Source organism: Arthrobacter sp. MYb221, from assembly GCF_002979835.1.
GTDB lineage: Bacteria > Actinomycetota > Actinomycetes > Actinomycetales > Micrococcaceae > Glutamicibacter.
In genome coordinates, this window is record NZ_PCPW01000018.1 from 1 (window position 1) to 57671 (window position 57671).

General features: G+C 60.8%; 49 protein-coding genes, 1 tRNA gene and 1 pseudogene (1 of these 51 running past the window's edge). 31 read left to right on the forward strand and 20 right to left on the reverse strand.

Features of this window, described 5'->3' with window-relative positions:
• Positions 1-59 precede the first annotated feature (59 nt).
• The 7 genes and pseudogenes from CQ015_RS16875 to CQ015_RS16905 all read left to right on the forward strand — a co-directional run.
• Positions 60-659, forward strand: a pseudogene (locus CQ015_RS16875) (TlyA family RNA methyltransferase); the annotation flags it as partial.
• Between the two features lie 71 nt (positions 660-730).
• Entirely contained in the window at positions 731-1756 is a 1026-nt protein-coding gene (locus tag CQ015_RS16880) for an NAD kinase (protein WP_105554348.1), read from the forward strand.
• Between the two features lie 103 nt (positions 1757-1859).
• Entirely contained in the window at positions 1860-3608 is a 1749-nt protein-coding gene (recN, locus tag CQ015_RS16885; RefSeq protein ID WP_105650698.1) for a DNA repair protein RecN, read from the forward strand.
• Between the two features lie 101 nt (positions 3609-3709).
• Complete coding sequence (locus CQ015_RS16890; RefSeq protein WP_105650699.1) at positions 3710-5392, forward strand: CTP synthase; 1683 nt, start codon at positions 3710-3712, stop codon at positions 5390-5392.
• Positions 5393-5460: 68 nt separating this feature from the next.
• Complete coding sequence (locus CQ015_RS16895) at positions 5461-6114, forward strand: NUDIX hydrolase (protein WP_105650700.1); 654 nt, start codon at positions 5461-5463, stop codon at positions 6112-6114.
• 2 nt (positions 6115-6116) lie between these two features.
• Positions 6117-7076: a site-specific tyrosine recombinase XerD gene (gene xerD, locus CQ015_RS16900; RefSeq protein WP_105650701.1), complete on the forward strand. Its 960-nt coding sequence runs from the start codon at positions 6117-6119 to the stop codon at positions 7074-7076.
• A 4-nt stretch (positions 7077-7080) separates the two neighbouring features.
• Positions 7081-7587: an 8-oxo-dGTP diphosphatase gene (locus CQ015_RS16905; protein WP_258138780.1), complete on the forward strand. Its 507-nt coding sequence runs from the start codon at positions 7081-7083 to the stop codon at positions 7585-7587.
• Here CQ015_RS16905 and CQ015_RS16910 read toward each other — a convergent pair.
• The 6 genes from CQ015_RS16910 to CQ015_RS16935 form a co-directional block, all read right to left on the reverse strand.
• Positions 7584-7862 (reverse strand): helix-turn-helix transcriptional regulator, encoded by a 279-nt coding sequence (locus tag CQ015_RS16910; protein ID WP_258138782.1) that lies wholly within the window; start codon positions 7860-7862, stop codon positions 7584-7586. The genes CQ015_RS16905 and CQ015_RS16910 overlap by 4 nt on opposite strands.
• Complete coding sequence (locus tag CQ015_RS16915) at positions 7862-8359, reverse strand: DUF2975 domain-containing protein (RefSeq protein WP_105554342.1); 498 nt, start codon at positions 8357-8359, stop codon at positions 7862-7864. The genes CQ015_RS16910 and CQ015_RS16915 overlap by 1 nt, the downstream gene beginning before the upstream one ends.
• Before the next feature lie 133 nt (positions 8360-8492).
• A complete protein-coding gene (locus CQ015_RS16920; RefSeq protein ID WP_105650703.1) occupies positions 8493-9632 on the reverse strand; it encodes a bifunctional 2-methylcitrate synthase/citrate synthase in 1140 nt (379 codons plus the stop codon).
• Between the two features lie 32 nt (positions 9633-9664).
• Positions 9665-10594: a methylisocitrate lyase gene (prpB, locus tag CQ015_RS16925; RefSeq protein ID WP_105650704.1), complete on the reverse strand. Its 930-nt coding sequence runs from the start codon at positions 10592-10594 to the stop codon at positions 9665-9667.
• Between the two features lies 1 nt (position 10595).
• Entirely contained in the window at positions 10596-12113 is a 1518-nt protein-coding gene (locus CQ015_RS16930; RefSeq protein WP_105650705.1) for an MmgE/PrpD family protein, read from the reverse strand.
• On the reverse strand, positions 12110-12760 hold the full coding sequence (locus tag CQ015_RS16935) for a GntR family transcriptional regulator (RefSeq protein ID WP_105554338.1): 651 nt from the start codon (positions 12758-12760) through the stop codon (positions 12110-12112). Before CQ015_RS16935 ends, CQ015_RS16930 begins: the two co-directional genes overlap by 4 nt.
• A gap of 172 nt (positions 12761-12932) precedes the next feature.
• On the opposite strand from CQ015_RS16935, the gene CQ015_RS16940 reads away from it, so the two are divergent.
• The gene (locus CQ015_RS16940; RefSeq protein ID WP_105570089.1) at positions 12933-14837 is read left to right on the forward strand and encodes an AMP-binding protein; all 1905 of its coding nucleotides are present in this window, start codon (positions 12933-12935) and stop codon (positions 14835-14837) included.
• Positions 14838-15095: 258 nt separating this feature from the next.
• Here the strand turns inward: CQ015_RS16940 and CQ015_RS16945 are convergent, their stop codons facing one another.
• Together CQ015_RS16945 and CQ015_RS16950 are read right to left on the reverse strand one after the other, a co-directional pair.
• The gene (locus CQ015_RS16945; protein WP_105650706.1) at positions 15096-15818 is read right to left on the reverse strand and encodes a response regulator; all 723 of its coding nucleotides are present in this window, start codon (positions 15816-15818) and stop codon (positions 15096-15098) included.
• On the reverse strand, positions 15815-17506 hold the full coding sequence (locus CQ015_RS16950) for an ATP-binding protein (RefSeq protein WP_105650707.1): 1692 nt from the start codon (positions 17504-17506) through the stop codon (positions 15815-15817). Before CQ015_RS16950 ends, CQ015_RS16945 begins: the two co-directional genes overlap by 4 nt.
• Before the next feature lie 168 nt (positions 17507-17674).
• Here CQ015_RS16950 and CQ015_RS16955 point away from each other — a divergent pair, with 168 nt between their 5' ends.
• Complete coding sequence (locus CQ015_RS16955) at positions 17675-18976, forward strand: cation:dicarboxylate symporter family transporter (protein ID WP_105570091.1); 1302 nt, start codon at positions 17675-17677, stop codon at positions 18974-18976.
• A gap of 214 nt (positions 18977-19190) precedes the next feature.
• On the opposite strand, the gene CQ015_RS16960 is transcribed toward CQ015_RS16955, so the two are convergent.
• The 3 genes from CQ015_RS16960 to CQ015_RS16970 form a co-directional block, all read right to left on the reverse strand.
• Complete coding sequence (locus tag CQ015_RS16960; RefSeq protein ID WP_219843952.1) at positions 19191-19706, reverse strand: hypothetical protein; 516 nt, start codon at positions 19704-19706, stop codon at positions 19191-19193.
• Positions 19707-19798: 92 nt separating this feature from the next.
• Positions 19799-20149, reverse strand: coding sequence for a VOC family protein (locus CQ015_RS16965; RefSeq protein ID WP_105554332.1), 351 nt, complete (start codon positions 20147-20149; stop codon positions 19799-19801).
• A gap of 96 nt (positions 20150-20245) precedes the next feature.
• Complete coding sequence (locus tag CQ015_RS16970; RefSeq protein ID WP_105570093.1) at positions 20246-20830, reverse strand: TIGR03086 family metal-binding protein; 585 nt, start codon at positions 20828-20830, stop codon at positions 20246-20248.
• 477 nt (positions 20831-21307) lie between these two features.
• On the opposite strand from CQ015_RS16970, the gene CQ015_RS16975 reads away from it, so the two are divergent.
• From CQ015_RS16975 to CQ015_RS17025, 11 genes are all read left to right on the forward strand, one after another.
• The gene (locus CQ015_RS16975) at positions 21308-22165 is read left to right on the forward strand and encodes a ParA family protein (RefSeq protein WP_176484102.1); all 858 of its coding nucleotides are present in this window, start codon (positions 21308-21310) and stop codon (positions 22163-22165) included.
• Positions 22165-23040 carry a ScpA family protein gene (locus CQ015_RS16980; protein WP_105650708.1) on the forward strand — a complete coding sequence of 292 codons (876 nt, stop codon included), beginning with the start codon at positions 22165-22167 and terminating at the stop codon, positions 23038-23040. The genes CQ015_RS16975 and CQ015_RS16980 overlap by 1 nt, the downstream gene beginning before the upstream one ends.
• Positions 23033-23623, forward strand: a complete 591-nt coding sequence (scpB, locus tag CQ015_RS16985; protein WP_096284271.1) for an SMC-Scp complex subunit ScpB — start codon at positions 23033-23035, stop codon at positions 23621-23623. Before CQ015_RS16980 ends, scpB begins: the two co-directional genes overlap by 8 nt.
• A gap of 99 nt (positions 23624-23722) precedes the next feature.
• Entirely contained in the window at positions 23723-24991 is a 1269-nt protein-coding gene (locus CQ015_RS16990; RefSeq protein WP_105554329.1) for a pseudouridine synthase, read from the forward strand.
• Between the two features lie 3 nt (positions 24992-24994).
• On the forward strand, positions 24995-26098 hold the full coding sequence (locus CQ015_RS16995) for a prephenate dehydrogenase (protein ID WP_105554328.1): 1104 nt from the start codon (positions 24995-24997) through the stop codon (positions 26096-26098).
• Entirely contained in the window at positions 26080-26778 is a 699-nt protein-coding gene (gene cmk / locus CQ015_RS17000; RefSeq protein ID WP_105554327.1) for a (d)CMP kinase, read from the forward strand. Before CQ015_RS16995 ends, cmk begins: the two co-directional genes overlap by 19 nt.
• A gap of 103 nt (positions 26779-26881) precedes the next feature.
• A complete protein-coding gene (gene der, locus CQ015_RS17005) occupies positions 26882-28414 on the forward strand; it encodes a ribosome biogenesis GTPase Der (protein ID WP_105554326.1) in 1533 nt (510 codons plus the stop codon).
• A 101-nt stretch (positions 28415-28515) separates the two neighbouring features.
• Positions 28516-28592, forward strand: a tRNA-Pro gene (locus CQ015_RS17010).
• Positions 28593-28703: 111 nt separating this feature from the next.
• Positions 28704-29555, forward strand: a complete 852-nt coding sequence (locus CQ015_RS17015) for a PhzF family phenazine biosynthesis protein (RefSeq protein WP_105554325.1) — start codon at positions 28704-28706, stop codon at positions 29553-29555.
• A gap of 265 nt (positions 29556-29820) precedes the next feature.
• Positions 29821-31533 (forward strand): ABC-F family ATP-binding cassette domain-containing protein, encoded by a 1713-nt coding sequence (locus CQ015_RS17020; protein WP_105650709.1) that lies wholly within the window; start codon positions 29821-29823, stop codon positions 31531-31533.
• Between the two features lie 247 nt (positions 31534-31780).
• On the forward strand, positions 31781-33670 hold the full coding sequence (locus tag CQ015_RS17025) for an FAD-binding monooxygenase (protein WP_105650710.1): 1890 nt from the start codon (positions 31781-31783) through the stop codon (positions 33668-33670).
• 244 nt (positions 33671-33914) lie between these two features.
• Here CQ015_RS17025 and CQ015_RS17030 read toward each other — a convergent pair whose 3' ends face one another.
• Together CQ015_RS17030 and CQ015_RS19075 are read right to left on the reverse strand one after the other, a co-directional pair.
• Positions 33915-34289: a DUF488 domain-containing protein gene (locus CQ015_RS17030; RefSeq protein WP_258133714.1), complete on the reverse strand. Its 375-nt coding sequence runs from the start codon at positions 34287-34289 to the stop codon at positions 33915-33917.
• On the reverse strand, positions 34286-34588 hold the full coding sequence (locus CQ015_RS19075; RefSeq protein ID WP_146112498.1) for a hypothetical protein: 303 nt from the start codon (positions 34586-34588) through the stop codon (positions 34286-34288). The genes CQ015_RS17030 and CQ015_RS19075 overlap by 4 nt, the downstream gene beginning before the upstream one ends.
• A 460-nt stretch (positions 34589-35048) precedes the next feature.
• Between CQ015_RS19075 and CQ015_RS17040 the strand changes: the two genes are divergently transcribed.
• The 4 genes from CQ015_RS17040 to CQ015_RS17055 all read left to right on the forward strand — a co-directional run bounded on the left by CQ015_RS17040 (position 35049) and on the right by CQ015_RS17055 (position 37646).
• Positions 35049-35501, forward strand: a complete 453-nt coding sequence (locus tag CQ015_RS17040) for an FHA domain-containing protein (RefSeq protein ID WP_105554321.1) — start codon at positions 35049-35051, stop codon at positions 35499-35501.
• Between the two features lie 75 nt (positions 35502-35576).
• The gene (locus CQ015_RS17045; protein WP_105554320.1) at positions 35577-36332 is read left to right on the forward strand and encodes a MerR family transcriptional regulator; all 756 of its coding nucleotides are present in this window, start codon (positions 35577-35579) and stop codon (positions 36330-36332) included.
• A gap of 40 nt (positions 36333-36372) precedes the next feature.
• A complete protein-coding gene (locus tag CQ015_RS17050; protein ID WP_105554319.1) occupies positions 36373-36855 on the forward strand; it encodes a bifunctional nuclease family protein in 483 nt (160 codons plus the stop codon).
• A gap of 200 nt (positions 36856-37055) precedes the next feature.
• On the forward strand, positions 37056-37646 hold the full coding sequence (locus CQ015_RS17055) for a MerR family transcriptional regulator (protein ID WP_096284180.1): 591 nt from the start codon (positions 37056-37058) through the stop codon (positions 37644-37646).
• Between the two features lie 82 nt (positions 37647-37728).
• Here the strand turns inward: CQ015_RS17055 and CQ015_RS17060 are convergent, their stop codons facing one another.
• On the reverse strand, positions 37729-38550 hold the full coding sequence (locus CQ015_RS17060) for a ParA family protein (protein WP_105554356.1): 822 nt from the start codon (positions 38548-38550) through the stop codon (positions 37729-37731).
• Positions 38551-38899: 349 nt separating this feature from the next.
• On the opposite strand from CQ015_RS17060, the gene CQ015_RS17065 reads away from it, so the two are divergent.
• Together CQ015_RS17065 and CQ015_RS17070 are read left to right on the forward strand one after the other, a co-directional pair.
• A complete protein-coding gene (locus CQ015_RS17065) occupies positions 38900-42352 on the forward strand; it encodes a pyruvate carboxylase (protein WP_105570100.1) in 3453 nt (1150 codons plus the stop codon).
• A 214-nt stretch (positions 42353-42566) separates the two neighbouring features.
• On the forward strand, positions 42567-43112 hold the full coding sequence (locus CQ015_RS17070; protein ID WP_105554317.1) for a hypothetical protein: 546 nt from the start codon (positions 42567-42569) through the stop codon (positions 43110-43112).
• Here CQ015_RS17070 and CQ015_RS17075 read toward each other — a convergent pair.
• From CQ015_RS17075 to CQ015_RS17085, 3 genes are all read right to left on the reverse strand, one after another.
• The gene (locus CQ015_RS17075) at positions 43085-44896 is read right to left on the reverse strand and encodes a long-chain fatty acid--CoA ligase (RefSeq protein ID WP_105554316.1); all 1812 of its coding nucleotides are present in this window, start codon (positions 44894-44896) and stop codon (positions 43085-43087) included. The two genes, CQ015_RS17070 and CQ015_RS17075, sit on opposite strands and share 28 nt — an antisense overlap.
• Before the next feature lie 107 nt (positions 44897-45003).
• Positions 45004-45435 (reverse strand): hypothetical protein, encoded by a 432-nt coding sequence (locus tag CQ015_RS17080; protein ID WP_096284171.1) that lies wholly within the window; start codon positions 45433-45435, stop codon positions 45004-45006.
• Entirely contained in the window at positions 45432-46190 is a 759-nt protein-coding gene (locus CQ015_RS17085; protein WP_105650711.1) for a carboxylesterase, read from the reverse strand. Before CQ015_RS17085 ends, CQ015_RS17080 begins: the two co-directional genes overlap by 4 nt.
• 127 nt (positions 46191-46317) lie before the next feature.
• Between CQ015_RS17085 and CQ015_RS17090 the strand changes: the two genes are divergently transcribed.
• Complete coding sequence (locus tag CQ015_RS17090) at positions 46318-46989, forward strand: 1-acyl-sn-glycerol-3-phosphate acyltransferase (RefSeq protein WP_105650712.1); 672 nt, start codon at positions 46318-46320, stop codon at positions 46987-46989.
• A 99-nt stretch (positions 46990-47088) separates the two neighbouring features.
• Positions 47089-48480, forward strand: a complete 1392-nt coding sequence (locus tag CQ015_RS17095; RefSeq protein WP_374954806.1) for a class II 3-deoxy-7-phosphoheptulonate synthase — start codon at positions 47089-47091, stop codon at positions 48478-48480.
• 78 nt (positions 48481-48558) lie between these two features.
• Here CQ015_RS17095 and CQ015_RS17100 read toward each other — a convergent pair whose 3' ends face one another.
• Together CQ015_RS17100 and CQ015_RS17105 are read right to left on the reverse strand one after the other, a co-directional pair.
• Positions 48559-50811 (reverse strand): Stk1 family PASTA domain-containing Ser/Thr kinase, encoded by a 2253-nt coding sequence (locus CQ015_RS17100; RefSeq protein ID WP_258138789.1) that lies wholly within the window; start codon positions 50809-50811, stop codon positions 48559-48561.
• A 202-nt stretch (positions 50812-51013) separates the two neighbouring features.
• A complete protein-coding gene (locus CQ015_RS17105; RefSeq protein WP_096256388.1) occupies positions 51014-51262 on the reverse strand; it encodes a WhiB family transcriptional regulator in 249 nt (82 codons plus the stop codon).
• Between the two features lie 356 nt (positions 51263-51618).
• On the opposite strand from CQ015_RS17105, the gene CQ015_RS17110 reads away from it, so the two are divergent.
• Positions 51619-52023, forward strand: coding sequence for a hypothetical protein (locus CQ015_RS17110; RefSeq protein ID WP_105554312.1), 405 nt, complete (start codon positions 51619-51621; stop codon positions 52021-52023).
• On the opposite strand, the gene CQ015_RS17115 is transcribed toward CQ015_RS17110, so the two are convergent.
• Complete coding sequence (locus CQ015_RS17115; RefSeq protein ID WP_105650714.1) at positions 52020-55682, reverse strand: FtsK/SpoIIIE domain-containing protein; 3663 nt, start codon at positions 55680-55682, stop codon at positions 52020-52022. The two genes, CQ015_RS17110 and CQ015_RS17115, sit on opposite strands and share 4 nt — an antisense overlap.
• A 283-nt stretch (positions 55683-55965) precedes the next feature.
• Between CQ015_RS17115 and CQ015_RS17120 the strand changes: the two genes are divergently transcribed.
• Positions 55966-57192: a CpaF family protein gene (locus CQ015_RS17120; RefSeq protein WP_105554310.1), complete on the forward strand. Its 1227-nt coding sequence runs from the start codon at positions 55966-55968 to the stop codon at positions 57190-57192.
• Positions 57189-57671, forward strand: partial view of a type II secretion system F family protein gene (locus CQ015_RS17125; RefSeq protein ID WP_105554309.1) — the 5' portion only. It continues 369 nt past the right edge of the window; 483 of the gene's 852 nt are visible here — the first part of the coding sequence; the start codon lies at positions 57189-57191; the stop codon falls past the right edge of the window. The genes CQ015_RS17120 and CQ015_RS17125 overlap by 4 nt, the downstream gene beginning before the upstream one ends.

A 57671-nucleotide genomic window follows, 5' to 3' on the forward strand; every position in this document is an offset into this window, starting at 1 on the left:
AATTCAGGAAACCCACCGGAAGTCCGGCGTGATACCGATCCGGTGGGCTTGAGAGTCTCCATGAAAAATCTGGGCTAGATGTGTTTACGACCGTCGACCCAATGTCTATGCGCTGTCTCGATGCAGGAGCGTCGACCGGCGGATTCACCGATGTGCTATTGCGCCGCGGGGCTAAGCATGTAGTGGCAGCCGATGTTGGGCATGGACAGCTCGTCGATCAGATCCGCCAAGACCGACGGGTTTCGGTTTTTGAAGGGCTTAACGTTCGTTATCTGAAACCCGAAGATATTGGAGGAGAAGTCGACCTTGTAGTGGCCGACTTGTCCTTCATCTCCTTGCGCTTGGTGATCGATGCGCTCGCGGGAGCAACACGCCTAGGCGGTTCCTTGATGTTGATGGTCAAGCCGCAGTTTGAAGTTGGCCGCGACCACTTGAACCGCACCGGTGTGGTTTCATCTCCCGAGCTACGCCGCAGCGCCATTGAAGGCGTCGTGAAAGCCGCGCGGGAAGCCGGGCTGGAGCTTTGCGGAGTAGCCCGCAGCCCGCTGCCCGGACAAGACGGCAACGTTGAATTCTTCCTCTGGCTCGGAAAAGTTCCAACCGGTCATCAACAATCGGTCAGTGAAACCGAAATGTGGGACGCGGTTGACTACTCTTAGAAGTGACTTGCTTGTGCGGTGACATACTCAGCGCCAAGCACATACCTCGAACCAGAGAGGGGCAGCCTGCCTTGCGACGCATTCTAGTTTTCACCCACACCGGGCGCCAAGAAGCGATCGCCGCGGCCATCGAAACCTGTGGGTTGCTCGATGCGGCAGGTGTGATGCCGGTAATGCGTCAAAAGGATCACGAAGCAGTGCTGGAGGCCAGCCATGGGCTGCAGGTTCCCATGGAGATCTTGGACCAGGACTGCACCATCGATGAGGTGGATCTGGGCGTAGTCCTTGGCGGCGACGGGTCGGTGCTGCGCGCCGCGGAACTGGTCCGCCAAGCGCCGCTGCCATTGGTCGGCGTGAATCTAGGGCATGTCGGTTTCCTTGCGGAGGCCGAGCGCTCCGAGCTGGCGAGCACCGTACGGGATCTCGTCTCCGGTGCATATTCCGTCGAAGAGCGGATGACCATCGAGGTTAAGGTGTGGTTGGACAATGTCTGCCTGGCCGAAACTTGGGCTCTGAATGAAGCCGCCGTTGAAAAAGCCAACCGTGAACGCATGATCGAAGTGGTAATCGAGGTAGACGGTCGACCGATCTCCACATTCGGCTGCGATGGCGTCGTGATGGCTACCCCCACCGGATCTACCGCCTATGCATTCTCGGCTGGAGGCCCGGTAGTTTGGCCAGAGGTTGCCGCGCTGATTATGGTCCCGATTAGTGCGCATGCGCTGTTTGCCAAACCGCTGGTGGTTTCCCCGGACTCGGTTATGGCTGTGGAGACGCTCACTCGCTCAGAGGCCGGTGCGGTGCTGTGGTGCGATGGGCGCCGTACCATCGACCTGCCTCCGGGTGCACGCATCGAGGTTACGCGCAGTGAAATACCGGTACGCATGGCTCGCTTGAACACCACTCCTTTCTCCGAACGTCTGGTGAAGAAGTTTGAATTGCCCATCCAGGGTTGGCGCGGACCTGCCGACGAGGACGATCGTCGTCCGGCGACCACCGCGCTGCAGGTGACCGGCCCGGGCTTTCAAAGCATTGAGCCGCACCACAAGGACGAACCAAGCATCCCCTTGGTAGCCCGTGACGAAACTAAGCAGTAGGAAACACGACCCGCAGTAACGATATTCGAACAAACTTACGATTGAGCAAGTACTATTAGGACGAGAACTGGAACGCATGAACTAGAACGACCGGGAGCGGGCTATGATTCAGGAAATTTCGATCTCCAACCTTGGTGTGATCACTCAGGCAACTCTGCCACTGGGGCCAGGGTTGACGGTAGTCACCGGTGAAACGGGCGCGGGTAAGACCATGGTCATCACCGCCTTGTCACTATTGCTTGGGCGGCGGGCCGATGCAGGTGCCGTGAGAAACGGCGCCAAGCATGCGCTGGCCGAAGCGGTCGTGCATCTGGAGCCCGACAATCACGTACTTGAATCCGCCACCCATGCCGGCGCGTTCGTGGACGAGGTGGGGGAGAAGAGCGAACTGATCCTCACCCGGTCGCTGTCCGCGCAGGGGCGCTCGAAGGCGACTGTCGGAGGACGAAGTGCTCCGGTAGGTTTGCTGGCCGAATTGGGCCAAGAGCTTGTCGCGGTGCATGGCCAGTCCGATCAGATCCGTCTGAAGGAAGCCAGCGCGCAGCGCGACGCGCTGGACCGTTTCGCTGGCTCGGCCCTTGCCCGCACGTTAAGCAGCTATCAGCGCACCTATCGGCAGTGGCGCACCGCCAGCAAGGAACTCGCGGCGCTGAAGCAAGACTCGCGAGATCGGGTGCGCGAAGCCGAAAATCTACGACTGGCTCTCGACGAGATCGATTCGCTGGAGCCAATGCCAGGCGAAGACGAACAACTGCGCGAAACCGCAATCAAGCTGGGCAATGTCGAATCGCTGCGTAACGCCAGCCAGCAGGCTCGCGCGATCGTCGACAGCGAAGATTTTGAGACCCCCGGGATCACCACCCTGGCCGAATCCGCTCGCGGTGTGCTCGCGCAGTCAAGCGGCGATGATCCAGCATTGGCGGCATTTGCCGAGCGCGCCGCAGAATTGGGCATTCTCGCCTCCGAACTTTCTAGTGATATGGCCAGCTATGTTTCGGACCTCGATGAAGAGGGGCCGGAGCGGCTGGCGCTGATCGAATCCCGCCGCGCGGAACTGAACAAGCTGCTGCGCAAGTACGCACCGAGCATCGATGAGGTGCTTGCCTGGGCTGATGAGTCCCGACAGCGGCTGGAGCAGCTTGGTTCCGATGACACCCGCATCGAGGAGCTCGAAAGCACGGTGGTCGAACTGGAGCAGAAGGCCGCGTCGCTGGCTACCGAACTATCCGAGTCTCGTCGTAAGGCGGCCGCAAAGCTCTCCAAGCGGGTCAGCGAGGAATTGACGGCGTTGGCCATGCCGGATGCGAAACTATTTGTCGAGATCAGTGAATTGCCTGAGCCCGGTGCCTACGGCCAAGACCAGATCGAGATGCTGCTTGCTCCGCATGCCGGCGCCTCGCCGCGGCCGCTGGGCAAGGGGGCCAGTGGTGGTGAGCTCTCACGCGTGATGCTTGCCATCGAGGTGGTGCTCGCGGCGGTGGACCCGGTGCCAACCTTTATTTTCGACGAGGTCGACTCGGGCGTGGGCGGCAAGGCGGCGGTAAGCATTGGTGAGAGGTTAGCCATGCTCGCGCGCCATGTGCAGGTCATTGTGGTCACACACCTGCCCCAGGTTGCCGCTTACGCAGATCGCCATATCCGGGTGATCAAGACCTCAAATGGAAAATCCGCGGCCGGTGCAGGGTTTACCGCCAGCGATGTAATCACCTTGGACGAGGCCGAGCGCGTGCGCGAGTTGGCGCGCATGCTGGCAGGTCAGGAGGATTCCGACACCGCGCAGGCGCATGCCGAAGAGCTGCTCGCCGACGCGCGAAAGATGGTCGACGCTCTGGTGACGAAGAGCGCATGCTAGATTGCGGAATCGGACTTTGGCATCGCGGATGCGTGTCGTAGAGTTGCAAAGTGGATGGTCGGTATTCGCGCAAGCGAGCAATGGTGATAGGATGAAATCCCGTGGTGCAGCGTAATTTAACTCGTGATTCTCGGTCGTCTGAAACGACAAAGCATATCTTCGTCACCGGCGGTGTGGCCTCCTCCCTGGGTAAGGGATTGACGGCATCCAGCCTTGGACATCTACTTCGAGCTCGTGGTCTCTCAGTGACCATGCAGAAGCTCGATCCGTACCTGAACGTCGATCCAGGTACAATGAACCCCTTCCAGCACGGTGAAGTCTTCGTTACCGACGATGGCGCAGAAACCGACCTGGACATTGGACACTATGAGCGTTTCCTGGATGAAAATCTTCCAGGCAGCGCGAATGTGACCACCGGTCAGGTTTACTCAACCGTTCTGGAACGCGAACGTCGCGGCGAATACCTGGGCGACACCGTCCAGGTTATCCCGCATATCACCGATGAGATCAAGCGCCGTATGCGTTTGGCCGCCACCGAACCCGGTGCCGGCAAGTCCGCCCCGGACGTGATCATCACCGAAATCGGTGGCACCGTCGGCGATATCGAATCCCAGCCATTCCTCGAAGCGGCCCGCCAGGTCCGCCAGGATATCGGCCGGAAGAACGCCTTCTTCGTGCACGTCTCCCTCGTTCCATACATTGGTCCAAGCCATGAGCTGAAGACCAAGCCAACCCAGCATTCGGTGGCAGCCCTGCGCTCCATCGGCATTCAGCCAGACGCACTGGTGATCCGCTCGGACCGTGAAATTCCCGACGAGATGCGCGCCAAGCTCGGCCGTACCTGCGATGTGGAAACCGAAGCGGTCATTAGCTGCGCCGATGCGCCAAGCATCTACGAAGTTCCCAAGATCCTGCACTCCCAGGGCCTTGACGCCTACATCGTGCAGACCTTGGAACTGAAGTTCCGCGACGTGGACTGGGAGGGCTGGGACCGACTGCTGGACGTGGTGCACAACCCGAAGCATGAACTGACCATCGCTCTGGTGGGCAAGTACATCGATCTGCCAGATGCCTACCTGTCGGTTACCGAGGCGCTGAAGGCCGGTGGTTTCGCCAATGAATCCAAGGTCAAGATTCGCTGGGTGCCATCGGATGACTGCGCCACCGAAGACGGTGCACGCAAGTCGCTTGAGGGCGCCGAAGCGATCTGCGTCCCCGGCGGATTCGGCATTCGCGGCCTGGAAGGCAAGCTCGGAGCATTGCGCTTCGCTCGCGAAAACCAGATTCCAACCCTCGGCCTCTGCCTGGGGCTGCAGTCGATGGTGATCGAGTACGCCCGCAACATGGCCGGCCTGCCAGGGGCTTCCTCGACCGAATTCGATCCAGAATCTTCCACCCCGGTCATCGCGACCATGGAAGAGCAGCTGAGCATCGTTGACGGAAAGGGCGATCTTGGCGGCACCATGCGTCTGGGACTGTATGACGCGAAGCTCGCAGTAGGATCGGTCTTGGCTGAAACCTATGGCAAGACCGAGGTCGCAGAACGACACCGTCACCGCTATGAGGTCAACAACGCCTACCGTGCGCAGCTCGAAGAAGCAGGTCTGGTCTTCTCCGGTACCTCCCCGGACGGACAGCTTGTCGAGTTCGTGGAACTGCCTAAGGACGTACACCCGTACTACGTCTCCACGCAGGCCCACCCGGAACTCTCCAGCCGCCCAACCCGTCCGCACCCGCTGTTTGCAGGTCTGGTCGCCGCGGCGCTGGCCAAGCGCAACGCCTAAGCAAAACCCGGTTCTAAACCGTCTAAGGTAGTACCAGCAAGGTAATACCTATAGAAGGGCCCGTTCGCGTGGAACCACAACCGATAGCCGATGAACTTTCACCACGAGAGCTCATCGCCAGCGAAACCGTTTATGAAGGACGCATCTGGAATGTCGTCCACGATACGGTGCAACTTTCGGATGATGGAACCCGCATCGAGCGAGACTACATCGTGCACCCTGGTGCCGTGTCGATTCTCGCCCTCGATGAGCGTGAACGGGTCCTTCTCGTTAACCAATACCGTCACCCGGTAGGCATGCGGCTATGGGAGCTACCCGCTGGCCTGCTCGACGTGGCTGGCGAGCCGCCCTTGGACGGGGCGAAGCGCGAGCTCTGGGAAGAAGCCGATAGCACCGCCGAGACCTGGTCGGTGCTCACCGACGTGTTCCTCTCACCGGGTTCTTCCTCCGAGGCATTGCGCATCTTCTTGGCGCGCGATGTGCAGTTGGTGCCAGAGGACCAACGCCACGCACGGACCGAAGAGGAAGCTGAAATCATCACCCGCTGGGTGCCCTTGGACGAGGCTGTTGCCGCAGTGCTCGCCGGGGAGATCCACAACCCTTCGGCGGTTGTCGGCCTGCTGGCAGCGCACGCGGCCCGAGCCACCGGTTACGTCTCGCTACGCGAGGCCAACAGCGCCTTCGAAGCGCACCCTGGGCTGCGCAGCAAAGCCTCATCGTAGCGATGAGCCTTCCCGAGCACGCCGCGGTACCAATCCCGAAGTCCTCGAAGTTCGCTTCCGCGCTACGCCGCTACTTGCAGCATCTGGCCATTGAACGCGGACTGGCGAAGAATACGCTGGAGTCCTACCGGCGGGATCTAACCCGGTACCAAGAAGCGTTGGAAGCGCGCGGCATCACCGACCCGGCACGCCTCACCGAGAATGAGGTCAGCGGCTACCTGCAACAGCTGGCCCGCGGGGATGCGGAGCACCAGGCGCTGGGGGCGCGTTCGGTCGCCCGGCATACGGTGGCCATCCGGCAACTGCATAAGTATTGGGAGCTGGAGGAAATCTGCTCCCCGAATCCGGCCCGCGAGGTGCAGCCTCCGGCCGTCGGCCAGTCGCTGCCCAAGGCGATCAGCATTTCTGCCGTCACCCAGATCCTCGACTCGATCGCTCTCGATACTCCCGCGGGGTTGCGCGATCGGGCGATTCTCGAATTCTTGTACTCCACCGGGGCACGCATTTCCGAGGTCGTCGCCCTGGACGTCGACGACCTGCATTTTGCCGCCGACGCGGTAGTGCGGCTGTTCGGCAAGGGCTCCAAGGAACGCGTTGTTCCGGTGGGCGGATATGCGCAACGCGCAGTGAGCGACTATCTGGTGCGGGCCCGTCCGGGGCTGGCCGCCAAAGGCAAAGGCACTCCGGCGTTGTTCTTGAATCAGCGCGGTGGGCGGCTTTCGCGCCAGTCGGTGTGGCTGATCCTGTCCAAGGCCGCCGAACACGCCGGGATTCAAGGCGACGTTTCCCCGCACACGCTGCGCCACTCTTTCGCCACCCATCTGTTGGAGGGCGGTGCGGATGTTCGCGTGGTGCAGGAACTGCTCGGCCATGCCTCGGTCACCACCACGCAGATCTACACGAAGGTCACCGTCGATTCGCTGCGGGAGGCGTACCTCTTCGCGCACCCGCGCGTGAACTAGCGGAGTGGAGGCCACTACGATGGTGACCCAGCCGCAACCCGTCGCGCTCTTGGCGCTGCTGCGCGAAGGCACCCGGGGCACCGAGCTGCTTTTGGGACGCAAGCTGCGCGGCTTTGGGCAGGGGAACATTGTGCTGCCGGGCGGAAAGATTGAGCCCGGGGAGTCTGCGCAGCAGGCTGCGATGCGGGAGTTCCGCGAAGAGACCGGGGTTTGTGTGCAATCGGCAGATCTGACGCTCGCCGCCCGGGTGGCCTTCACCTTTCCGGCGAATCCGCGCGCGGATATGGACTGCGCGGTCTTCACTGCGCGAATCGCCAGCGGAATGCCCGCGCCCAGCGAGGAACTTGAACCGTTATGGTTCCCTGTCGGCGAACTGCCGGTGAGGCAGATGTGGGAGGATTCCCCACTCTGGCTCCCGGCCTTGGCTGCAGGGACGCGGTTCACCGCGAAGATCATTCTGGCCGCGGATAATCTGGCGGTGCAATCGATCGATTTCGAGCCCTGGGACTAGGCTATTTTCGACGCGTCGGATGGAAGCGTGGCTTGGGACAGCGGAGCTTCGGCTCCGCGCGGATCGTGGTTTTCGGCTTCGAATATCAAAAGGTCGCCCGGCTGGCAATCCAGGACCTGGCACAGCGCTTCCAGTGTGCTGAAGCGCACCGCCTTGGCACGTCCATTCTTCAGGACCGCAAGATTGGCCGGGGTAATGCCGATCCGCTCGGCTAATTCGCCGACCGCCATTTTGCGTCGGGCAAGCATCACATCGATATCCACTCGAATGGCCACTAAATCACCCCGCCCAACTCGGTGCGTAGCATGGCCGCTTGGGCTTCGGTGGTCGCCGCCTGCGACAGCAGATGACGCAGCACCAAGACGATCAGGGCGATGCCCGCTAGCAGGACACCGAATCCGCCGACCAGGAGCACTACGCCGGGAGCCACCGCCTCGCCCGGGGCCATGATCGCGCCAAGTACGAATGTCAGCACCGCTCCGGAGGCAATTGCGGTGATGATGATGTTGACGAATTTGAATGAGGCGTGGGTGAATACCGTTCCGCGCCGCACCCGGGCGACCAGCTTCCAGACGCAGACGCAGCAGATCTGAACGATCAGCAGGGCCAATACCGCGTAGCTGAACAACGAGATGCGCAGGTAGGCGAATTCTGCTGGACGGTCGGCCAGTTCCATGGCCGCCAGGGGGATCATGAAGCATTGGATGAAGAGCGAGCCGAGGACTACTAGTCCCAGCACGATTCGCAACGCCAAAGTGCTCGATTTACCCATGTGACACTCTCCAATTGTCGCTTAGCGATGCATACCTATCGAAAAACAATAGACCGAACCTGCCGGAAACGCAAGAGCGGGGTCGGACCCGTAGGTCCGACCCCGCCGAATGAGCCGTAGCTGCGCTAGGTGTTTACAGGGCGCGCTGCTCCGGGCCGTTGTATGCGGACAGCGGCCGGATCAGCGCGTTGGAGGCGCGCTGTTCGAAGATGTGGGCGGTCCAGCCGGTGATTCGCGCCGCGATGAAGATCGGCGTGAACATTTCGGTGTCGAAACCCATCAGGTGGTAGGTCGGGCCCGCCGGATAGTCGAGGTTCGGCTTGATCGCCTTGGCCTCGTCCATCGCGGATTCCAGCCCGTCGTACAGGCCGAGCATTTCGGAGCGATCGTAGTGCTCGATCATCTTATCCAGCGCGGCCTTCATCGTCGGCACGCGCGAGTCCCCATGCTTGTAGACCCGGTGGCCGAAGCCCATGACCTTCTTCTTCGCGGCGAGGGCTTCTTCCATCCACGTTTTTGCGCGGGCCGCGGCATCCTTGCGCGACTCGTTCTTGTCGATTCCGATCTCGTCGAAGGTGTGCATCACCGCCTCGTTGGCGCCGCCGTGCAGCGGACCCTTCAAGGCGCCGATGGCACCGGTAACCGCCGAGTGCAGATCCGCGAGCGTCGAGGTGATCACTCGCGCGGTGAAGGTGGAGGCGTTGAAGGAGTGCTCCGCATAGAGCACCATCGACACGCGGAACGCGTCGACTACCGCCGGCGCGGCTTCTTCGCCGAAGGTCATCCACAAGAAGTTCGCCGAGTAGTCCAGGTCCTCGCGCGGAGGCGCCACTTCCTGGCCGCGGCGGCGGCGCTGATCGTAGGCAACGACCGCCGGGAAGGCGGCGAACAGCTCCTTCGCCTTGCGCAGTTCCGCCTCGGGGGAGGAGTTCTCCGCCTCCAGGTGGTTCGCGCCGATCACCGAGACCGCGGTGCGCCCGACATCCATCGGGTGGCAATCTGTGGGCAGCAGATCGATGGCTGCCTTCACCCGCGGATCGAGCGCACGATTGGCCCGCTCGAAGGCGCAGAATTCGGTCAGCTCCGACTCGCTGGGCAGCTCGCCGGTCCAGAGCAGCAACGCGACCTCTTCAAAGGATTTGTTCGCCGCCAGATCCTGCACCGGGTAGCCGCGGTAGAGCAGCGAGTTGGTGTCCGGGTTGACCTTGGAGACGGCCGTGTAATCCACGACGACGCCTGCAAGGCCCTTCTTGATTTCCTCGGTGGTGGTCATGAGTTCATCCTCTTCGTTGATGGATTCCCGTGCTAGAGGTTCGAGTTGTTGGTATCGATGTCCAGGGTGGGGACTTGGAAGTTGAAGATCCCGGTGTCGAACCGGTTGTACGCCTCGTAGTCGACAAGCTCGTAGAGGCGTGACCTGGTTAACATGTTATCCACTTCACTCTCCTGAGTCCCATCCTCGCTGATTGCGTCGAGCACACGCTCGGCGGCGCCCATGGCGCTGCGCAGCAAGGTCACCGGGTAGATGATCAGCGCGACGCCCGCGTCGGCAAGCTCCTGGCGGTTGAACAGCTCGGATTTGCCGAACTCGGTCATATTCGCCAGCACCGGCACGTCGACCGCGTTGCAGACCGCTTCAAATTCCGAAACATTCTTCATCGCCTCGGGGAAGATCGCGTCGGCCCCGGCATCGACCATCGCCTTGGCCCGGTCGATGGCCGAGTCCAGCCCCTCCACCGCGCGGATGTCGGTGCGCGCCATGATCAGGAAGTTCTCATCGATGCGTGCGTCCGCGGCGGCGGCGATGCGCTTGAGCATGGTGTCGGTATCCACCACGTTCTTGCCGTCCAGGTGGCCGCAGCGCTTGGGGTTGAACTGGTCCTCGATGTGGCAGCCGGCCAGGCCGGCGTATTCAAGTTCCTGGATGCTGCGGGCCACGTTCATCGGCTCGCCGAATCCGGTGTCCGCGTCCACGATCGCCGGCAGGTCCGTCATCCTGGCGATCTGCCCGGCGCGGGTGGCGACCTCGGTCAGCGAGGTCAGCCCGATGTCCGGCAGGCCCAGGTCGTTGGCGAGCACCGCGCCGGAGATGTAGACCCCGTCGAAGTTCTTCTCGCCGATCAGCTTGGCCGAGAGCGGGTTGAACGCCCCGGGGAACTGGCGGGCGGCACCCGGGGTGAGCATTTCGCGCAGCGCGACCCGCTTCGCGGCGGGGGTGAGGGTTGAGTACAGCATGTTAGAACAGGCCCTTCGGTGCGTTCGACTGGTCGATCACGCCGGTGGCGGCGACGATGTTCAGCTGCTCCAGCTCGCCGGCGCCGAGGTTTTCCAGGTTTTCGGCGGCCGCGATGAAGCGGTCGATCTCCTGCTCGTCCACCAGGCCCGCGGCCAGGCTGCGGAACTTGTTGATGTACTGCTCGCGGGCGAAGGGGCGGGCGCCCAGCGGGTGCGCGTCGGCCACGGCGATCTCATCGGTGATCACGGTGCCGTCGTTCAGCGTGATTTCGACGCTGCCGCCGAAGGCCTTCTCCGCGATGTCCAGCGAGTGGTAGCGGCGGGTCCATTCGGCGTCTTCTTCGGTGGTGACCTTGTGCCACAGTTCGACGGTATCCGCGCGTCCGGCTCGCTCCGGGGCGTAGGAGTCCACGTGGTGCCAGGCACCGTCCTGCAGCGCGACGGTGAAGATGTAAGGGATCGAGTGGTCCAGGGTTTCGCGCGACGCGGTCGGATCGTACTTCTGCGGGTCGTTGGCGCCGGAACCGATCACGTAGTGGGTGTGGTGGGAAGTCTTGATCAGCACCGAGGCCACGTTCTTCGGATCGGTGGCTTCCGGGTGCTCGCCGTGCAGCTTGCGGGCCAGGTCGATCCAGGCTTGCGCCTGGTATTCGGCGGAGTGCTCCTTGGTGTAGGTGTCCAGGATCGCGCGCTTGGCCTCGCCGGCCTCGGGCAGCGGCACCTCGTAAGCGGCGTCCGGCCCGTCGAGCATCCAAGCGATCACGCCGTCTTCGCCTTCGTAGATTGGGACCGGGGAGGTCTGCCCGCGCATCGCGCGGTCGGCGGCCTCGACGGCCATCTTGCCGGCGAAGGCCGGGGCATGGGCCTTCCACGTGGAGATCTCGCCCTTGCGCGACTGGCGGGTCGCGGTGGTGGTGTGCAGGCCCTGGCCGACGGCCTGGAAGATCGTTTCCAGATCCAAGCCGAGCAGGGTGCCGATGCCTGCGGAGGCCGAGGGGCCCAGATGCGCCACGTGATCGATCTTGTGCTTGTGCAGGCAGATCGCCTTGACCAGGTCCACCTGGATCTCGTAGCCGGTGGCGATGCCGCGGATCAGGTCCTTGCCCGAGGCCCCGGTGTGCTGGGCGACGGCGAGGATCGGCGGGATGTTGTCGCCCGGGTGGGAGTACTCGGCGGCCAGGAAGGTGTCATGGTAGTCCAGCTCGCGCACGGCCACGCCGTTGGCCCAGGCCGCCCATTCGGGGGAGACCTTCTCGGTGATGCCGAAGACGTTGGCGCCCGTCCCGCCGGTGGACGGCGCGTGGGCCAGTGCCTGGGTGCGGGCGGCGATGATCGGGCCGCGGTTCAGCGAGGCGATGGCCACCGAGGCGTTGTCGATGATGCGGTTGATGATCATGTCGGTGACCTCGGCGGTGACCTCTACCGGGTCGACCGCGACGGAAGCGATCTTGTGGGCGAGCTGATCCTCGCGGGCCAGATTTTCCTCGGAGCGGTAAACGCGAACTGGATGATTGATCATGGTGTCCTTTCAGAGGCGACCGCGTGGGTCATGATGTGTTCAAACGATTGGTGCAGGTGCACGGTGGTGGCCGCCGCGGCGACCTCTGGTTTGCCCGAAGCGATGGCCCTGGCGATCGCCGCATGCTCGCCGGCGGACTGCTCGAGCCGATCGGGGTTGTCCTTGGCCAGCCGGCGCACCCGTTGCAGGTGGACGCGCAGCGTGCGCAGCGCGTGAGATAGGTAGGCATTATTGGCCGCGTCGTCGATCATTTCGTCGAGTTCGCCCACCAGCTCGTAGTAGCCCTCGGTGGGGGTGCTTGCACGCAGCTGCTTGGCGGCCGTTTCGAAGCGCCGTGCCAGCTTGGCGAAGGCCTCGCTCCGGCTTGAGCGGGCCGCGAGCCGCGCGCTTTCGCATTCCAGCGCCCGGCGCAAGACGAACAGGTCCTCGACGTGGGATTCGGAAACTTCGGAGACGATCGCACCGCGCCCGCGCTGCTGCACCGCCAGGCCGTCGGCGACCAAGCGGGCCAGTGCCTCACGCACCGGGGTGCGGGAGACTCCGAGCCTGGCCGACTGCTCCACCTCGGCGAGTACCGTGCCCGGTGACAAGCGCCATTCGACGATGTCTCGGCGCAGGCTCTCGTACACCTTGTCACTTGCTTTCATGGTTCGATTGTATACACGAATAGCGAAAAAGCGACAGAGAGCCCGAATATTTTTCGTCAAATAACGAGAAATGTATACATAACACTTGCGATCATGTGACTGCGCTCATACGCTTGGAACCGAAGTTACCGCACAGCCGCCGGGTGATGACGCCCGGCCCCAGGAGGGAAACATGGCACAGGAATACCGTCAGGCCTTTGACCAGGCCGCTGCCGATCCGGCCGCGTTCTGGCTCACCGCCGCCCAAGATGTGCACTGGGATAAGGAACCCACCCAAGCCATCGACGACTCGAAGGCGCCGTTGTACAACTGGTTCCCGGACGGCGAGCTCAACCTGTCGGCCAACGCGCTGGATCGGCATGTGGCCGCCGGGCGCGGAGACTCCACGGCCTTGGTCTACGACTCGGCAATGCTGGGGACGAAGACCGAGTACAGCTACAGCGAACTGCTTCGCGAGGTCGAAATCTTCGCCGGCGTGCTCAAATCCCGTGGGGTGGAAACCGGGGACCGCGTACTGATCTACCTGCCGATGATCCCGCAGGCGGTCATCTCCATGCTCGCCTGCGCGCGGCTCGGGGCGGTGCACTCGGTGGTCTTCGGCGGATTTGCGCCCAAGGAACTGGCCGCGCGCATCAACGACTGCGCGCCGGTCGCCATCGTCACCGCCTCCGGCGGCATCGAACCCTCGCGGCATATCGAATACCTGCCGGCCGTGGCCGAGGCGCTGGCGCTCGCCGATGCCTCGGTGCGCGATGTCATCGTCGCCCACCGCGAAGGCTTTGCGCATACGCCCGGCGAATACCAGGGCGCGGCGGCGGTGAACTGGCTGGATTGGGACGAGCTGGCCAAACTCGCGCAGCCGGCCGGACCGGTATCGGTTCCCTCCACGCATCCGCTGTACGTGCTGTACACCTCCGGGACCACCGGGGCACCGAAGGGCGTGGTGCGCGATACCGGCGGCTACGCCACCGCGCTGCAGTATTCGATGAATGCGATCTACGACGTGCACCCGGATGATGTCATGTTCACCGCCTCGGATGTGGGCTGGGTGGTGGGGCACTCCTACATCGTGTATGCCCCGCTGATCGCCGGGGCCACCTCCGTGCTCTACGAGGGCAAGCCGATCGGCACCCCGGACGCGGGCGTTTTCGGGCGCATCATCGAGGACCACAAGGTCACCACGATGTTCACCGCGCCGACCGCCCTGCGCGCGGTGCGCAAGGCGGACCCTTCCGGTGCCATGATCGCCTCCCACGACCTGTCCACGCTGCGTGCGCTCTTTGTCGCCGGCGAGCGGCTGGACCCGGACACCTACCATTTCGCGGTGGACCTGCTGGGAATCCCGGTGGTGGATAACTGGTGGCAGACCGAAACCGGCTGGCCGATCGCCTCGAACCCGCTGGGGTTGGAGGAGCTGAGCGCCAAGGCCGGCAGTCCGACCACCCCGGTCCCCGGATTCAACGTGGAGATCCGCGACGCACTGGGTGAATTGGTGCCCGCCGGTGCCGAGGGGAACATCGTGATCAAGCTGCCGCTGCCGCCGGGCGCGCTGACCACCCTGTGGGGCAACGACCAGCGGTTCATCGACACCTACCTGAGCCAGATCGAGGGCTTCTACCTGACCGGCGACTCGGGATTCCTGGACGAAGACGGGTATCTGTTCGTGATGGGCCGCACCGATGACGTGATCAACGTGTCCGGGCACCGGTTGTCCACCGGGGCGATGGAACAGGTGCTGGCGAGCCATCCGGCGGTGGCCGAATGCGCGGTGATCGGCATCAGCGACGCGCTCAAGGGGCAGCGGGCCAGCGGCTACGTGGTGCTCAAATCCGGTGTCGACACCGATGCGGAGACGCTGAAGAAGGAGATCGTCGCGCTGGTGCGCCAGCATATCGGCCCGGTCGCCGACTTCCGCGAGGTCACCGTCGTCGCCGGACTGCCTAAAACCCGTTCGGGCAAGATCCTGCGCAAGACCATGCGGCAGATCGCGGACGGCAAGGACTACACGGTGCCCTCGACCATCGAAGACAGCACGGTGCTCGATGACCTGACCCGGTACCTGCGTCCACAGGCCTAGCCCGGAACCTCCGACGGTTAACGCTGCAAGGGCCTGGCCCCGCAGAAATTCTGCGAGGCCAGGCCCTTGGTCGTGCGGAGGCTAGAGGCTGACGCCGAAGACCGGAGGCAGCAGGGTGTAGATTGCGCCTACCACCAGCGCCATCGAGATCGCCAACCAGGCCGCGCAGTCGGTCACCATTTGCCCCTGGAATCACAGCGAATCGTACCGAACGCCGCGAGAGAAGGTGGCGGAAACCTTATTCCGCCACGGACGGAGCTAGCTCGAATTGTGCCGGTATTCGAATTCCGGTCTCCCACGCGTGCCATGCCGAGGCTGCTTCACCGCCGAATTAGCCATCGCCAGATGCTCCAGGTAGCGGCGCGCCGTCACGCGGGAAAGGCCCAGTTCGTCGCCGAGCTCGGTGGCCGAGAAAGCGCGGGCGGGGCTGGCCGCCAGATGGGTGCGCACCTGCTCCAGGGTCTGGCTGATCAGCCCCTTGGGCAGGGACAGCGAGGCGCTGGTGGTGCGCAGCGCGGAGAACGCGGTATCGATGGAGGCCTGCGAGGTGGAGGAGCCGGTGGAACGCATGGTGGCGATGAACGCCCGGTGGTTTTCGAGTTTTTCGGCAAACACCGCGAAGCTGAAGGGCTTGATCAGGTACTGGGTGATGCCGGTGGCTACGGCCGAACGCACTACCGCCAAGTCCCGCACCGCGGTGATCGCGATGATGTCCAGCGTGTAGCCGCGCCCCCGCATGCGCCGGGCCACGTCGATGCCGTGCAGATCCGGCAGGGTCATATCCAGCAGGACCAGATCATAGGGCGTGCCGGCGGCGTGCGCCTCGGCCAGCAAGTGCAGGGCGCCGTGCCCATTGGCCGCGATGGCTCCGGTGCGAAAGCCAGGTACCCGGTCCACATAGGTGGCGTGGGCGCGTGCGGTTTCCGGTTCGTCGTCGACCACCAGCACGAGGAATTCGGCGGTCGGCTCGGTGTGGCTCACGCGTGCTCCTCCTTGGGCGGTACCGGCAGGGTGACGGTGAAGATCGCACCGGCGTCGTTGTCTATGGTCATTGTTCCATGAAGCCGCGCCACCGCCTGCTGGACGAGGGCCAGACCGAGCCCGCGCGGTGCGCTGCCCTGTTTGGTGCTCACCCCGAAGCGCAGCAGGTTCTCCAAGAATTCGGGTTCGATGCCCGGGCCGGAGTCGGCCACCGCGATGATGACCTCGTCCTCAAGGGCGGTGACCTCCACCCAGACGGTGGATTCCGCGGTGCCCACCGAGACGTCCAGCGCATTGTCGAGCAGGTTGCCCACGATGGTCACGATGTCCGTGGCGTGGAAGGTGTCCGGACGCACCACGCCTTCGGCGCTGATGCTCAGCGTCACCCCGCGCTCGTGCGCCTGGGCGGATTTGGCCACCAGCAAGCTGGAGAGGTACACATCGTCGATATTGCGCACGATCGCGTCGGTGAGCGCCTGCGAGTGCTGCCGGTCGTCGACCGCGAAGGCCAGCGCCTTGTCCGAGCTGCCGTTTTCGATGAGCGTGGCGATGGTGTGCAGGCGGTTTGCGTGTTCGTGGGTTTGCGCGCGCAGGGCGGTGGAGAACGTCTTCAGCGACTGCACCTCGCCGGTCAGCTCCTGCACCTCGGTCAGATCCCGCAGGGTGAGCACCTGCCCGGTGGGCGGCTGCACGCGCAGCCAGCGCAAGGGCAGGCGGTAGCGGCCGGGCAGCTGGGTGCCGGTCAGCCGGGCGTTGCTCTGCGACACGGCGAGCACCGATCCGTGGCCCAGATGGATTTCATCGCGGGCGGCTCGGCCACCGGCCATCAGCTCGCGCAGGGTGTCGGGCAAGCCGGCATCGGCCAATTCCAACCCGCCGCCGGGGGTCTGCGCCGGAAGCTGCAGCAGCCGGGCCGCCTCGGAGTTGTAGAGCACGATGCGGTGCTTGCGATCCAGCAGGATCAGCCCCTCGCGGACCGAATGCAGGGCGGAGAAGTAGAAGGCGTAGAGCCGGCGCAGCCCGTGCGGGCCGAAGCCGAGGGTGGCGCTCTGGATGTACCGGGAGAAGGACCAGGAGGTGAAACCGGCCAAGAGCAGGGCGAAGAGCGAAACCAGCAGGATCTGCGGGAGCTCCTCGCGGTAGAGCACCTGCAGGCTCTCCAGCGTGATGCCGGTGGCGACCATGCCGACCAGGGTGCCGTCCGCGGCGTAGACCGGGGCGATGGTGCGCACCGAGCGGCCGAGGGTTCCCACCGCTTGCTCCGAATAGACCTGCCCGCGCAGCGCTTGCGCGGTGGAACCCGAATAGCGCTTGCCCAGCTGTGCCGGATTCGGGTGGGTCACGCGCAGCAGGTCCGGTGTCATGATCGTGATGAAATCTATCGTCGGCGCGTGGGACAAGATGTCCTGGGTGTAGGGCTGCAAACCGGCGCTGGGATCCTGCTGCTGCAAGGAGTCAACCACAAACGGGTCGTTGGCCAAGGTGGTGGACACCGTGGCCACGGTCGATTGGCGTACATCGAGCACCACCCGGGCCTGCTGCTGGTAGGAAGCGATTCCCAGCCACACCACCACCACGATGACCAGCAGCATCTGCGCGGCGAAGATTCGTGCCGCGAAGGACCAGCCGTCGCGGGTCAACGGGACCGGCGCATTGGCAGCGGCAACCTCCTGCGGGTTGCTGACCATCTGGCTGACTCCTTCGTCGGGGAAGTTTAAGTTTCTGCTGTGTGAACAATATGAACGCAATAGAGAGGCGGATCACTTTGGCGCGCACGATGGGACAAGAACGATTTTACGCGCCAGCCCGATGATGACGTTGAGCTGGCCCCTCGGCATATTAAGGCTGGAATCTCCATGGCTGTCACAGAACAAGTTCCGCAGGACCCTGCGTCGCAGGCACCGGTCAAGAAAAAGGACCGCACCCACTGGCTCTACATCATGGTGATCGCCGCCGTGGTGCTCGGCGCAGCCATCGGGCTGATCGCACCGGACCTCGGCAAGGCACTGAAGCCACTGGGAACGGGCTTCGTTGCGCTGATCAAGATGATCATCGCACCGGTCATCTTCTGCACCATTGTCCTAGGCATCGGCTCGATCGCCAAAGCAGCTACCGTGGGCAAGGTCGGCGGCCTGGCGCTGCTGTACTTCATGACCATGTCGACCTTCGCGCTGGCCCTGGGCCTGCTGGTGGGCAACCTGATCCACCCCGGCGAAGGCCTGGAGCTCAAGCCCTACGAGGCCGGTGGCGGAGACGCCGAAAACCCGACCGTCGCCTTCCTGCTGGAACTGATCCCCGGTGATCTGCCGGTGCTGCCGACCCTGGTCCTGGCGCTCATCGTCGGCTTCGCGCTGCAGTCCATGGGAAAGTCGGGCGAGCCGGTGCTGAACGCCATCAAGAGCATTCAGCAGGTCGTCTTCCGCATCATGATGATGATCATGTGGGTTGCTCCACTGGGTGCCTTCGGCGCGATCGCCGCCGTGGTCGGCGCCACCGGCTGGGCCGCCATCGGCTCGATGGCCATCCTGATGGGCGCGTTCTACCTGACCTGTGCGGTGTTCATCGTGGTAATCCTTGGAACTATTCTGCGCCTGGTCACCGGCCTGAACATCTTCTCGCTGCTGAAGTACCTGGCCCGCGAATACCTGCTGATCTTCTCCACCTCGTCCTCCGAGTCGGCGCTGCCGCGCTTGATCGCCAAGATGGAGCACGTCGGTGTCTCGAAGCCGGTAGTGGGCATCACCGTGCCAACCGGCTACTCCTTCAACCTCGATGGCACCGCGATCTACCTGACCATGTCCGCGCTGTTCGTCTCCACCGCCATGGATATGCCGATGAACCTCGGCCAGCAGGTCGGCCTGTTGCTGTTCATGATTATCGCTTCCAAGGGCGCAGCCGGCGTGACCGGTGCGGGTCTGGCCACATTGGCCGCCGGACTGCAGGCGCACCGTCCGGAACTGCTTGGTGGCATGGGCGTGATCGTGGGTATCGACAAGTTCATGTCCGAGGCTCGCGCGCTGACGAACTTCACCGGTAACGCGGTGGCCACCTTGCTGATCGGCAAGTGGACCAAGGAACTGGACATGGGGCAGGCCCGCGCCGTGCTTGCCGGCGACCGTCCGTTCGATGAGCTCTCAATGAATCCAGACGCCCACTAGTCTCGATAGACGCATAACCCAAAAATTCCGTGGTTCCTCTAAATGGAACCGCGGAATTTTTAGTTTCTGGCATGAAACCACGTCGAACTACCGGGCATTGGAGCTGGCGCATCGGCACAGACCGCCCAAGGCAACCGCCAGCGTTGGGCCGCTGACGTCTATCTATGATCAGCCGGCACCCATCGCGAACCGAGCTTGGGCTCAGTGCCCTGAATTAGTCCTTGGCAAGGCGAACCGTAGTAGTGGTGCCCATCATGCCCGCTTCGTAACTGATCTGTTCGTCGCTGAAAGTGAATTCTTTAGTGTCCGAAGTCGAAGCCAACAATGCGCTATCGGTAGCTGCTTCATCCCGTTTCGAAGTCCAGACGTACGACTCCGCGGCTTTTGCAGGAGCTTCGAAGGTGCCGACCCAATACACGGACTTGGTATCGCCGTTATTGGTCACCCAATCGATGCTGATCATGTCATCGCTAACGGTGGCGCTTTGGAAGGCGTCATCACTTTGGGAGTTAACCTGTTTCCATTCCCCGGTCAGGTCAGCCGGTTTCGCTTCTTGTATGACTTGCGCCTCGGTTGTCTCGGCGGATTTATCGGTAGCTGCAGGGGCACTGGAGCATCCGACGAGCATTACGGTCAGCGCAAGTGCGATGGGTGCGAGTGATTTTCTCATTCCTTCAGTGTTACAAGCGCAGACATTACTTTGAAGTAGTTGAGCCTTGAAATAAAACATCGTTCCACTGTGCGCTGATGTTCTCGCGATTCTCCCGACCTGTGCTGAGTTGGGCAGCGAGCCTGGGCCAATTGGCCGTTCTGCCGCGGCATTCAGGGCAGCGGAATGACCAGGGCCCCGGCGAGAACTACGCGATTTCCGTCGGGATCCTCCAACTGCAGGATATGCGCGCCCCCGCCCAATTGCGGACCCTGATGCGCGAGTCCGGTCTCAAGCAGGCGAGCGGCTTCCGCATCGAGGTCGGACTCATCGAGCACGATGGTCGAGTTGCCAGCACGGTCAGGTTCGGACCAAACCTGCACCCCGTAACCTACGCCAAGGTGCCATTCCAGCAAGCCAGGCATGGGCCGGTGATCCGGTTCGCGACCGAATAAGACGGTGTACCACTCTTCGGCACGTGCAAGATCGGTGACCGTGCAATTGGCAAGTATTCCTTTGATCATGGCTCTGTCCTTCGTTGCTGGGTTCTGCACCGTGGTGTTCCAGTCGAACACGGGAGCTGAACTGCTGCAAGCCTTTTGAGCCGGGCGGTTTTCAAACTACGGGGTTGGATTTTCTTCGACGCGACGGCCAAGGAATGCTACGAGCCTTTCGATCGCCGGCGCATCATCTGCGATGGCCTGCACCGGATCGAAGCGCCCGGTTCGGGGCTGATCTGCGAGCTGGCGCCGAACGAACTGCAAAGCTTGTTCGGCCAAGTCCTCTAGCGGCTCGAGTTGCTGGCCGGTGGCTTGGGCAAGGTCCCAGCCGTGCGCGAGCAGATCGTACATGCGTATCTGCAACCGCTCCTGTCCGGTGGCCGAACCCATGGGGCTCTGATAACTGCGTTCAAGGGCTCCGGGGCGATCGAAGGCGGCGAGTAGCCGGGTGGATGAATCGAGATAAGCGGCGAGCGGATCATCGCCCAGGACGTCGGTCGTGCGCTGCGGCGGTGACTGCTCGGTCATGAGGGCGGTAAAGACGAGGTTCATGCCGACCAGGTGCGCGATCAACTCGCGCACCGTCCAATCGGTACACGGGGTGGGCGCGGAGAGCTCTCCGGCATCAGTCCCTTTGATGAGTTCCGCGACCGAGGACAATGCGCGTTCAAGCTGTTTCACGGTTAGCTGCTGTGGTGTGCTCATGATTCCTCCAGATGATTCATATGGCCAGGTGGCGATGGGTGCGCAACATCCATAGATGAAGTTTCCCGAAGCAGTTTATCGATAACAACGCCAGACGGCGGATGTTCTGATGCGGAGTTCGGGGAGCCGATGGGTTGACGGGCAATTATTTCGTGAAAGAATCACGATGCAGCCATCGTCGAGCCTTGATTGCGAAGACCACCGGCTTGAACACTGAGCTCATCGCCCTGCCGGCCGGTGCATGGGTGGCGAAATGCCCGCGTCGTCGTCTTCAGCTGATACTCCGAGAGGCTTCCAGCTCCCTTACAACATTTGAGTTAAGGTTCAAGGTAAAGGCTCGCCGTATGAGAACCGCAAACCCGAGAATTTTTGAACCGAACCGTTAACCTTTAACCAAGTACATCGTCCGATCCGAACGGGAAGTGTGGTTCACCCATCGTGAGCGAACAGCAGGGAAGCAAACAGCGCGGCACGGGAATGCTCAAGGAGCCCCGCCCGCTCGGTCCCACCGGTAAACCGCTAACCGAATTCCCGACCCCGCAAGAACTTCCATCGCACGGCCCGGCGCGGGTGATCGCGATGGTCAACCAGAAGGGTGGCGTGGGTAAAACCACCTCCACCATCAACTTGGCCGCCGCGCTCGCCGAATACGGTCGCAAGGTGCTGCTGGTGGACTTCGATCCGCAGGGCGCGCTCTCCGCGGGCTTCGGGATGAACCCCCACGAGCTGGACATGACCGTCTACAACGTGCTGATGGACCGCAAAACCGATATCACCGATGCGATCCGCAGCACCGAGGTGGAGAATATCGATCTGCTGCCGGCCAATATCGATCTCTCCGCCGCCGAGGTGCAGCTGGTCAACGAGGTCGCTCGCGAGCAGGCGTTGGAACGTGCGCTGCGCAACGTGATCGACGACTACGACGTGGTGCTCATCGACTGCCAGCCCTCCCTGGGGCTGCTGACCGTCAACGCGTTGACCGCGGCGCACGGAGTGATCATCCCGTTGACCGCAGAATTCTTCGCGCTGCGCGCGGTAGCACTGCTGATGGAAACCATCGACAAGGTCAAGGACCGGCTGAATCAGGTGCTCGAGGTCGACGGCGTGGTGGCCACCATGTACGACGCCCGCACCCTGCACAGCCGCGAGGTCATGTCCCGCCTGGAGGAAGCCTTCGGGGACAAGCTCTTCGAGACGGTCATCAAGCGCACCATCAAATTCGCCGATGCCAATGTCGCCGCCGAACCGATTACCACCTATGCGGGCAATCACCCGGGCGCCGTGGCGTACCGGAATCTCGCGAAGGAACTGATCTACCGTGGTGGCGCCCCTTAATGAGCGCGCAGGCCACCGAAAAAACCGCCACCGACCCATCCACCACGGATGAGACGGCTGGCGGTTTTCGGCTTGCACTGGAAAATTTCAACGGCCCCTTCGACGTGCTGCTGCACCTGATCACGCAGCGCGAAATGGACATCACCGAGGTGGCGCTGGCCGAGGTCACCGACGAATTCATCGCCTATCTCAAGGAACTGCAGGGCGCCGGGGACGGGCTGAAGCTGCTCGATGAGACCACCGAATTCCTGGTGGTCGCCTCCACGCTGCTCGATCTCAAGGCGGCCCGGCTGCTGCCGCGCGGCGAAATGGCCGACGAGGAAGACTTCGAGCTGCTCGAAGCAAGGGATCTGCTCTTCGCCCGGCTGCTGCAGTACAAGGCGTTTAAGCACGCCGCAGAATTCCTCGGGCAGCGCTACCACGAGGAATCGGCGCGCCGGCCGCGCGAGGTGTCGCTGGAGCCGCAATTCGCCGCCCTGCTGCCGGAGCTGATCTTCAACATCGGCCCGGAGAAATTCGCGCAGCTCGCCGCCGCGGCTCTGGCCCCGAAGCCAGAGCCGGTGACCGAGGTAGGGCTTTCGCACCTGCACGGGGCGAATGTCACCATCGGCGCCGAGGCGGAGGCGATCACCGCGATGCTCACCGAGCGCGGCACCTTGGATTTTGCGGCGCTGATCGCAGACACCAGCGAACAGTTGGTCGTGGTGGTGCGTTTTCTGGCATTGTTGGAGATGTTCAGGCAGAAGGTCATCGTATTCGCGCAACAGGATCCGCTGGGCCGGCTGGAGATTTCGTTGGCCGGCGAGCAGGACTTCGACGTCCAAGCGGTGCAGGATAGCTACGAGGGGAGTGCTGGTGAGCCAGATCATGAGTGAGATTGCACCCATCGACGAGCTCCCCGGAGGGCTCAAATCGGGGCTCGAAGCGGTGCTGATGGTCGCCGATTCGCCCGTATCAACGGCACGTTTGGCCGAAATCTTCGAGCTGCCGGTAGCCCGGATTGCCACCACCTTGGAAGAGCTGGCGACCGAGTATGATGGTAAAGATCGTCCGCGTGGATTTGAACTACGCCGTGTCGCCTCTGGCTGGCGCTTTTATACGCGGACCGATTACGCCGATTTCGTCTCCAGTTATGTGCTCGACGGGCAAACAGCACGCCTTTCGCAGGCCGCCCTAGAAACCCTGGCTGTCATCGCTTACCGACAGCCGGTCTCGCGTGGACGTATTTCGGCGATTCGAGGTGTTAACGTCGATTCGGTGGTACGCACACTGCTGACTCGGGGATTGATTACGGAGTACCCGGAAATAGGCGACGGCGGAGCGACGCTGTACCAAACTACCGAGTACTTCTTGGAACGACTGGGACTGGGCACGCTGGAGGAACTTCCGGCGCTCTCCCCGTATCTTCCCGGAGTAGCCGACCTTGAATCGCTCGATTCGGCAACCTACGACGATTAGGCATCCGCGTATATAACGGATGCCGACCGGACACCAGATGCGTCCCGCTTGGCTGAGCGGTGCGCCCGCGATACGTAACAGACAAGGGAAGTACGAACCATGAACAAGGGTTCCTCGGCACCGCGCAATCCGCGTGGCCCCAAGAGCTTCGGCGGCAAGTCCGCCGGCAACAAGTCCTACGGCGAGAAGTCGTACGGCAACCGCTCCGATGACAACAAGTCCTATGGCAATCGTTCCGAGGGTGGTCGCTCGGAGGGCGGTCGTTCCTACGGCGAGAAGTCGTACGGCAACCGCTCCGAGGGCAACAAGTCCTATGGCAATCGTTCCGAGGGTGGTCGCTCTGAAGGCGGTCGTTCCTCCGGCGAGAAGTCGTACGGCAACCGCTCCGAGGGCAACAAGTCCTATGGTGCGAAGAACGCGTCCGGTGCAAAGCCTTACGGCTCCAAGCCGGGGACCAGGTCCGGCAAGCCGGGCGAAAGCCGCGATAAGTCGAGCTCGGCGGCCTTTGGGAAGAACTCCGAGCGCGCCTTCGGCAAGGAGCGCTTCGGCAACTCAGTGCAGTCCAGCTACGCTCGTCCTACCCAGCGCGCTCGCGCCCAGGCACGGGTCGAAAACCAGGCCAACCGCGTCGAAAACCAGGATGGGATCCGTCTGCAGAAGGCCATGGCCAACGCCGGGGTCGCTTCGCGCCGCGTCTGCGAACAGATGATCACCGAGGGCCGGGTCGAGGTCAACGGCTCGCTGGTCGTCGAACTCGGTGCCCGCGTGGACCCGAAAAAGGACTCGATCCACGTCGATGGCATGCGTCTGCAGCTGAACCAGTCGAACAAGTACTTCGTGTTCAACAAGCCCAAGCACGTGATGTGCACCATGGATGACCCAGAAGGCCGTCGCACCATCGCGGACTACTTCCGCCACGAGCACGAGTCGCTGCGCCTCTTCCACGTCGGGCGCTTGGACTACAAGACCGAAGGCCTGCTGATTCTGACCAACGACGGGGAACTGGCAAACCGCCTGCAGCACCCGAAGTACGAGGTCCCGAAGACCTACCTGGTGCAGATTCCCGGCCCGATTTCGCGCGCCGCGAGCAATGCCCTGCGCGAAGGCATCCGCTTGGAAGATGGCTGGATCAAGGTTGATGATCTTAAAGTGATTGACACCACACCGAAGTCCGTGATGGTGGAGGTGACCCTGCACTCGGGCCGCAACCGCATCGTGCGCCGCATGTTCGACGCGGTGGGCCACCCGGTAGAGCGCCTGGTGCGCGTGGGCATCGGACCGGTCCAGCTGGGCGACCAGAAGCAGGGAACCATCCGGCCACTGGGCAACCAGGAAATCGGACACCTGATGGCCATGGTGGGGATGTAGCCCATGCCCACCTCTCACCTTGCCGGCCCGGTGCTGGTGATCGGCACCGGACTGCTGGGCACATCGGTGGGCCTAGGACTGCGCGCCAAGGGCGTGGCGGTCTACCTGCAGGACATCTCGCCGACCGCGGCGGGCGTGGCCCAGGACATCGGCGCCGGCCAGCCGCTGGATGCGCAGACGCGCATCGCCCCGGAGCTGGTGGTCATCGGCGCTCCGCCGGATGTCACCGCCGCGCTGGTGGCCGATGCATTGCTGGCCTACCCGAACGCGACGGTGGTGGACATCGCCAGCGTGAAGGGCTCGATCCTCGACGCCGTATGCGCCGACCAGCGGCTGGGTGAGGCCGAACTCGCCCGCTATGTGGGAACCCACCCGATGGCAGGACGGGAGAAATCCGGTCCGGCCGCCGCGCGCGGGGCGCTGTTCACCTCGATGCCGTGGGTCATCTGCGCGCATGCGCAGGCAACCGCGGCCAGCGTGAAGACCGCCGAGGCGCTGGCCATCGATCTGGGGGCGACCCTGCATCGCATGGATGTCCGGACCCACGACGAGTCGGTCGCGCTGACCAGCCACTTCCCGCAGGCAGCCAGCTCGATGATCGCCTCGCGGCTGCTCAACGCCGAGGCCCACCAGCTGGGCCTGGCAGGCAACGGACTGCGCGACATGACCCGCATCGCGGCCAGCGATGAGAAGTTGTGGATCCAGATTTTCGCGCATAACGCCACCGCGCTGATCCCGATCCTCTCGGGGATGAAGGAAGACCTGGACCGGCTGATCAACACGCTGCACAACCCGCAGGGCCCTGGGGCGCTGCTGGATCTGTCGCAGCTGATGAGCGAGGGCAACGCCGGGCAGGCGCGGATTCCGGGCAAGCACGGTGCGCCGCCGCAGGCCTTCGCGCTTGTCACCGTCGTGGTGGATGACAAGCCGGGGCAGATCGCCGCGCTGATGGCAGACATCGGGGCAGCGGGGATCAACCTGGAGGACCTGCGCATGGAGCACTCCGCCGGACACCAGGTTGGCCTGGTGGACGTGTCGGTGCTCCCTGGCCGGCGCGATGAACTGATAAACGTATTGACGAACAACGGATGGAAAGTAGCCCAGTGACGCACGCAGCTAACCCGACGAACCTTGTCGTTGCCATCGACGGACCCAGCGGTTCGGGCAAGTCCTCGGTCTCCAAGGCCGTGGCCCGCGCACTGGGCGCGGCCTATCTCGATACCGGTGCAATGTACCGGGCGATCACCTATTCGGTGCTCGAAGCGGGAACCGATCTGAGCGACGCGGACGCGATCGCCCAGGCGGTGCGCGCGGCGACGCTGGAGATTTCGGTGGATCCGGACCGCGAGCAGGTGGTCATCGGGGATACCGTGGTGACCGACGCGATTCGTGAACCGCGCATCTCGGAGCAGGTTTCGGCGGTGGCCACCAATCTGGAGGCCCGCGCCGAGCTGGTGCGCCGGCAGCGCGAAATCATCGCCGCCAACACGCGCATCGTCGCCGAGGGACGCGATATCACCACCGTCGTCGCCCCGGACGCGGAAGCCCGCATCCTGCTGACCGCTTCCGAGGAAGCGCGCCTGCGCCGCCGCGGAATCCAGCTCGGCGGAACCCAAGACGCGAACCAGCTCCAAGCCCAGGTGCTGGAACGGGACAAAAAAGATTCGACGGTAGTGAACTTCACCCAGGCCGCCGACGGAGTCATCACCGTGGACTCTTCGGACCTGGATTTTGAGCAGACCGTCGCAGCCGTGCTTGACGCAATCGCCACGGCTGCGAAAAAGTAGTACCAACTAAGCCATAATCGGCGCCCATCCTCGGCGAGAGCCGATGAAGATTCACGTCCCGCCCGAAACAACGGGTCGGACCTATCGCCTTGAAGGGAAAATCATGAGCGAGCACAACACCTCCCACGACGGGGAGTACACCCCGGTCGTAGACGACGATATCGCCGAGCGCCTAGCCGAACTGAGCGAGGAAGACGCGGAAATCCGTACCCGCGCCCTGCTCTCCGGCCTCGAAGACTATGACCTGGACGCGGAGGACTCCGCCCTGCTTTCGGGCCTGGACGATGACTCCGAAGACGATTCAGACGTTGTCATCCCACCGGTCCTGGCCATCATCGGACGCCCCAACGTAGGCAAGTCGACCTTGGTCAACCGCATCCTCGGCCGCCGCGAAGCGGTCGTGGAAGACGTACCGGGGGTCACCCGTGACCGTGTTTCCTACTCGGCCGAGTGGCTGGGCCGCCCGTTCAGCGTGGTTGACACCGGTGGTTGGGAGCACGATGCCAAGGGCATCCACGCCTCCGTTGCCGACCAGGCCGAAATCGCCGCCGATGTGGCCGACGCGATCCTCTTCGTTGTCGACTCCCATGTGGGTGCCACCGCGACCGACGAGGCAGTGGTGAAGATGCTGCGCAAGAAGCGCAAGCCGGTCTTCCTGGTCGCCAACAAGGTCGACGATTTCAACCAGGAAGCCGAAGCCGCCACGCTGTGGGGCCTCGGCTTCGGCCAGCCATGGCCGGTCTCCGCTCTGCACGGCCGCGGCACCGCGGACCTGCTGGACGCGGTCATGGAGAAGCTGCCCAAGCACTCCGCCCACGGTGGAGTGATCCCTTCGGGCGGTCCGCGCCGTATCGCGCTGATCGGCCGCCCCAACGTGGGCAAGAGCTCGCTGCTGAACAAGCTCGCAGGCTCCGAGCGTGTCGTCGTCGACGATTACGCCGGCACCACCCGCGACCCGGTTGATGAGCTCATCGAACTCGGCGGCGAAGTCTGGCGCTTCGTGGATACCGCAGGTATCCGCCGCCGCCAGCATATGGCGCAAGGCTCGGACTACTACGCCTCGCTGCGCACCCAGACTGCCCTGGAAAAGGCGGAAGTTGCGGTGGTGCTATTGGCCGCGAACGAAACCGTTTCCGAGCAGGACGTGCGCATCATCCAGTTGGCCGTCGACGCCGGCCGCGCGCTGGTGCTTGTGTTCAACAAGTGGGATGAGGTGGACGAGGATCGCCGCTACTACCTGGAGCAGGAGATCGAGCGCGACCTGGCCCACATCGAGTGGGCGCCGCGCATGAACATGTCCGCGCTGACCGGCTGGCACAAGGACAAGATGGTTCCGGCGTTGCATACCGCGCTGGAATCCTGGGATAAGCGTGTTCCGACCGGCAAGCTCAACGCGTTCCTCGGCGAGCTGGTTGCGGCGCACCCGCACCCGGTGCGCGGTGGCAAGCAGCCGCGGATCCTCTTCGGCACCCAGGCCTCGGCCCGTCCGCCGAAGTTCGTGCTGTTCACCTCCGGATTCCTGGATCCGGGATACCGCCGCTTCATCGCCCGTCGCCTGCGCGAGACCTTCGGTTTCGAAGGCACTCCGCTCGAAGTTTCGATGCGTATCCGAGAGCGTCGCAGCCGCACCCGGTAACGGTTCGAAAATTACCCCGCATATGAGGTAGGGTGATTGAGGAGCTTTTCGTAGACGGCACCCCGAGCCGAAAGGCGCGGGGATAACGGCTGCGAGAGCATCGGGCTATGGCGCAGCTTGGTAGCGCGCCTGACTGGGGGTCAGGAGGTCGCAGGTTCAAATCCTGTTAGCCCGACCAGCTGAAAAACCCCGGCGAAAATACGTTTTCGCCGGGGTTTTGGCATGTCGAAACGCAAGTGAGCGCGGCTTTCGCTAGTATTTTTTATACCCGGGTGAAAGGTCCCAACTCATGCTGCGTAGTTTCCGACAGGTCGATGTCTTTGGCGTACAACACTATAAGGGCAACCCGGTAGGCGTCGTGCTGGACGCGGTGGGACTGAGCGACGATGACCTGCGCGATTATTCGGTGTGGTCGAATTTGTCGGAGTGCACCTTTGTCTACCCGCCATCCTCGCGGCAGGCCGACTACCGGTTCCGAATTTTTAGCCTGAGCACGGAGCTTCCCTTTGCCGGCCACCCCACCTTGGGTACCGCCCGGGCATGGTTGGATCAGGGCGGAGTCCCGCGCCAGGCGGGAATGATTATTGCCGAATGCGAGGCGGGTCTCGTGCCGATTCGCATCGAGGATGACCTGCTCAGTTTCGTTTCTCCTCCCGCCACTCGCACCGGGGAGGTCGAGCCAGGCTATCTGGCACAGGTCATCGAGATCTTGGGTGTCGCCGCCGAAAGCGTGCTCGCCGCACAATGGGTGGACAACGGCCCGGGGTGGGTAGGCCTGCAGCTTTCCGATGCGGCAACGGTTCTGAGCCTGAACCCCAACGCCGCTGGCCACCCAGGTGATTGGAACATCGGAGCCATCGGTGCCCTAGCGCCGGGAGAGAGCCCGACAGGGGAAGATTTTGAGGTGCGCACCTTCTTCACCGAAGACGGTTTCGATATGCGCGAAGATCCGGTGACGGGAAGTTTCAACGCGGCCGTCGCAGCGTGGATGCTGGATACCGATCGTGCCCAGGCGCCGTACGCGGTGCGCCAGGGAACTGCGATGAATCGACGCGGTCACCTTGAAATTTCGGTCTCCGACGGCCAGCTTTGGGTCGGCGGCGCAACGCACGTAGCCATCTCGGGACAGATCGATCTCTGACGTGTCGGCCAAGGTCGCTACCGATGTTTAATCGGTAGCGGCCTTGGCAGCCGTGAAGTCCACGCGTACTGTGGAATGCATGGGAACGTTGTTTTTATAGACCGGAACACCGCGTTGAGTCACACTCCGCGGTGTATCCTTCGCACGAATACCGGGACATTCCCGGGATTATTTCGTGAGCCCGGTCCATTTTGGCTCTTAGCCGACGACTATCCGTGTAGCCGATAGCCCCCTTTGGCTTCGGTCCGCGAGGGAGGATATCCCCATGTCCCGCGAACCCGAACATCCAGAAAATCCGCCGCGTCCCATCGACGGCTTCGAAAGCTTCCAATGTTCGCTCGAACAGGTCAGCCACAGCTTCGGCGATCGCGATGTGCTGCAGGAGATTGAGCTGCATGTGGCCGCACACCAAAGACTTGCCATACTTGGCGACAACGGGGCCGGCAAATCAACGTTGCTGCGGCTGCTTTCCGGTACATTGGCGCCGACATCCGGGCGAAGACGCGTTCACGTGCCCGGCGGTATCGCCATGGCTAGCCAACATCCACAGTTCGCATCCGGTGCCACCGTCCAGCAGGCCATCGACGGCTATCACCGCACCTTCCGCGACCTTGAACGTCTCCTCGCCGCCATTGGCCGACGTTTGGAACGTTCACCTGAGGACGAGGCCGCACGACTTCTAGTTCAGCTGTCGCAAGTGACAGAGCTCTATGAAGCACGCCAAGGCTACTCGCTGGATCAGCGGCTAAACCGTGCATTGGAACAGCTTGGCCTCGGCGAAGTTGATCGCAACGCTCCAGTGGCGACCCTTTCTGGCGGCCAACGGTCTCGGTTGACCTTGGCCGCGGTGCTGTGCGCAGAGGCGCAGCTGTTGCTCCTGGACGAACCGACCAATGATTTGGATGATACCGCCTTGGAATGGCTGGAGCAGAGCTTGCATGCCCATCGCGGTGCGCTGGTGGTCGTCAGCCATGACCGGGTGTTTCTACGCAGGTTCGCCCACGAAATCGTGCAGGTGCATCAGGGAAAGCTACAGCACTACGGTGATGGCTACCTAGGATATTTAAGTGAGAAAAAACGAGAACGCGAGCGGCTGATTGCCGAACATGAGCAGTGGAGCCAGGAACTTGAACGGGCTCGCAAGCTGGTGCTCAAAAATGCGTCTCGGGTGTCAGCTGTACCGCGAAAGCGCGAAAAGGCAGGATTTGGGCACGGTTCCTTTCGACAGCGCAGCCGTACTCATGGTTCGACGAGCAAAACACGCCAGGCCAAGTCGCGTATCAACGAGCTAACTGCAGCGCCTGCCGTGGAACCGGCCAAGGAGCTGCACTTCGCCTTGCCCGAGGCAGCCGAGCAAAACGGTGGGACCCGCGAAGAGCTGATCCTAGTTGATGGTGCGTCACGCAGTAAGGCGCCGGCGGTAAACGCAGAAAAGTTCATCATCAGGACGGGGGAGCGGTGGCTGGTCTCAGGGCCCAACGCGGCGGGTAAATCAGCACTATTGCGAGTGCTAGCCGGTGAACTTCCAATAGACCATGGACTCGTGGCGCGCGCATCGCATTTGAGCGTGCAATGGTTGCGGCAGGAGTTATGCGCTCTGCCCGGGCAAAGCGTCGTTGAAGCTTTTGCCTTGGCAATTGACGAGTATGTACCGCAAGCATGGGTAAAGCTGGCGCACTTGGGGCTTTTCGAGCCGCAGGATTTCTCACGCCATCCGCAAAGCCTTTCGGTGGGTCAACAGCGCCGGTTGGAATTGGCGGTCGCCCTGTCTAGCGGGGCTGAGCTGCTATTGCTCGATGAACCGACGAACCATCTGTCTCCAGAACTCGTGGAAAGCGTGGAAGAAGCCCTTGCCGACTATGCCGGAACCGTCATCACGGTGACACACGATCGGCGTTGGCAGCAAAAACTCTTCGAGTCCTGCCAAGTGCGGCGCCTGCTTGTTGCACCGGGCGGGATCGTTACCGAAGTCCGCTGAGGGCGGCGAAGGCACTTCACGGACGGTGGTACACCAGGGCGAGGGTCGGAAAGGGTGTATCCAGAAATGCTTTATCGGCGTAGATTTTGAGCCAGTGACTTAGGCAAAGGTGAGATGTGCGTAATCTCGGCTTGTGTCGACGTTCACAGTTCACTTATAGTTAGTGTGCGATATGCGAATCTAATGTTCGATTATAGAACACCTAAGTTTTGAGCCAAAGCGTTCACAGAGAAGTGAGGATGAAGCTGTGCAGTTTCACCACAATGGATATGTATCGGGCGACCCACGCATCGAGCCGGCCGCCGGAACCGGTCTCAACCGACCGGCCGACCTTCCGGACGCGATGGACGTATTGATCGTCGGTGCTGGTCCCGCCGGTATCATTACTGCTGCGCAGCTTTCGCAGTTCCCCGAGGTGCACACGCGCATTATCGACCGGCGCCCGCACCGCTTGGAAATCGGCCAGGCCGACGGCATCCAGGCGCGCAGCGTCGAAACTTTCCAGGCTTTTGGCTTTGCTGAGCACATCACCGCCGAGGCGTACCAGATCAAGGAAACCATCTTCTGGGAGCCGGATCCGAAGAACCCGGAGAACATCATCCGCGGCGCCCGTACGCCTGATGACGCTCACGGCATTAGCGAATTTCCACACCTGATCGTGAACCAGGCTCGCGTTATTGACTACTTTGCCGACTACGCAAACAACTCGCCAGCACGAATCACCCCAGACTACGGCTGGGAATTCAAGACACTCGAAGTCCATGACGGTGAGGAATACCCTGTCAAGGCCACCTTGATTTCCACCGATGGCGAGACCAAGGGCCAAGAACGCGTTGTGCGTGCCAAGTACGTCGTTGGCTCGGACGGAGCCCGCAGCGGCGTGCGTCGTTCCATCGGCGCGCAACTCGCCGGCGGCGCAGCAAACCATGCGTGGGGCGTTATGGACACTCTCGCGCTCACCGACTTCCCTGACATTCGCACCAAGTGCGCCATCCACTCCCAGGCTGGCTCGATCTTGCTGATCCCTCGCGAGGGTGGAAACCTGTTCCGGCTTTATGTGGACCTAGGCGAGGTTCCAGAAGACAACAAAGGCAAGGTCCGTGAAACCACCTTGGACCAGGTCATCGAGCATGCCAAGGCGATCCTGCACCCGTACACGCTTGAGGTGAAAGACGTTGCGTGGAACAGCGTTTACGAGGTTGGCCACCGCCTGACCGACCGCTTCGACGATGTCCAGGTCGAAGAAATCGGTACTAGGGAGCCACGCGTCTTCATCACCGGCGACGCTTGCCACACCCACTCGGCCAAGGCCGGCCAGGGCATGAACGTGTCCATGCAAGACGGTTTCAACCTCGCTTGGAAGCTCGGCTACGTGCTCTCCGGCCGGGCGCCCGAAGAGCTGCTGCGCACCTATTCGGGCGAGCGCCAGGTCATCGCAAAGAACCTGATCGACTTCGATAAGGAATGGTCCTCGTTGATGGCGGCCAAGCCTGAAGAATTTGAAGGCAAGGAAGGTATCGCTGAATTCTATGTGCGTACCGCCGAATTCCCTGCAGGCTTCATGACCGAATACCAGCCCTCGATTCTCACCGGCGAAAAAGATCATCAGGACTTGGCCAAGGGTTTCCCGATCGGCAAGCGTTTCAAATCATCTGAGGTCATGCGCCTAGGCGACAACAATCCTGTGCACTTGGGCCACCACCACCGCGCAGACGGTCGATACCGTATCTACGTGTTCGCCGACCAAGCTGTGGCCGGTGCCGATTCGAAGGTGACCAACCTGTCGAAGTGGCTGCTCGAATCGCCAGAATCACCAATCGTCAAGTTCACCCCGGCTGATGCCGATATTGATTCACTTTTCGACGTGAAGGTCGTCTTCCAGCAGGATTACACCACCTTCAACCTCAATGATGCGCCGAAGGTCTTCCGTCCTAACAGCGGCAAGTTCGGACTGATGGACTACGAGAAGGTCTACGCGGTGCTCGATGGCTCAGATATCTACGCGAAGCGTGACATCTCGGCTAACGGTGCCATTGTGATCGTCCGCCCTGATCAGTATGTTGCTAATATCCTGCCGCTGGATGCGACGGCCGAGCTGGCGACCTTCTTCGACGGTGTTCTGGTTCCGAAGAACTAGGCTGCTCACGAAGCCGAATCAGGCTACCCAAGGTCAATGATTGCCCCGTCACGAATCACGTGGCGGGGCAATCGTCATTGCTGCCGGAATATTCAGTTCTTGTTTGCTGTTCTCTATGCTAAGAACCGCAACTGTTTTGGGAGCACAATGGAATTCAAATTTGATCTGCAGCAAGTCTCGGAGTCCGATATGGCGTGTGTCGAAGGTGTATGTTTTGTTCCGCCAGCCTCGACCCGAGATGAGGTCACTGTTTCAGCTGTGCAAGCAGAAAGTCACGAAGCACCACCGCGTGATTAATTTCCTCGTCTTTTGCCGCAAAGATGAACGTAACGACGGGGTGTTCGGCGACCAGCTCCAAGAATTCGTCAATAGCCGGGTTCTGGTTTAGCTCTTCACGGTAGTGCTCCGCGAACTCATCAAATCGCGCCGGATCGTGGTGCCAAGACTTGCGTAGTTCATTTGACGGTGCGATGCCTTTGGCCCACCGCTCCACACAGAGTTTCTCTTTGGTCTGCCCGCGTGGCCACAAACGATCGACCAAGACCCGGTATCCGTCGGATGCTTCAGCGTCGATGTATGCGCGTTTGAGCCGAATGTCAGTCATGTTGTTTTCGATCATTGTGCTTCATCGTGTGAGCTTGTGCGGCGCTGTGCTTCATGCTGCGCTTCAAGATCTTTGACGCGCGATCCCCGTCGACGCAAGATCATCCAGGTAATGAAGATGACCAAGAAGATGGCTGCGGCGCTGATGGCTCCAACTAGTGTGGCGCCACCAAACCAGGTAGCGCCGGTATTCAAAATTGCCTGAGCCTTCTGCGCGGCATCCGAGCCGTTCCAGAAGATTCCAAGCGTCAGCCAATTGGGCAGTGCGAGAATGATTGCCAGGACCGCAATAACTCCACGCCATCGCCAGCTCAACTTGCGGAACCGAATCTGCCAAAGTACGAGAAGCGGGATCAATGTAAAGACGAACCCGAGAGAGAACCCCGAAATCCAGCCTCCGGTGGCTGATCCAATATTTTGGCTGGAAATTCGAGTTGCCCACCATACCGGCATAAATATCGTAGCGATCGCGTAAATTGCCAGGATAGTGAGAATTGCAAGCGAACCTAGTACGAGCCGTAGTTTCCAATTTGAGTGCTTATTGGTAGGCGCGGATTCTCCGCGTGTTGCCGGTGCAATGGCATTAGAATTCTCTTCCATGCAGGAATCATTGCACGTTTGAGCATGCCAAGCATTGAAAATGTGTAATTTCGTGTTATCTCTTGAGCGTTGAGTAGGCTAATCTGGAGATAGTCTGGTGCAAACCACCAAACACCCGTTTAACCGAAGGTCGTCAAGCGCGAGCTTGAGAGCAAATTTTCTTGGAGGACCCCAAATGTCTGAACATGGGCCGGTTGACCCGCACAACGAGTCTGCCTCCGAAACGACCAATATCTCCTTGCCGGCAGCTCACAAGACTGCAGAGCCCTCGGTAATTTATCCCCTGTCCGAGGACGAACGCGCAGCGGTCTCAGCACTTCCTGAGGGATCTGCGCTACTGATTGCCCATACCGGACCTAATAAGGGAGCCCGCTTCCTGCTGGATACCAATTCCAGCATTGCCGGTCGCCACCCGGATGCGGACATTTTCTTGGACGATGTTACGGTTTCTCGGCGGCACGCAAAGTTTGAGCGCGTTGGCGACATCTTCAAGCTCACCGACATTGGTTCATTGAATGGAACCTACATCAACGGCGACCGTATCGACTCGGTGACTTTGGCTAACGCGGTACAGGTGCAGATCGGTAAGTTCCGTCTGAATTTCTACCAGAGCGTACCTAACGTTTAAACTAGTGAAGAACTAGTTTCCTGGCAGCCTCGCAAGCGGCTGTCAATCCGCTTAACTACTTGAGGAGATTCTCCTTTGCCAATCTTTGATGCAGCCCGTAGCCCACGACTCGAGGCAATACGCCACGAGAACGTGAGGGCGGCAGCACTGAATATCGGCGAGGTGCTCTCTGAACTGAAAGACGAATTCCCACGGGTAACCGCCTCCAAGATTCGATTCTTGGAGGACAAGGGATTAATTATCCCGCAGCGCACCTCGGCCGGATATCGAAAATATTCCGCCTCCGATGTGAGTCGACTTCGTTTCATTCTCTCAGTACAGCGCGATCAGTACTTGCCGCTAAAGGTCATCAAGGACCATCTCGATGCCATCGACCGTGGTGAAGCTCCCGCAGCATTGCCCGGTGGAGCGCCCACAGCGCCGCAGGCAGTCAATAGCGACATGGTTGAGGCAGTCGACCGTCATTCGCGTCCTGTCTCCCTAGCGGAGCTGCAGGGGCTGACCGGAGCAAGCGAAGAGCTCGTCCATGAGCTAGTTAACTTTGGCCTGGTCGAGCCTGAATCGGGCAAATTCGATGCCCACTGCGTGCGGGTCACCAAGTCCGCCGTCGATCTCTCCAATCACGGTATTGAGCCTCGCCACCTTCGCCAGTTCCGTACCGCTGCAGAACGCGAGTTCTCCTTGATCGAGTCCATCATTGGTGCGGACTTGAAAAAGCCTGAAGTTTCCGCGCGCGCGAGGGCAACCGAAGAAGCTCAAGAAATCTCGCGACAGTGCCTAGAGCTTCATGAAGCGCTCGTGCAGCGTGCGATTTCGCAGCTTGATCGCTAGGCTGATAGCAGGAACGAGTTCGCAACGCTAGGGGGAGTGCATGCTTGAACTAGAATTTGCCGGTATTCGGATTCAGCTTCCATCGAATCAGCCGCTGCTGCTACTTAAGCGTCATGAGCAGAACTTGTATCTCCCTCTCTGGATTGGCGCACCCGAAGCGTCCGCTATCGCGATGTCGGAACAGGGGCTCACCCCGCCAAGACCGATGACTCACGATCTGATAGTTAACATGCTCGAAGCTCTTGAAGTGAGACTTGTGCGAATCGAGATCGTCTCGGTGCAGAATGCAATTTTCACCGCGGAGCTGGTGCTCTCCAACGGCAAGCGCGTCGACTCGCGGTCTTCTGACGCAGTTGCGCTGGCGGTACGTACGCAATGCCCGATCCTGTGCACCGAAGAAGTCATGGAATCAGCGGGGGTTGCCATCGAAATCGAGTCCGAAGACGAAGAGCTTCCCGAGGAACAAATGCGTGAATTCAGAGAATTCCTTGACAATATTGACCCCGAAGATTTCTCCGCCTAGCTCGTCTCCCACTCGTCATTTGCGACACGCCTTAAAGTTAAGCTTGAAGGTCTTTGACCAACGCCCCTTATAGCCGTACCGTCGAAGCATAGAGAAAATTTCTGTTGACCGATACCAGGTTCGTCATCACTCGCACCGGTCAGTCGCATGAAAGTCTCTGGCCTCTCAAATGAATGTGCATATACGCTAGGAGTATTTGGATGGAGTCTAGCCAGACCGGTCCTCGCCATGGGACCACCGGTGGCGTTCAGCGATCCAATACCCAAGGTTTGCTCTTCACCGATGATCTGCCCGAGCTGGATGAACATGCCGGCTACCGGGGACCAGTTGTATGCAAGGCTGCCGGGATTACCTACCGACAGCTGGACTACTGGGCTCGTACTGGTCTGGTTGAACCGGCGGTTCGTGAAGCCAAGGGATCCGGTACTCAGCGGTTGTATTCGTTCCGCGATATCCTGGTCCTGAAAGTGGTTAAGCGCCTATTGGACACCGGTGTCTCGCTGCAGCAGATCCGCACAGCGGTGAGCCACCTCCGCGAACGTGGTGTGGAAGATCTGGCTCAGATTACCTTGATGAGCGATGGCGCTTCGGTTTACGAGTGCACCAGTGCCGACGAAGTCATAGACTTGGTTCAGGCCGGTCAAGGCGTCTTCGGTATCGCCGTAGGCCGAGTGTGGCGCGAAGTTGAAGGAACGTTGGCCATGCTGCCATCGGAAAGCACGGGGGACCAGTTGGTCACCGATGAGCTCGCTTCACGACGCGCTGCTAAGGCCGCCCGTAACGTTAGCTGATGAGTACTTAGAATTGCAAAAGCTTCGGCTCGAACAAACTTCCATAAGTTTGTTCGAGCCGAAGCTTTCTTGTTTCTAAACCCTAGGACTGTGCGTTCTGTGTCGGCGCCGTGGACATGAGGTCCTTGAGTAGCGCATCGAACTGAGAAAGCATGGGGGCAGTGGCCTTGCTTGGCCACTGATGTACCGAATATGCTGCGCCCTGAATCTGCTGCCATTCTGGGTGCTCGGGGATCTCCGGCTTCACCATGGAATCGCCGAACATCTGGCGCATCTCGTTCACTCGGAACGTATGCTCGGCAGAATCCTTGCGCACACGGTTGGCTACCACGCTAACCGGGCCCAGGGACGGAGCGAATTCGCGGCGGAAGAGTTCAAGTGCTCGCTGTGTGCGTTCGGTTCCAGCTACTGAGAACAAGCTAGGCTCAGCGACGAGCAATAACTGATCTGAAGCGCTCCACGCCATGCGGGTTAGACCGTTAAGCGATGGTGGGCAATCGATAAGTACTAGCTGGTATCCGCTGGTGCGGCTCAATAGCTGCGAGAGGCGACGCAAATCTCGTGTACGAAGATCTGGTCGATCATAAATTCCGGTGAACGCGTCGCCCACGGCGACATCGAGTACCGGAATTCGGGTGCGCGATTTCTTCTCGGCAGCTTTTGACTGCCATGCGCTGGCTGCGACATTATCTTGAAGTCGCGCACGGCGAACATTCTTGAGCATTTGCCCAATTGGCTGTTTGCCGTTGGCTCGGGCGCCTAAGCCGGTGCTCGCGTCTGCATGCGGATCTAAATCGATCACGAGCGTCGGAATTCCGGCTGCGAGTGCTGCTGAGGCCAATCCGAGTGTTACGGAGGTTTTTCCTACGCCACCCTTGAGGCTGCTGATGCTCACTACATGCACGGACCAGACCACGCCTTTCACTGCTTGCTGATTAAACGTCCCACCGAATATTTAGTCTCTCTTTATCATAGTGTGCCACGCGGTATTTCCCCGACTCCGCAACGTGGGATTTTTAGCACGAATGTAACTATGTCATAAAAACAGCATGCGGACGCTAGAAAGTCATGTGGTCAGACCACTGGGCGAAATGTTTGGTAATTGTGCACCCCGTCACGGTAGGGTATCCACAGCAGCGGTTAAAAATATCCGTTATGCGAGGCCCTACACCCGGGAAAACGGGAACAAAGCGTCCCACGAAGGACGTTCCCCCGTCTTCCAAATGGGTGTGCTGAATCGATGTAGGGAAACTATGTTTGAGAAAATCTTGGTCGCCAACCGCGGTGAGATTGCAATTCGTGCTTTCCGCGCTGGTTACGAACTAGGCGCAAAAACAATTGCCGTCTACCCATATGAAGATCGTAACTCGATCCACCGCCAGAAAGCGGGAGAGGCCTACCAGATTGGCGAAGAGGGCCACCCGGTTCGCGCCTACCTGGACATTGACGAAATCGTCCGCGTCGCCAAGGAAGCCGGCGCAGACGCGATTTACCCAGGTTACGGATTCCTTTCGGAGAACCCAGACCTGGCCCGCAAGGCTGCAGAAAACGGTATTAAGTTCATCGGTCCAAAGGCGGACGTGCTTGAGCTGGCCGGAAACAAGGTCGCTGCGCTGAAGGCAGCGCGCAAGGCCGGCATCCCGGTATTGGAATCCTCCGAACCGAGCGACGATGTTGACTTCCTCCTAGCCGAGGCCGACCGCATTGGCTTCCCGATCTTCGTCAAGGCAGTTGCTGGCGGTGGCGGCCGCGGCATGCGCCGTGTCGACAAGCGCGAAGACCTGCCCGAGCTAATGGGTGCGGCAATGCGCGAAGCCGGTACCGCCTTTGGCGATCCGACCGTCTTCCTTGAGCAGGCAGTCCTTCGCCCGCGTCACATCGAGGTGCAGATCCTCGCCGATGAGCAGGGTAACGTGGTGCACCTGCACGAGCGTGACTGCTCCTTGCAGCGCCGTCATCAGAAGGTCGTCGAGATCGCTCCGGCACCGAACCTGGATGAGTCCATCCGTCAGGCGCTGTTCCGTGACGCCGTGAAGTTTGCGCAGACCCTGGGTTACCAGAACGCTGGTACCGTCGAATTCCTGGTTGATACCGTCGGTGAGCGGGCAGGACAGCACGTGTTCATCGAAATGAACCCACGTATCCAGGTGGAGCACACGGTGACCGAAGAAGTCACTGATATTGACCTCGTACAGGCTCAGATGCGTATCGCCTCCGGTGAATCGCTGAGCGATCTTGACATCAGCCAGGACAACATCGAGGTTCGTGGTTGGGCGCTGCAGTCGCGCATCACCACTGAGGACCCGGCAAATGGCTTCCGACCAGATGTGGGAACCATTACCGTTTACCGTTCTGCTGGTGGTTCCGGCGTGCGTCTTGATGGCGGCACCATCTACGCAGGCGCAGAAGTTTCCCCGCACTTTGACTCCATGCTGGTTAAGCTCACCTGTCGTGGCCGCGACTACAAGACCGCCGTAGCGCGGGCACGACGTGCGCTGGCCGAATTCCGCGTCCGTGGTGTGGCCACCAACATTCCGTTCATCCAGAATGTTCTCAACGATCCACAGTTCATCGCCGGAGACGTCGCGACCGACTTCATTGACTCGCGCCCGGATCTGCTGACCGGCAACGAATCTCAGGACCGCGGCACCAAGGCGCTGAACTACCTGGCTCACGTGACCGTCAACAAGCCGAACGGCGAACGAATCGATGGCATCGATCCACGCAAGAAGCTTCCGAGCTTCCCGGGGGACAAATCCTCGGAGCCGGAGCGTTCGCCATTCGACGGCCCTTCGAAATCGGTAGCACCTCCAGCTGGCTGGCGTCAGAAGCTGCTGGATCTGGGGCCCGAAGGTTTTGCCAAGGCGCTGCGCGATGCGAAGGCCGTGGGCGTTACCGACACCACCTTCCGCGACGCACACCAGTCATTGCTGGCCACTCGCGTGCGTACCCGCGATCTGCTCGCCGCTGCGCCTGCCTACGCGCATACCGTGCCGCAGTTGTTCTCCATGGAAGTCTGGGGAGGCGCGACCTACGATGTCTCGCTTCGATTCCTGGGCGAAGATCCATGGAAGCGTCTAGAACTGCTGCGTGCCGAACTGCCGAATATCCCGCTGCAGATGCTGCTGCGTGGCCGCAATACCGTAGGTTACACCCCGTACCCCACCGAGGTTACCGACGCGTTCGTAAAGCAGGCCGCGAAGAGTGGCATCGACATCTTCCGCATCTTCGATGCGTTGAATGACGTCTCGCAGATGGCTCCGGCCATCAAGGCTGTGCGCGAAACCGGAACCGCCGTCGCCGAGGTGGCCCTGTGCTACACCGGCAACCTGCTCGATTCCAACGAGAAGCTGTACACCCTTGACTACTACCTGAATCTGGCTCAGCAGATCATCGATGCCGGTGCACACATTATCGCGATCAAGGATATGGCAGGACTGCTGCGTCCGGCCGCCGCAAAGAAGCTGGTCACCGCTTTGCGCGAACGCTTCGACGTGCCGGTTCACCTGCATACCCATGACACCTCTGGTGGACAGCTTGCTACCCTGATGGCAGCGATCGATGCAGGCGTGGATGCAGTTGATGTGGCTTCGGCTGCGATGGCCGGCACTACCAGCCAGCCTTCTGCCTCTGCCCTCGTGGCAGCGCTTGAGCATACCGAACGCGATTCAGGGCTTTCCTTGGACGCGGTAGCCTCGCTGGAACCGTACTGGGAGGCGGTGCGCGCGATGTACAAGCCGTTCGAATCCGGGCTGCCTGCACCAACCGGGCGCGTATACCAGCATGAAATTCCCGGTGGACAGCTCTCGAACCTTCGTCAGCAGGCCATCGCACTGGGGCTGGGCGAGCGTTTTGAGGCCATCGAATCCATGTATGCCTCGGTCAACGCCATGCTCGGAAACGTGGTCAAGGTGACCCCGTCTTCCAAGGTTGTCGGCGATCTGGCATTGCAGCTGGTCGGCTCCGGCGTTCCGGCGGCAGATTTCGAAGCCAATCCGCAGAACTTCGACATCCCGGATTCGGTCATCCAGTTCCTCTCGGGTGAGCTGGGCAATCCTCCGGGTGGCTGGCCAGAGCCATTCCGCACGAAGGCATTGCAGGGCCGCAGCGTGCGCCCACGCGTTGAAGAGCTCTCGGACGAAGACTCGGCGGCGCTCAATGCCGACGACGAGACGATCCGCGCGACCTTGAACCGCTTGCTCTTTGCCGGTCCGACCCGCGACTTCGAGAAGTCCCTAGAGAACTACGGCGACCTGTCCGTGCTGCACACCCGCGACTACCTCTTCGGCCTGACCCCAGAGGTTGAGCGCGTGGTGTCCCTTGGTACCGGTGTGCGCCTGCTGGTGAAGCTGATCTCGGTATCCGAAGCTGATGAGAAGGGCTTGCGCACCGTGGTGTTCTCGCTCAATGGCCAGTCGCGCCAGATCAAGGTGCGTGACGAATCGGTCGAGTCGACGGTGAAGAGTGCGGCAAAGGCCGATCCGACCAATTCGGGCCACGTGGCGGCACCGTTCGCCGGCGCCGTGACGGTCAACGTCAAGGTCGGCGACTTGATCGAAGCAGGGCAATCGGTAGCAACCATCGAAGCGATGAAGATGGAAGCTGGCATCACGGCCAACGCTTCGGGTGTCGTTTCGCAGGTAACGTTGGACGGAACCAGCCAGGTGCAGGGCGGCGATCTGCTGCTCGTCATCGAACCAAAGTAAGTCAACGAAGGCGCAGCATTCGCTGAGCAATAGGTGTGGCCCCGGGGACTTTGAACTGGTCCTTGGGGCCACACCTTTGCACATTGGCATCAATGCGCTTGTGCGCGGTCCACCGGAGTAGAACCCCAACGGGCAGATGTGGCACGATGCTCTCTGACGGCTTCGATTTTCACCAAGAAGTCCGGAGAGCTCAAATTCTTGTTCAAGGAGAGACATGAGGATAGCGCGTAAGTCAGGTCCGACGCTGAAGCCAGCCACGTTGCGAGCGAAAGCCATCGCGGCGGGCAAGGTGCGGGAGAACTTGAAAATTACCGTCTTCGCGCTTAGTGCGGCACTGCCGGCCGCAGAACTTGCCGAGTTCCTTGAAGGCCAGTTGGCGCAGCTAGCGCTGAACTCGCAGGTCCACGTCGCGGGCCCCGAACGAGTCAAGGCGGCACTTGCTGGACGCTTCAACGAGGCCGACGTGCTGGTCGTGGTGGGCGATGGCTCCGCAACTGCAGAGCCTGCACTGATGGAGCTAGTGCAGTGGCTACTGCTCAACGGCCGAACGGCACTGGCCGAGAACCTGGTGTACGTGCAGCTCGGTGCGAGAACCTCTGCCACCCCGGCGCCGGTCTTCGAACGGGTTGTGCTCCCAATGAATTTTGCCGAGCAGACGCAGCAAAGCGGCCGCAGGTTGCCCTGGGCCGCTGCATCCCACGAATCGTGGGAACTTGCCGATGCTGTATTGAACTATGCAACGGGCTTATCTGCCGAATAGATTTCGTCGATGACCGCTTCGTAATCCTTGAAGACCACGGCGCGCTTGATCTTCATAGAAGGGGTCAGATGTCCGGAAGATTCGGTGAAGTCCGTCGGCACAATCCGGAAGGCCTTGATCGATTCTGCCCGGCTAACAGAGTTATTGGCTTTGTCGATGAGGGACTGCACGTGGGTCTTTACCTGATCTAGGTCGCTAACCTCTTCCACGGTCAGCGCGGTATCGAGCTGGTGGCGCTCCAACCAACCATGCAATGCCTCTGGGTCCAAGGTGACCAGAGCCGAAATGAACGGCCGGCCATCGCCCAAGACGACACACTGGGAAACAAGCGAATCGGCGCGAATTTGGTCTTCAAGCAGTGCAGGAATTACATTCTTGCCACTGGCAGTAACAATGATTTCCTTCTTGCGCCCGGTGATTCTCAAGAAGCCGTCGGCATCCAGCTCGCCAACATCTCCGGTGCGGAACCAGCCGTCGACGAAGGTTTCGCCTTCCAGCTCGGGGCGGTTGTGGTAACCGCGCATGACACAGATGCCCTTGGCTAGAATCTCGCCATCCTCCGCGATGCGTACAGCGTTGCCCGGTAGCGGTGGACCCACCGTGCCGATCTTAATGCGATCGATGGTGTTCACGGTGATCGGAGCCGTAGTCTCGGTCAGCCCGTAGCCTTCGAGGACAGTCAGCCCGATCCCGTGGAAGAAATGACCGAGGCGTTCTCCTAGCGGGGCACCGCCGGAAACCGCATGGCGAATGTTTCCGCCCATCGCGGCGCGCAACTTGCTGTACAACAGGGCATCGAACAGCTTGTGCTTTAGCTTGAGGACCAGCGGAACCTTGCCGGCGCCTTGAGCTTTGGAATATGCGACAGCAACATCCACGCCGGCATGGAAGATTTTGCCCTTGCCGGCGTCTTCTGCCTTGAGCATCGAAGAGTTGTAGACCTTTTCGAAGACTCGCGGCACCGCGAGGATGAAGTTTGGCTTGAAGGACTGTAAATCAGGCAAGAGATTTTTGACATCCGGGGTGTGTCCCACGCGGCAACCGGCGGAAACTGCCAGCACCGAGATGTAGCGGGCGAACACATGCGCCAGCGGCAAGAACATGATCGTCGCGGCTCCCGGATACACGCACTGCGGAAGTTCAGCTGCAGCGTTTTCGGATAGTTCAACGAAGTTTCCATGGGTCAGCTCGCAACCCTTGGGGCGTCCGGTGGTGCCAGAGGTGTATATCAGGGTGGCCACGTCGTTCAGCGTGGCCGAGGCGCGTCGTTCTTCCAACTCTTCGTCACTAACATTTTCGCCGGCCTTGCGTAGCTCATCGAGGCCACCTTCGAATTGCCAGATGTTGTCCAAGGATTCGAGGGTTTCTTGATGGGCCGCCTGACGGACGACGTTTTCGTGGTTGGGCGATTCAACGACCATGGCGCAGGCTTCGGAATCGGCGACGATCCAGGCGACCTGGCTGGGGGAGGAGGTTTCGTAGATGGGCACGGTGACGCATCCCGCGTACCAGATAGCGAAATCAACGAGTGTCCACTCATAGCGGGTACGGGCCATGAGTCCGATGCGTGACCCCTGCTCAATGCCGGAAGCGATGAAACCACGCGCGATGGCCGAGGCATCGGCTGCGAACTGCGATGCGGTGATGTCCTGCCAAGCCCCACTGGCGGTCGGCACAGAGAATAAGGCAGGGTTGGCTGCCGAATTTGCATGTCGTAGGAGCAGATCGGTGATGTTCGAATTTTCCGGCGAGTGGATGCGAAGTGGCGAGCTAAATTCGCGCATCTGGTACTCAACTCCTGTGGTAAGTGTCCTAGGTTATAACGCCTCGTAAGCTGCGTCACATTTATATTACTCGATAGTAACGTAGCAGTTGCAGTGTTCCAAGTCGATTAGACCTTTGCCCCATCATCTCCCGGATCGCGCTGAGTCGGTAGTCTTCGCAGCAGGTAAAAAATGCCAAGAATCGCCGCTGCGGCCAAGCCGAGATAAATAAACCCCGGTGCACTGCGGAAAAAGATCACGCAAAACAGCAATCCAAAGGGTCCGCCGGCCGCGCCGACCCACGCCAAATTCAACATCGGATCGCCACTGCCCAGAGCGGCGGGCTCTTCGGGAACGAATTCGTCGGGAGTATCTACTGGTTCATAATCGCGTGGTCCGCGAGCGAGCGGCCCGGTGTTAAACAACTTGTCCAATTGGGTGGCACGTTCGGCAGCGCTTGGCTCGCGAGGGGCCTGCGCGTCGAGACTTTTGAAATTCTCCACCAGTTGATCCCAGCGCGGGTCCTCGGCTTTTGAAGGCTCGTTCTCTGCAGGGCTCATTGGGCCTCTTCCCGTGCCGCGACGTCAGTAATGAAGCGCAGCGATTCCTTGAAAATTTTAGGCGCATCATAATCCAATGTCGCCACATGCCTACTACGTGACAACGCAATTCGCTCGCGCAGAATTCCCGGCCCGAGCCCGTTGAGCAAGGCGTGAACGGATGCATCCGAGACCACGTTGTCCACTGCGGAACGGAGTAACTGTACTGGTGCCGCCACCAATGGCAAACGAGCCCGCGTCTGCGCGAAAAGCTTGTACACCTCATGTACTGCCGCAACCGGCGTACGTTCGTAGGCATTCTCGTCGGCCCCGGGATAGGCAATGTCATTGCTTATCGGCGCGACTGTCCGAACCACCCGGCGCAGATAGCCCGAGTAGGGGGCAACCGGTGAATCGATGACCAAGCCAGGGTTCACCAGGGACACTCCGCTGACATTACGGCGTGATGCGAGGTGCAGTGCCAACGCCCCGCCCATCGAGAGCCCGGCGACAAAAACATGTTGATGCGCGGACGCCAGTTCATCGAAGGCATCCTCCGTCGCCTGGATCCACTGTCCGTAGGGTCGGCCGATCAGATCCTGCCAGCGTGTCTCATGTCCGGGAAGTATAGGTACGCTCGTGTGTACACCATGGCTCTGCAGCGAGTCAGCCCATGGGCGCATAGCCGTCGTGGAGCCGGTGAAACCGTGGATCAGCAATACAGCCACGTCCGAAGCGGACCCGGTTTCCGGGACCAAGGAAGTATCTTTCATCATGTGCACCCCTAAGATTCAACGGTTCACTGTCGAGCGTAGTGCACAATTGTATGGTGTGGGCTAAGGCGCCGTCCGGTTGTCTCCTGCGCAAAGTTGTTCGAAGACGAGAATAAGGAAATGCCACCCCGTGCTCTACGACTTTCTTAAACGGTTCGCGGTCCGGCCATTGTTGCGTATCTTCTTCAAGATCGATCTCCAAGGCATCGAAAATATCCCCGAACATGGTGCCGCGATCCTCGCCTCGAACCACCTGTCGGTCAGCGATTCGATCTTTCTGCCCGCGAGTCTTGAGCGCCCGGTTATTTTTCTTGCAAAGGACGACTACTTCAACGGCAAGGGGCCCAAGGGACGCTTCGTCGCCTGGTTCTTTCGAAACATTAATCAGCTGCCGATGGACCGTTCCGGCGGCAAAGGCTCCGCGGCCTCGCTGGACAGCGCCAACCGGGCACTGCGAGAAGGCAAATTGCTTGGGATCTACCCGGAAGGGACGCGTTCGCCTGATGGCAGGCTCTACCGAGCCAAGCTGGGAGTAGCGAAACTCGCCATGGAATCCGGAGCTCCAGTCATTCCGGTCGCCATGATCGGCACGGATAGGGTTCAACCTATCGGGCAAGGAGTCCCGCGTCCGGGCCGTATCGGGATCCACGTCGGAGAACCCCTGGACTTCAGCAAGTATGCCGAACAGGTCGATGACCCGCAGGCGCTGCGTCACGTGGCAGATGAAATCCGCAAGGCCATCAACGAGCTTTCCGGACAGAACTATGTTGACGTTTACGCCCCGAAAAAAATCAAAAAATAGATGGTCTCGCAACACGCCGGACTTCCAGAATCGGTGTGTTACGTCGAGTTGTTACATTCATCGCGGTGCTTTGATGCTCTCGGACGTAGAATTGTTAAGGTGAGCGAAGAAAACCGAACCCCATTGCCTGGCTCTTCTGTAGCCGGCCCCGCCACCGACCCTCAACTTGATGCGTGGCGTGATTTGCCTATTGCCCAACAGCCCACCTGGCGTGAGCACCCGGACTATAGTGCCTCAATATCCGAACTGGGTTCACGTCCGCCACTGGTATTTGCCGGTGAAGTGGATGTCCTCCGCGAACGCCTGGCCGCCGCGGCGCAGGGTAAAGCCTTCCTGCTGCAGGGTGGCGACTGTGCCGAGACCTTCGACGCGGCGACCGCGGATAAGATCTCAGCGCGCGTTAAGACCATTTTGCAGATGGCCGTCGTGCTTACCTATGGTGCTTCGATGCCAGTTATCAAGATGGGACGCATGGCGGGCCAGTTCGCCAAGCCACGTTCTTCAAATGATGAGACTCGCGATGGCGTGACCTTGCCGGCCTTCCGCGGCGACATCGTCAACGGCTATGACTTCACCCCCGAGTCCCGTGCGCATGATCCGAAGCGTCTGGTGCAGGCTTACAACACCTCATCGGCAACGCTGAACCTGATCCGCGCCTTCACCCAGGGTGGATTCGCAGACTTGCGCAGCGTGCATTCATGGAATGCCGGCTTCATGGCTAACCCTGCGCACTCTGCTTACGAACAGCTTGCCGGAGAGATCGACTCAGCCATCCGCTTCATGGATGCCTGCGGAGCCGACTTCGAAGCATTGAAGCGCACCGAATTCTTCGCTTCCCACGAGGCGTTGCTGCTGGACTACGAGCGTGCCTTGACCCGTACCGATTCGCGTACCGGCCAGCCGTACGACACTTCGGGACACTTCTTGTGGATCGGCGAACGCACCCGCCAGTTGGATCACGCACATGTGGACTTCCTGTCACGAGTGCGCAACCCGATCGGCGTAAAGCTTGGCCCGAACACCTCGCCAGACGATGCGCTGGAACTGATCGAGAAGCTGGATCCAAACCGGGAACCAGGGCGACTGACCTTCATTACCCGAATGGGTGCGCAGAACATTCGCGAAAAGCTGCCAAATTTGGTCGAGAAGGTCACCGCCTCCGGCGCCCAGGTGCTGTGGGTAACCGACCCGATGCACGGAAACACCGTCACCAGCGAGAACGGCTACAAGACCCGCAAATTCGACGATGTCATGGACGAAGTCCGTGGATTCTTTGAGGTCCATGATTCGCTGGGCACCTTCCCAGGTGGCCTGCACGTGGAAATGACCGGTGACGACGTGGCCGAGTGCCTCGGCGGTGCCGACCCGATCCGCCAGGAACAGTTCGACGACCTCTACGAGTCGGTCTGTGACCCACGCCTGAACCACAAGCAGTCCCTGGAAATGGCCTTCTTGGTTTCCAGTGCGCTGCAGAGCCGTGGTCGTCGCTAAACGCCCGCGGCACTAATTAACTTTGGCTTCCCGCGATTGCGGGAAGCCAAAGTTATTTAAAATAGCGAAGCCTTTGGTTTAGAACGCGTACAGGCTGACTTCACTGCCGCGTACGGCGCGCTGGTTCAGTGGGGTCTGCATGCGTACCGTGTCCGAGAAGCCGCCAAGCACCGATCGCGTCGAGACGGTGAATCCGGCTTCCTCAAGCGTTGCACTCGCCTCGGCCAGGCTTTGACCGATCACCGAAGGCACCTGAAGGTATTCAGGCCCCTTGGAGACATGAACGGTGACGGTGCTGCCAAACTCAACGGTTTGCTGCCGTGGGCTCTGATCCGCGACCAACCCTTGGTCAACTTTTGGCGAGTACTGCTGCTCGCCGAGCTTCAGCTTCAAGCCGACCTCGCTCAGCGCCTGCTCGGCGTGCTCCGGTGACATCCCAGCGAGGTTAGGTATCTGCACCGGTGCCGGACCCCGCGAGATCACCAATGCCACGGTGTTTTTCCGCCCCGCCAGTTCGCCGGCGGCCGGTGAGCTGGAAGTGACCTGTCCCTTGGCGACGGAGGAGGAATACTCTAGGCTCGTCTTCACTTTGGCCAAGCCCAGATCGGAAAGTTGCTCGGCGGCTTCCTCCTCGGTCACTCCTTCGAGCGCCGGAATTTCGAAGAGTTCCGGGCCGCGAGAAATCAGTAAATCGACGCCCTGAAACTTCATCATGCTTTCACCGGTGCGCGGCTGGGTTTGCACTACGCGGCCGACAGCGATCTCATCGTCATAGACGGAGTTCACCCGTACCGGTACGCCTTGCTCATCAAATTGGGCGACAACCTGGTTTTGCAACATTCCGGTCAGCGATGGGATGCGAATAATGGTTCCCGGGCCGCGGCCGAAGAACCATGCACCAGCAGCGACTAACGCGATGATAAAAATGAGTACCACCAAGATCACCGAACGCCTTCCGGCAGATTTTGGCTTCACCAGTTGATGGGTGGGTATTTGCGCGGTCTTGCGCCATTGTTTCGCCGCGCGTTTTTGCTCCTGCTTCTGCGCGCGAGCTGAACCATGGGTAGTAGCTGGTGCCACGGGTTTTTCGGCCACCAGAGCTGAATCGTCGAACCCAACTAAATCTTCGCGAGAATAAGCCGCAGTGGCGTCCGTTGCCGGTAACGCTTGGACTGGATCGCCGAGGGACAGCTGAGGTGCCACAGTGGTGGGCTGGGCCTCGCGAAGATCCAATACTTCGGTTGCTTGGGAGGCGCTGATGACCGCGGTGGCTTCTTCGAAGGGAACCGCAGAGTAGTCTTCGGTCGTCGAAGCGGCCGTCTCCCCGAGCGTGTTTTCGTCCAACCACCACGGTTGGCGCTGTTCCTCACGATAACGCTGCCACTCGTCTAGTCGTTGCTGCACGGTGGTAGGCATTGCCTCGGCAGCCAATGGGGCCAAGTCCGAAATCTGACCTAGAGAATCGGCATCAAGGTCGAGCTCCTCATCGGTGAGCGTGGAACGGATCTGGATGACATCATCGAGTAAGAAGCCGGCATTCTGCGGACGGAGATCCGGATCTTTTTCTGTGCAGTAGCGCACCAGTTCATCGAGATCTTCGCTGAGCCCTGGAACCATTGTAGAAGGCAACGGCATTGGCGAATCGAGATGTTGCTTCATCATCGCTGCGGGGTTGGATACCGGGAATGGCAACTGACCGGTGAGCATTTGATAGATCATGATTCCAACGGCGTAAATGTCGCTACGCGAATCGGAGGGCGCCCCTGAAACTAGCTCGGGCGAAACATGGGAGAGCGTGGCGACAAGCGTCCCGGACTGAGTATGCGCGCTGGCCGCACGAGCCAGGCCAAAATCGGTGATCTTGATTTCGCCATTATCTGAAAGGAGAACGTTCGCCGGTTTCATATCCCGGTGCACAATGCCTTCGAGGTGCGCGGCACGTAGGCCGCTGCAGATTCGCTCAAGAACGCTTAGCATCTGCCGTGGAGTAAACCGTCCACGTTCCTCGATAACTTGGGAAAGATTACGTCCGCGAACGTACTCCATCACCAGATACACGTGACTTCCGGAAACGGCATGGTCGCGGATGGACACTACATTCGGGTGGGAGATATTCGCTGCGATAATGGCTTCGGACTCGAACCGTTCGCGGACCATCGATTCGCTAGCGTAGTTCTCGTCCAGTACCTTGACGGCCACAGACCGGTGCAAATTCTGATCCATCGCCCGGTATACCCGTGACATCCCACCGAGCGCGATCAGCGTATCTAACCGATAGCGGTGACCAATTACTTGTCCGACGAGCGAGTCTGGTCGATCCGGGCTAATCAAAGAAAACTCCTGCCACAGGGGAGCACGGATGGCGAGTCTGGGACACGACCTTGCTCCTTTCGAACACAGATACTAAGTGTAGGTTACTCAGCTGGCCTGAGAATTTCACGGGTTAAAGTCGAAATCCGCCAGTAGAGTTGCCACTGACGGATTTCGGACAGCAACCCGGGTTGCGAGAACTACCTCGGGTGCAGCTATTACTCTAAGAAGCGCGACGGGCCCGTGCAGCACGACGCTTCAGGGCGCGACGCTCGTCTTCACTCATGCCGCCCCAGACGCCGGCATCCTGCCCGGACTCGATGGCCCACTGCAGGCAGGTTTCCGTGACGTCGCATCGACGGCATACGCTTTTGGCCTCTTCGATCTGTAATAGGGCCGGACCGGTGTTACCCACCGGGAAGAAAAGTTCCGGGTCCTTTTCCAGACACGCCGCGCGGCTACGCCAATCCATGCTTATTGATGCTCCTTGAAATATTTAGGGGAACGAAGACCTCCCAGAAATCGTCACAAACAGAAAACAACTGCGAATAGGAATTGCAGGTGCGTTACGTTGTGTGTACCGGAAAGGTCATCGATGAGTTGGAGAGGTACGAGCAGGGGTGTTCGTTTAACCAACCACATTAGGTTTTCATGTTACGAGAAAGTAAACAAGAGTCACGGAAGTGAAATGTGGTTGAATGCCTGAGTGCTTTCTCACATGGATTTCCGTGGCTCGCTGCGCTAACTGAAGGGGCTGTGGTCGGTGCCATATTCGCCTTCGATGTTGCGCGTTTGAGTTCCTGAGTTGCTTGCACGAAAATTGTTGTCGTGAGCAACAACGAATCTTCCGTATCCCGTCCTCCCAGCGTTTTGGCCGTCTCAGCCCTGACAATGCTCGAAGCGGTGGCGGTCCTGGTTTACGCGGTCAACTACCTAATGCATCTCGCTGACGCCGGGGACTTGAACATGGGCGGCCGAATCTTCATGCTCGTCCTGTGCTTCGCAGCCGGCGCCTGGCAGATCAGCGTTTCCTTCAACTTCTTCCAGGGGAAGGCCTTCACACGCGCACCGATTATCGTGTGGCAGCTGTTCCAATTGATCCTCTCGTTTTCCTTCTTGCAAGGCCCATTTAGCGGTATCGCGATTGCGGCCATCGTGATCGCCGGAATCATCGTCGTGATGTTGTTTGCACCCAAGACAACCATATTTCTAGGAGACCGCCCGCAATCCTAGAAGTCATCCATGTCGATATAGATGGCGCGTGGTTGCCCACGGTAACTGGCGACCGCGCGCCATTTGTTTACCCGCTGTCTCGATTCTTGAGAACTCAATGGCTCCCACGACATGGGTTGCATATCGTGCGGATGGTGGGCTTCGACTAATGCAACACAACGGTCATCGAGTGCCATGCCCGGCGCCCCGATCTCGTAGGCAAGTCGGCTGGAAGGCGGTACGAATAGCACCGGGATCACCGCACGGCCCAGCGCGGAATTTAGCAACCCGGCAAGTCGTGGGTCGTTCGTATGTTCGAGCACCAGCGCGATATTCCCCGGTGCCATTTGGTCAAGCCGTGATTCGAATTCGTCGATTCCGTGCAAGCGTTCTAGCGACCACCGGTGACACAGGCATTTGCTTAGCTCTTCTCGGATCAAAGGGTTTCCACAGATCAGGAGCGTCATCGCCGAGGCAGACAGACTTATCGTGGCATCTACAAATGAACGCTTGCCAAGCGGGAAAGCCCCTGGCTCGGCTAAGTAGGAAGAGTCATCGATATTCGCGTTCCACACGCCTTGTTCCAAGGCCGCGGGCTGGGGCGAACCTAACTGGATGGTGCGTGCAGCGTCGGTACCGCACACCATTATTCCTCGTCCGACCACGCTTGCAGTTTCGGGCAGGCGAGGCCAGGTCATTTTCAAGGATTCGGTGGCCTGAAAAGGAAAGTACCATTGCTCGGTGCACAGCCCTGCGGCTTTGAGCAGCGCCTGATCCCGATCCACCGCGAGGAGGATGGTGGTGCCACCGGCTGCACCGCGACGCAAGAGACCCCCGAGAACTTCGTCGAAGCGTTGAAAATGCTGTGGGTGCAGCAAGGATTGCAGCTGCGCGACACCATGAACTAGAACGAGTAGGCGCGTGTCTTCGCACCGTTCCTCGAGGTAGTCCAGCGCATCTAGAAAGTCGTAAACGTCTTCCCCGGTAATTTGTCGCAGGTGCGGGCTGCTGCGTTCATCTGCGTTCAGCGCGGGCCCGAAACTCAGTATTTTGCGCGGCAGCCGACACAGGCCGGTCAATAGCTGACGAGGGCCAGCCTCCGGAAGGCCACACACCAACAGGCTGCGCCTCGCCTCGCCACCAAGCTCTAGTGGCTCGAGGGCGCCGTGCTCTAGCTGGTCAGTCAACCCGCACCAAATAGTGTCTGGCCTCATGGGTGACCAGTCCGAACCGGGTGGTTCAGGTTGCGCGGGTAGTGCCGGGGCAAACGGTGAGCGCGGTAATCGAAGCGTCGCCCAGCGCTGAGCCACAGTTTCCATCTGGTCGTGCAGTGCCTCCATAGCTTCGTAGGCAGTTGGGGGCGCCCCAAAGGTGCAGAGCTGCCGTGCGCGGAGGTTCATTGGCCCTCGTTCGGCCAGTTCACCATAGGGCGGTGGGTCGAAGGCGAGCGCAAATTGGAATTTTCGGGTCTGCCGCGTGGCGCAATGGATGATTGCTTGCCCGGGGTCCAACAGCGAGGCAGCGTCCCGGATACCGACCAGCTCAATGGATTCACCCGGGTCATTAACGCGCAGTGCGATCACGGTATTGAGGTTTGCCCGGGTTTGCCCGGTCAGGGTTCCTGCTGGCCGCTGGGTGCTAAGCAACAGGTGAATGCCCAGAGCCCGGCCCACGGCCGCGAGCCGGTCGATTCGTGGGCTGGCTTCCGGGATGGATTCGCTAAATACCCGAAATTCGTCGATCACCACCAACAGCCTTGGCAAGGCTGGCGCCGGATCGCTCAGTTGTTGGTATTCGAGCAGGTCGCTGCAGCGATAGTTGGCCAGCAGTTGTTCGCGGCGAGTGACCTCGACTTCTAATTGAGCCAGGGTGCGTTGCGCGGCCGCCGCGTCGAGGTCGCTGGCGAAGAGTTGGACATGAGGCAAGGCGGCGAAGACCGAAAGCCCGGCTCCGCCCTTGAAATCGACGAGGACGAAGGCTAATTCTTCGGGGGAGTAATCGGCAGCTAGTTCTTTGACAATGCGGCGTAGCGCCTCGGATTTTCCTGATCCGGTGGTGCCGCAGATCAGCATGTGCGGCCCGTCGGAGTCAAAGTCCAGAACCACCGGATCAAGCTGCGTGGTGGTGCCAATGTGGGCGGTCAACCCGGGTCGTACAGGCTGTCCCTCGCCCGTCGGCGGCGCAGGACTGCTGAGGGGACCGTGGGTTTCGGCGAGGTCCAGACATCGATCGATCAGCCGGGCGAAACGCGGTGCGCTCAGCCGCTGCACGTTCCGCAAGGCCAGCTGCGGATCTTCGAGCGAGGCTAGCGGCAACAGGGGATTCACCCACCAGGTGCCCTGCGGCACCGGGGCGCGGCTCAGCCCGAGCACTATCGACTCCTCGCAGGGCTGTGCTGCGGTGGCCAGCACGTACAGGGAGCGCACTTCGCCGGTCGCCGGTGCTGCCAGCAGGCTTGCGCGTGGAGCCGGTGGCAGCCCGGTGCTCACCCCGGGTAACAGGATCAGACTGGCCGGAAGGCATTCGAGTTGCGGGTCAAGTATCAGTTCCAGCCGTCCGGCAAGGACCGCGGGCAGGTAGCGGGCGAGCAGGGCAAACAGCAGTTCGCAGCTCGCCTTGTCCTGATCGCCGACGATCTGCCAGGCGCCGGGAACGCTGGCGGTGAACACCGGCGAGGGGCAGGGGGCATCCAAAGCGCTGCGCGGTTTCCTGCGCCGCTTCTTCTTCGGCGTCATCTCTTCCGCCGCCGGGGACCACAGCCCTCGGCCGAACACCAGCGGAGGCAATCCGGAATTCGGCATCCCCAACTCGGTACGATCCAACCCGGCGAGCAGAGCGATCCCCAACGGCGGCGCATAGGCCTCACGAGCTAGCGCCACCTGGGCGCGGTGCACCACGGCCTTGGCTTTCCACCGGCGACGCTCGAGGATCAGCTGCCCGGCAGGTACGATTCCCAAGAGGGCCGAAGCGCCGCTGAGCAACAAGAACAACATCGACCCGGTGAGCACCGCCAGCAACACCCCGGAAAGCATCGGAACCAGGGCAGCCAAGCACAAGGCGATCAATCGTTGTAGCTCCGGTTTGTCTGGCAGCTGCCAGCGCAGTTGCTCGGCCGACAGACTCTGGCCGGTATCAAGCAGTACCGGATCGCCGACGCACAATTCGGTGTCTCCCAAACAAAAGCGCGTTCCGCGGTGCAGCTGCAGACGGGTCACCGAACTCCGCTTCCCGACGCGGTCCTCCACCCCGATCGTATTTGCATCATCACAGGTCAGTACCAGGGCCGATTGGTCCACTGCAATTTGGGCATGGTGCCGGGCGATCAGCGGGTCCTGCAGCCACAGCGGGGCACAGCGCCCCAGCCGATGCACGCCTTGGTCCAGTCGCACGCTCGCCCCGGCGTCCGGCCCAGATGCGACAAAGAGTTGCAGCGCGGCAGGCATCCGGACCCCCGAGGTGGCAGTGGCTCGCGGAATATCGGTCAGCAACAGGTGAGTGCGCGCGCTGAGCATCCCACAATCTTCCAGAGCGGTGTCTGCCACAAACCAGCGCGTCGCGCCGAAGGAACCGGCCAAAATTTTGGCCAGCCCAGCGCCGTCTAGCTGCGCGGAAACGTCGAGCCTGAATTGGCGCGGCTGGGCGAAACACCGCGCCGCCAGCAGCAACTCATAGCGCACCATGAATTCTCCTCCTCAATCGCTAGCTGGGTCTTGGCAACACTTCAGCACGCACGATGGTCCACTATTCGAGCCGCACCTCGCACTGTGGAAAACCCGTCGGAGTTTATCCACATCTTCGGGCAAGGTATTGAAAGCGCTAGCCGGTGGGGCTAGGCTCCCTTGACATAGCCCTTCTAGCTAACCTCCAGAAAAGGGTTGCAAGACGCTGTGCCGGTGCCGCGCTCGCCGGTGTACCTCGAAGCATTCGGGAACGATTTTCATAGTTTCGGCTAAGGACTTTGACGTGGACGCGCTATCCATCGTGGAAGACGAAGTGCGAGAGCTGGTGCGCCGGCGCGGACTGGACCCTGGCAGACAACCTGCGCTCATCAGATCCCTGATCGACGATGTCTTGCGTGACTATGACGAACGTTCCCTGCTCGGCGCGGTCCCGGCCATCGGATCGCTCGATCAGGTTCGCCGTTCGGTCTTCGACAATGTGGCAGGATTCGGGGCGCTGCAACCGCTGCTCGATGACCCCAACGTCGAAGAAATATGGATCAACTCGCCGCAACAGGTTTTTTGCGCGCGTGGCGGGCAAAGCGAACTGACGCATATCAGGCTCGAATCCGACGAGGTAGCCGGCCTGGTGGAACGAATGCTGAAATCCTCTGGGCGCCGGTTGGATCTGTCCCAACCCTTCGTGGACTGCCAATTGCCCGATGGCTCCCGACTGCACGTAGTCATCCCGGACATCACCCACGAACACTGGGCGGTGAACATCCGTAAATTCATCGCCCGCGCAACGAAGCTCGAAGATTTGGTGGAAATCGGTTCGCTCAGCCAGGATGGGGCAGCCTTCTTAGGGTGGTCGATCGCCGCCGGGCTCAACGTGGTGGTCACCGGTCCTACCCAAGCTGGCAAGACGACGATGCTCAACTGTTTGGCATCCTCCATCGGATCGCGCGAACGCATCATCACCATCGAGGAGATCTTCGAACTGAATCTGGCCCTGCGCGATGTGGTCAGCATGCAAACCCGTCTAGCAAACTTGGAGGGCACCGGGGAAATCACCATGCGTCGGCTGGTCAAGGAAGCGCTACGCATGCGCCCGGACCGAATCATCGTAGGTGAGGTGCGCGAGGCCGAATCATTGGACATGCTCATCGCCTTGAACTCAGGCATCGCCGGACTGTGCACCTTGCACGCGAACTCTGCGCGCGATGCAATCACCAAGATCTGCACCCTGCCGCTGTTAGCCGGACCCAATATCACCAGCGACTTCACCGTACGGACCGTGGCCGCCTGCATCGACCTGGTGGTGCACTGCACCCGCGACCCGAGCGGAAAACGCTACGTCCAGGAAATCCTCAGCGTGCGGGGCCGGGTGGAGGACGGCCAGTTCGAAACCTCAACGCTTTTCGAATACGGGCAGGGCGAGCTGAACCAGGCATCAGGAGCCGACTGGGCGCACGAGAAATTCGCGCTCGCCGGGATTAACGTCGCCCAATTGCTGATGGAACGCTCATGATCGCATTTCTAGGATTACTCGGCGGGCTGGGCATCGCGTTGATAGTGGACTGGCTGCTTTTCGACCCCACTCCGCCGCGGGCCAAACGCCAGTCGGCGATCCGGTTGTCCCTGCTGCGTGCGGGCATCGTAAGCCTGAGCCCGGCAAAATTTGTGGCGATCTGCGCGGCCAATGGACTGGTGTTCGTGCTGATCACCCTCGCTTTGACCGGTTCGTGGCTTTTTGCCAGCGTGTTTTTGCTCTTCGGGCTGTGGGCGCCATGGGTGTATCTGCGCCATCAGGCGGCTAAACGACAGGCGGCGTTGCACGAACAGTGGCCAGAGGTGGTTGATCACCTGCGCAGCGCCATCCGGGCCGGGCTATCGCTGCCCGAATCGTTGAGCCAGCTGGGCAGCATGGGACCAGAACTGCTGCGCCCGGCCTTTCGCGACTTCGCCCTGGACTATCGGGCCACCTCCAATTTTTCCATTGCACTTGAG

Excerpts from the sequence above, each read along its gene's own strand:
- recN (WP_105650698.1), top strand. The coding sequence starts at position 1,860 with ATGATTCAGGAAATTTCGATCTCCAACCTTGGTGTGATCACTCAGGCA.
- xerD (WP_105650701.1), top strand. The coding sequence starts at position 6,117 with ATGAGCCTTCCCGAGCACGCCGCGGTACCAATCCCGAAGTCCTCGAAG.
- CQ015_RS16915 (WP_105554342.1), bottom strand. The coding sequence starts at position 8,359 with ATGGGTAAATCGAGCACTTTGGCGTTGCGAATCGTGCTGGGACTAGTA.
- CQ015_RS16920 (WP_105650703.1), bottom strand. The coding sequence starts at position 9,632 with ATGACCACCACCGAGGAAATCAAGAAGGGCCTTGCAGGCGTCGTCGTG.
- prpB (WP_105650704.1), bottom strand. The coding sequence starts at position 10,594 with ATGCTGTACTCAACCCTCACCCCCGCCGCGAAGCGGGTCGCGCTGCGC.
- CQ015_RS16930 (WP_105650705.1), bottom strand. The coding sequence starts at position 12,113 with ATGATCAATCATCCAGTTCGCGTTTACCGCTCCGAGGAAAATCTGGCC.
- CQ015_RS16935 (WP_105554338.1), bottom strand. The coding sequence starts at position 12,760 with ATGAAAGCAAGTGACAAGGTGTACGAGAGCCTGCGCCGAGACATCGTC.
- CQ015_RS16940 (WP_105570089.1), top strand. The coding sequence starts at position 12,933 with ATGGCACAGGAATACCGTCAGGCCTTTGACCAGGCCGCTGCCGATCCG.
- CQ015_RS16950 (WP_105650707.1), bottom strand. The coding sequence starts at position 17,506 with ATGGTCAGCAACCCGCAGGAGGTTGCCGCTGCCAATGCGCCGGTCCCG.
- CQ015_RS16955 (WP_105570091.1), top strand. The coding sequence starts at position 17,675 with ATGGCTGTCACAGAACAAGTTCCGCAGGACCCTGCGTCGCAGGCACCG.
- CQ015_RS16960 (WP_219843952.1), bottom strand. The coding sequence starts at position 19,706 with ATGTTTTATTTCAAGGCTCAACTACTTCAAAGTAATGTCTGCGCTTGT.
- CQ015_RS16965 (WP_105554332.1), bottom strand. The coding sequence starts at position 20,149 with ATGATCAAAGGAATACTTGCCAATTGCACGGTCACCGATCTTGCACGT.
- CQ015_RS16970 (WP_105570093.1), bottom strand. The coding sequence starts at position 20,830 with ATGAGCACACCACAGCAGCTAACCGTGAAACAGCTTGAACGCGCATTG.
- CQ015_RS16975 (WP_176484102.1), top strand. The coding sequence starts at position 21,308 with ATGCTCAAGGAGCCCCGCCCGCTCGGTCCCACCGGTAAACCGCTAACC.
- CQ015_RS16980 (WP_105650708.1), top strand. The coding sequence starts at position 22,165 with ATGAGCGCGCAGGCCACCGAAAAAACCGCCACCGACCCATCCACCACG.
- scpB (WP_096284271.1), top strand. The coding sequence starts at position 23,033 with ATGAGTGAGATTGCACCCATCGACGAGCTCCCCGGAGGGCTCAAATCG.
- CQ015_RS16990 (WP_105554329.1), top strand. The coding sequence starts at position 23,723 with ATGAACAAGGGTTCCTCGGCACCGCGCAATCCGCGTGGCCCCAAGAGC.
- CQ015_RS16995 (WP_105554328.1), top strand. The coding sequence starts at position 24,995 with ATGCCCACCTCTCACCTTGCCGGCCCGGTGCTGGTGATCGGCACCGGA.
- cmk (WP_105554327.1), top strand. The coding sequence starts at position 26,080 with ATGGAAAGTAGCCCAGTGACGCACGCAGCTAACCCGACGAACCTTGTC.
- der (WP_105554326.1), top strand. The coding sequence starts at position 26,882 with ATGAGCGAGCACAACACCTCCCACGACGGGGAGTACACCCCGGTCGTA.
- CQ015_RS17015 (WP_105554325.1), top strand. The coding sequence starts at position 28,704 with ATGCTGCGTAGTTTCCGACAGGTCGATGTCTTTGGCGTACAACACTAT.
- CQ015_RS17020 (WP_105650709.1), top strand. The coding sequence starts at position 29,821 with ATGTCCCGCGAACCCGAACATCCAGAAAATCCGCCGCGTCCCATCGAC.
- CQ015_RS17030 (WP_258133714.1), bottom strand. The coding sequence starts at position 34,289 with ATGATCGAAAACAACATGACTGACATTCGGCTCAAACGCGCATACATC.
- CQ015_RS17040 (WP_105554321.1), top strand. The coding sequence starts at position 35,049 with ATGTCTGAACATGGGCCGGTTGACCCGCACAACGAGTCTGCCTCCGAA.
- CQ015_RS17050 (WP_105554319.1), top strand. The coding sequence starts at position 36,373 with ATGCTTGAACTAGAATTTGCCGGTATTCGGATTCAGCTTCCATCGAAT.
- CQ015_RS17055 (WP_096284180.1), top strand. The coding sequence starts at position 37,056 with ATGGAGTCTAGCCAGACCGGTCCTCGCCATGGGACCACCGGTGGCGTT.
- CQ015_RS17065 (WP_105570100.1), top strand. The coding sequence starts at position 38,900 with ATGTTTGAGAAAATCTTGGTCGCCAACCGCGGTGAGATTGCAATTCGT.
- CQ015_RS17070 (WP_105554317.1), top strand. The coding sequence starts at position 42,567 with ATGAGGATAGCGCGTAAGTCAGGTCCGACGCTGAAGCCAGCCACGTTG.
- CQ015_RS17075 (WP_105554316.1), bottom strand. The coding sequence starts at position 44,896 with ATGCGCGAATTTAGCTCGCCACTTCGCATCCACTCGCCGGAAAATTCG.
- CQ015_RS17080 (WP_096284171.1), bottom strand. The coding sequence starts at position 45,435 with ATGAGCCCTGCAGAGAACGAGCCTTCAAAAGCCGAGGACCCGCGCTGG.
- CQ015_RS17085 (WP_105650711.1), bottom strand. The coding sequence starts at position 46,190 with ATGATGAAAGATACTTCCTTGGTCCCGGAAACCGGGTCCGCTTCGGAC.
- CQ015_RS17105 (WP_096256388.1), bottom strand. The coding sequence starts at position 51,262 with ATGGATTGGCGTAGCCGCGCGGCGTGTCTGGAAAAGGACCCGGAACTT.
- CQ015_RS17115 (WP_105650714.1), bottom strand. The coding sequence starts at position 55,682 with ATGGTGCGCTATGAGTTGCTGCTGGCGGCGCGGTGTTTCGCCCAGCCG.